This is a genomic window from Bacteroidota bacterium, from assembly GCA_016213405.1.
In the GTDB taxonomy this organism is placed as follows: domain Bacteria; phylum Bacteroidota; class Bacteroidia; order Palsa-948; family Palsa-948; genus Palsa-948.
Genome location: JACRAM010000063.1, coordinates 1 through 46919 on the forward strand (window position 1 = coordinate 1; position 46919 = coordinate 46919).

At 40.0% G+C, this 46919-nt stretch carries 47 protein-coding genes; 21 read left to right on the forward strand and 26 right to left on the reverse strand.

Going from position 1 to position 46919, the window contains the following annotated elements; genetic code table 11:
- Positions 1 to 482 precede the first annotated feature (482 nt).
- Together HY841_07355 and HY841_07360 are read left to right on the forward strand one after the other, a co-directional pair.
- The gene (locus tag HY841_07355; GenBank protein MBI4930561.1) at positions 483 to 623 is read left to right on the forward strand and encodes a hypothetical protein; all 141 of its coding nucleotides are present in this window, start codon (positions 483 to 485) and stop codon (positions 621 to 623) included.
- Complete coding sequence (locus tag HY841_07360) at positions 620 to 1240, forward strand: hypothetical protein (protein MBI4930562.1); 621 nt, start codon at positions 620 to 622, stop codon at positions 1238 to 1240. Before HY841_07355 ends, HY841_07360 begins: the two co-directional genes overlap by 4 nt.
- Positions 1241 to 1437: 197 nt before the next feature.
- Here the strand turns inward: HY841_07360 and HY841_07365 are convergent, their stop codons facing one another.
- The 8 genes from HY841_07365 to HY841_07400 form a co-directional block, all read right to left on the reverse strand.
- The gene (locus HY841_07365) at positions 1438 to 3465 is read right to left on the reverse strand and encodes a glycosyltransferase family 39 protein (protein MBI4930563.1); all 2028 of its coding nucleotides are present in this window, start codon (positions 3463 to 3465) and stop codon (positions 1438 to 1440) included.
- An 11-nt stretch (positions 3466 to 3476) separates the two neighbouring features.
- Positions 3477 to 4994: a hypothetical protein gene (locus tag HY841_07370; GenBank protein MBI4930564.1), complete on the reverse strand. Its 1518-nt coding sequence runs from the start codon at positions 4992 to 4994 to the stop codon at positions 3477 to 3479.
- A gap of 30 nt (positions 4995 to 5024) precedes the next feature.
- Complete coding sequence (locus HY841_07375) at positions 5025 to 6440, reverse strand: MBOAT family protein (GenBank protein MBI4930565.1); 1416 nt, start codon at positions 6438 to 6440, stop codon at positions 5025 to 5027.
- A gap of 7 nt (positions 6441 to 6447) precedes the next feature.
- A complete protein-coding gene (locus tag HY841_07380) occupies positions 6448 to 8265 on the reverse strand; it encodes a hypothetical protein (GenBank protein MBI4930566.1) in 1818 nt (605 codons plus the stop codon).
- A 75-nt stretch (positions 8266 to 8340) separates the two neighbouring features.
- Entirely contained in the window at positions 8341 to 8649 is a 309-nt protein-coding gene (locus tag HY841_07385; GenBank protein ID MBI4930567.1) for a DUF86 domain-containing protein, read from the reverse strand.
- A gap of 20 nt (positions 8650 to 8669) precedes the next feature.
- A complete protein-coding gene (locus HY841_07390) occupies positions 8670 to 8987 on the reverse strand; it encodes a nucleotidyltransferase family protein (protein ID MBI4930568.1) in 318 nt (105 codons plus the stop codon).
- A 190-nt stretch (positions 8988 to 9177) separates the two neighbouring features.
- Positions 9178 to 9492, reverse strand: a complete 315-nt coding sequence (locus HY841_07395; protein ID MBI4930569.1) for a nucleotidyltransferase domain-containing protein — start codon at positions 9490 to 9492, stop codon at positions 9178 to 9180.
- A gap of 16 nt (positions 9493 to 9508) precedes the next feature.
- Positions 9509 to 11308, reverse strand: a complete 1800-nt coding sequence (locus tag HY841_07400) for an ABC transporter ATP-binding protein (protein MBI4930570.1) — start codon at positions 11306 to 11308, stop codon at positions 9509 to 9511.
- Positions 11309 to 11422: 114 nt separating this feature from the next.
- On the opposite strand from HY841_07400, the gene atpG reads away from it, so the two are divergent.
- The gene (gene atpG, locus HY841_07405; GenBank protein ID MBI4930571.1) at positions 11423 to 12310 is read left to right on the forward strand and encodes an ATP synthase F1 subunit gamma; all 888 of its coding nucleotides are present in this window, start codon (positions 11423 to 11425) and stop codon (positions 12308 to 12310) included.
- Positions 12311 to 12394: 84 nt separating this feature from the next.
- On the opposite strand, the gene HY841_07410 is transcribed toward atpG, so the two are convergent.
- On the reverse strand, positions 12395 to 12790 hold the full coding sequence (locus HY841_07410; GenBank protein ID MBI4930572.1) for an energy transducer TonB: 396 nt from the start codon (positions 12788 to 12790) through the stop codon (positions 12395 to 12397).
- 2 nt (positions 12791 to 12792) lie between these two features.
- On the reverse strand, positions 12793 to 13359 hold the full coding sequence (gene purN / locus HY841_07415; protein ID MBI4930573.1) for a phosphoribosylglycinamide formyltransferase: 567 nt from the start codon (positions 13357 to 13359) through the stop codon (positions 12793 to 12795).
- A gap of 140 nt (positions 13360 to 13499) precedes the next feature.
- On the opposite strand from purN, the gene HY841_07420 reads away from it, so the two are divergent.
- The 4 genes from HY841_07420 (at position 13500) to pheS (ending at position 17040) form a co-directional block, all read left to right on the forward strand.
- A complete protein-coding gene (locus HY841_07420; GenBank protein ID MBI4930574.1) occupies positions 13500 to 13745 on the forward strand; it encodes an acyl carrier protein in 246 nt (81 codons plus the stop codon).
- An 81-nt stretch (positions 13746 to 13826) separates the two neighbouring features.
- Positions 13827 to 15074 carry a beta-ketoacyl-ACP synthase II gene (gene fabF / locus HY841_07425; GenBank protein MBI4930575.1) on the forward strand — a complete coding sequence of 416 codons (1248 nt, stop codon included), beginning with the start codon at positions 13827 to 13829 and terminating at the stop codon, positions 15072 to 15074.
- An 80-nt stretch (positions 15075 to 15154) separates the two neighbouring features.
- Complete coding sequence (locus tag HY841_07430) at positions 15155 to 15988, forward strand: peptidylprolyl isomerase (protein MBI4930576.1); 834 nt, start codon at positions 15155 to 15157, stop codon at positions 15986 to 15988.
- 2 nt (positions 15989 to 15990) lie between these two features.
- Positions 15991 to 17040, forward strand: a complete 1050-nt coding sequence (gene pheS / locus HY841_07435; protein ID MBI4930577.1) for a phenylalanine--tRNA ligase subunit alpha — start codon at positions 15991 to 15993, stop codon at positions 17038 to 17040.
- Here the strand turns inward: pheS and HY841_07440 are convergent.
- Both HY841_07440 and HY841_07445 read right to left on the reverse strand, forming a co-directional pair.
- Positions 17027 to 17602 carry a UbiX family flavin prenyltransferase gene (locus HY841_07440; GenBank protein MBI4930578.1) on the reverse strand — a complete coding sequence of 192 codons (576 nt, stop codon included), beginning with the start codon at positions 17600 to 17602 and terminating at the stop codon, positions 17027 to 17029. The genes pheS and HY841_07440 overlap by 14 nt on opposite strands.
- A complete protein-coding gene (locus HY841_07445) occupies positions 17602 to 18738 on the reverse strand; it encodes a hypothetical protein (GenBank protein MBI4930579.1) in 1137 nt (378 codons plus the stop codon). The genes HY841_07440 and HY841_07445 overlap by 1 nt, the downstream gene beginning before the upstream one ends.
- Positions 18739 to 18850: 112 nt before the next feature.
- On the opposite strand from HY841_07445, the gene HY841_07450 reads away from it, so the two are divergent.
- The gene (locus HY841_07450; protein MBI4930580.1) at positions 18851 to 20041 is read left to right on the forward strand and encodes a phosphoglycerate kinase; all 1191 of its coding nucleotides are present in this window, start codon (positions 18851 to 18853) and stop codon (positions 20039 to 20041) included.
- A gap of 6 nt (positions 20042 to 20047) precedes the next feature.
- Here the strand turns inward: HY841_07450 and HY841_07455 are convergent, their stop codons facing one another.
- Positions 20048 to 20587 (reverse strand): CvpA family protein, encoded by a 540-nt coding sequence (locus HY841_07455; protein ID MBI4930581.1) that lies wholly within the window; start codon positions 20585 to 20587, stop codon positions 20048 to 20050.
- A gap of 88 nt (positions 20588 to 20675) precedes the next feature.
- On the opposite strand from HY841_07455, the gene HY841_07460 reads away from it, so the two are divergent.
- Positions 20676 to 21023, forward strand: a complete 348-nt coding sequence (locus HY841_07460; protein MBI4930582.1) for a hypothetical protein — start codon at positions 20676 to 20678, stop codon at positions 21021 to 21023.
- Between the two features lie 68 nt (positions 21024 to 21091).
- On the opposite strand, the gene HY841_07465 is transcribed toward HY841_07460, so the two are convergent.
- The 9 genes from HY841_07465 to HY841_07505 form a co-directional block, all read right to left on the reverse strand.
- Positions 21092 to 21628 carry a DUF2480 family protein gene (locus HY841_07465; protein ID MBI4930583.1) on the reverse strand — a complete coding sequence of 179 codons (537 nt, stop codon included), beginning with the start codon at positions 21626 to 21628 and terminating at the stop codon, positions 21092 to 21094.
- Complete coding sequence (locus HY841_07470; GenBank protein MBI4930584.1) at positions 21628 to 21903, reverse strand: DUF59 domain-containing protein; 276 nt, start codon at positions 21901 to 21903, stop codon at positions 21628 to 21630. The genes HY841_07465 and HY841_07470 overlap by 1 nt, the downstream gene beginning before the upstream one ends.
- A gap of 50 nt (positions 21904 to 21953) precedes the next feature.
- The gene (locus HY841_07475) at positions 21954 to 22373 is read right to left on the reverse strand and encodes a SufE family protein (GenBank protein MBI4930585.1); all 420 of its coding nucleotides are present in this window, start codon (positions 22371 to 22373) and stop codon (positions 21954 to 21956) included.
- On the reverse strand, positions 22370 to 23647 hold the full coding sequence (locus HY841_07480) for a cysteine desulfurase (GenBank protein MBI4930586.1): 1278 nt from the start codon (positions 23645 to 23647) through the stop codon (positions 22370 to 22372). Before HY841_07480 ends, HY841_07475 begins: the two co-directional genes overlap by 4 nt.
- Entirely contained in the window at positions 23640 to 24989 is a 1350-nt protein-coding gene (gene sufD / locus HY841_07485) for a Fe-S cluster assembly protein SufD (protein ID MBI4930587.1), read from the reverse strand. The genes HY841_07480 and sufD overlap by 8 nt, the downstream gene beginning before the upstream one ends.
- Positions 24986 to 25738, reverse strand: coding sequence for a Fe-S cluster assembly ATPase SufC (gene sufC / locus HY841_07490; protein ID MBI4930588.1), 753 nt, complete (start codon positions 25736 to 25738; stop codon positions 24986 to 24988). Before sufC ends, sufD begins: the two co-directional genes overlap by 4 nt.
- Positions 25739 to 25760: 22 nt before the next feature.
- Positions 25761 to 26096, reverse strand: a complete 336-nt coding sequence (locus HY841_07495) for a GIY-YIG nuclease family protein (protein ID MBI4930589.1) — start codon at positions 26094 to 26096, stop codon at positions 25761 to 25763.
- A 39-nt stretch (positions 26097 to 26135) separates the two neighbouring features.
- Complete coding sequence (sufB, locus tag HY841_07500) at positions 26136 to 27596, reverse strand: Fe-S cluster assembly protein SufB (GenBank protein ID MBI4930590.1); 1461 nt, start codon at positions 27594 to 27596, stop codon at positions 26136 to 26138.
- 179 nt (positions 27597 to 27775) lie between these two features.
- On the reverse strand, positions 27776 to 28102 hold the full coding sequence (locus tag HY841_07505) for an iron-sulfur cluster assembly accessory protein (GenBank protein MBI4930591.1): 327 nt from the start codon (positions 28100 to 28102) through the stop codon (positions 27776 to 27778).
- A 255-nt stretch (positions 28103 to 28357) separates the two neighbouring features.
- Here HY841_07505 and HY841_07510 point away from each other — a divergent pair, with 255 nt between their 5' ends.
- The 7 genes from HY841_07510 (at position 28358) to pyk (ending at position 36696) form a co-directional block, all read left to right on the forward strand.
- Positions 28358 to 30292 (forward strand): right-handed parallel beta-helix repeat-containing protein, encoded by a 1935-nt coding sequence (locus HY841_07510; protein MBI4930592.1) that lies wholly within the window; start codon positions 28358 to 28360, stop codon positions 30290 to 30292.
- Between the two features lie 130 nt (positions 30293 to 30422).
- Entirely contained in the window at positions 30423 to 31604 is a 1182-nt protein-coding gene (locus HY841_07515) for a hypothetical protein (GenBank protein ID MBI4930593.1), read from the forward strand.
- Between the two features lie 37 nt (positions 31605 to 31641).
- On the forward strand, positions 31642 to 32127 hold the full coding sequence (locus HY841_07520; GenBank protein MBI4930594.1) for a gliding motility lipoprotein GldH: 486 nt from the start codon (positions 31642 to 31644) through the stop codon (positions 32125 to 32127).
- 152 nt (positions 32128 to 32279) lie between these two features.
- Entirely contained in the window at positions 32280 to 33665 is a 1386-nt protein-coding gene (locus tag HY841_07525) for an iron-sulfur cluster-binding protein (GenBank protein ID MBI4930595.1), read from the forward strand.
- Between the two features lie 111 nt (positions 33666 to 33776).
- Positions 33777 to 34745 carry a tryptophan--tRNA ligase gene (gene trpS, locus HY841_07530; GenBank protein MBI4930596.1) on the forward strand — a complete coding sequence of 323 codons (969 nt, stop codon included), beginning with the start codon at positions 33777 to 33779 and terminating at the stop codon, positions 34743 to 34745.
- A gap of 101 nt (positions 34746 to 34846) precedes the next feature.
- On the forward strand, positions 34847 to 35269 hold the full coding sequence (locus HY841_07535; GenBank protein MBI4930597.1) for an IPExxxVDY family protein: 423 nt from the start codon (positions 34847 to 34849) through the stop codon (positions 35267 to 35269).
- Positions 35269 to 36696, forward strand: a complete 1428-nt coding sequence (pyk, locus tag HY841_07540) for a pyruvate kinase (GenBank protein ID MBI4930598.1) — start codon at positions 35269 to 35271, stop codon at positions 36694 to 36696. The genes HY841_07535 and pyk overlap by 1 nt, the downstream gene beginning before the upstream one ends.
- A 184-nt stretch (positions 36697 to 36880) precedes the next feature.
- Here the strand turns inward: pyk and HY841_07545 are convergent, their stop codons facing one another.
- The 3 genes from HY841_07545 to HY841_07555 form a co-directional block, all read right to left on the reverse strand.
- Positions 36881 to 37177, reverse strand: coding sequence for a hypothetical protein (locus HY841_07545; GenBank protein MBI4930599.1), 297 nt, complete (start codon positions 37175 to 37177; stop codon positions 36881 to 36883).
- Between the two features lie 110 nt (positions 37178 to 37287).
- Positions 37288 to 38640, reverse strand: coding sequence for a tRNA lysidine(34) synthetase TilS (gene tilS, locus HY841_07550; protein MBI4930600.1), 1353 nt, complete (start codon positions 38638 to 38640; stop codon positions 37288 to 37290).
- Between the two features lie 14 nt (positions 38641 to 38654).
- On the reverse strand, positions 38655 to 40142 hold the full coding sequence (locus tag HY841_07555; GenBank protein ID MBI4930601.1) for an anthranilate synthase component I family protein: 1488 nt from the start codon (positions 40140 to 40142) through the stop codon (positions 38655 to 38657).
- A 228-nt stretch (positions 40143 to 40370) separates the two neighbouring features.
- Between HY841_07555 and HY841_07560 the strand changes: the two genes are divergently transcribed.
- Genes HY841_07560 through HY841_07580 form a run of 5 tightly spaced genes read left to right on the forward strand, consistent with a single transcriptional unit; the run spans position 40371 to position 46131 of the window.
- Positions 40371 to 41684 (forward strand): T9SS type A sorting domain-containing protein, encoded by a 1314-nt coding sequence (locus HY841_07560; protein ID MBI4930602.1) that lies wholly within the window; start codon positions 40371 to 40373, stop codon positions 41682 to 41684.
- 35 nt (positions 41685 to 41719) lie between these two features.
- Positions 41720 to 42286 carry a Uma2 family endonuclease gene (locus HY841_07565; protein ID MBI4930603.1) on the forward strand — a complete coding sequence of 189 codons (567 nt, stop codon included), beginning with the start codon at positions 41720 to 41722 and terminating at the stop codon, positions 42284 to 42286.
- Positions 42287 to 42300: 14 nt separating this feature from the next.
- Positions 42301 to 43653, forward strand: a complete 1353-nt coding sequence (locus HY841_07570; GenBank protein MBI4930604.1) for a hypothetical protein — start codon at positions 42301 to 42303, stop codon at positions 43651 to 43653.
- 18 nt (positions 43654 to 43671) lie between these two features.
- Positions 43672 to 44109, forward strand: a complete 438-nt coding sequence (locus HY841_07575; protein ID MBI4930605.1) for a DUF2190 family protein — start codon at positions 43672 to 43674, stop codon at positions 44107 to 44109.
- A gap of 27 nt (positions 44110 to 44136) precedes the next feature.
- The gene (locus HY841_07580; protein MBI4930606.1) at positions 44137 to 46131 is read left to right on the forward strand and encodes a hypothetical protein; all 1995 of its coding nucleotides are present in this window, start codon (positions 44137 to 44139) and stop codon (positions 46129 to 46131) included.
- Between the two features lie 125 nt (positions 46132 to 46256).
- Here the strand turns inward: HY841_07580 and HY841_07585 are convergent, their stop codons facing one another.
- Positions 46257 to 46727, reverse strand: a complete 471-nt coding sequence (locus tag HY841_07585; GenBank protein MBI4930607.1) for a hypothetical protein — start codon at positions 46725 to 46727, stop codon at positions 46257 to 46259.
- Positions 46728 to 46919: the final 192 nt, after the last annotated feature.

Here is a 46919-nt window from a genome sequence, read left to right on the forward strand (position 1 = left end):
AGCGGTCGAGGAAGTAAAAAGACGATTGAGAATTATATTCGTAATCAAGGTCGTCATAATGATGTCAAGCAGTTGAAACTTTTTGAATTGTGAAAAATAAAATAATAACGCCCTGCGCTCTTGGCGCAGGGTTCTTTACGAGCAGTTGAAAAAAGTAATCAATGGAAAATGGTAACAGAACTTATTAATGAAGCTGCTTAGTGCAGTTTTTCGTACACCCGTTACATCGTGTCTGAACAAATAGACAATTCCGCCTATGAAAATTCAAGTTTTTCATAGATGATTTAAAATCCATTTGATTTTTTGTCTATAAAAACTGATAGCCTGACGAATAATTTATAGAAATATAATTGTTTTCAGAATAAATTCCTTATAGGAGAAATGCTCGTCTAAAAAGTGATTTCCCCTATGAAGATTGGCACGCGTTTGGATGTTTCTCCTATGAAAATGATTGATTAAAAATAATGAAAATGAAAAACACGATGAAAAATAAAATTACGATAGATGCCTGCCTGCCGGCAGACACGGCATCTGTTCCGGAGTATGCGGACGTGCTTCTCTCCCCGCAGAAAAAGATAACAGGAAAAAGCAGAGGAGCGACAAGTAAACCCTATATATCATGAAAGCAAAAGTGAAATTGGGGCTTAGCAGGATGAGTGTTCCTGAGATGGTTGAATTCGCCTTGCACGTTGTCAGCAGGATGACGGGCAATGCATTTTTCCCCTCTCCCTCTCCTTCGCTCGGAAATTTGTACAATGCGGCCATTGCGCTGCAAAATGCATTTGACCAGGCGCAAGGTAGTGGTCCTGCGCAGACAGCCGTGATGCACCAAAAACGTGAAGTGATGGAAACAGAACTTACCGCAGAGGGGCATTACGTGGAAGATGTTGCCAACGATCCCGCGAATTCAGTAACGGGACCTGAAGCAATTATTCTCAGCGCAGGCATGGACGTGAAAGACGTAACTCCTCGTCAGAAGCGGGTGTTTACAGTATCCAATGGCAATTTGCCGGGCACTGTAGAGCTTGTTGCTGAACGCGCAGTGCGCGGCTCTCACGAGTGGCAGTATACGCAAGACCTTTCCGATCCTAACTCATGGATAGATGCAGAGTCAACGACTCAGGCATCTGTTACAGTGAGCGGATTAGAGAGCGGAAAGCGTTACTGGTTCCGTCATCGTGCTATTCTGCCTGATGGACCAACGGACTATGATGGTCCTGTTGACATCATTGTGCAGTAAGGCAGATACCCGAAATTAAAACATCATCGTTCCAGATTCAATCAGAACTGTGATTGTTCCAAACCCTGATGAAGTACAGTAGTCAGGGTTTGGTGTTTTTAGGCAGAGAATACAATTCTTCTTTTGCAGAACTTGAGAAATATTTTTATCATTTTGCCTGCGCAGCAAGAAATTCTATCGGGCGCAAATAAAATTATTTATTTGTTTATCATCTCAAATTTCTCCTGTTTGCCTATTGTATCACTTCTTGCAAAAAGCTGTGATGATTTTTCGTCAACGCTAATGTATTTGCCGTTTGTGGCTTTAAAGGCAACAAAATCGCTATCAAGTTTAACTAATATAAATGTTTCCCAGTCAGCAATTCTGGTTCTAATGGCAGTAATTTCATTGTGCTGCCCTAATTCTGCGGATAAAAGATGAGTATCATATGCGCTAATTGCACAGGTGTTGTTTTCAAACTGGATCAATGAAAATGTTTCCCATGTTGAAGCATTTTCCCTATTAGCCACAACGAGATGATTGAGTCCTCCGTCAACACAAACATATTTTCCGTTAATGGTTTTCAGGTGTATCGAATTGCTTTTACCAAAGTAATTTATATACAAAATAGCCGGGTCGTTTGTTAAATAATCAGGTTTAAAAGAAAAATCATCAAGGTATAATATTTTATATCCATTTTTTTTAAGGCGGGCATACTCTTCAGAGTTTGGGATTCTGTTATAAGCCGGATAGCCGGAAAAAAACATAATGGGGATATTATCGGTTTCTTTGCAATTAACGATCAACGTTTTTTCTTCGTCATATTTTCCTTTGATTGATTTTCCGAACTCTGTTGCTCTAATAATATGTTTATTACACCATGCTCTGCCATCGTTTTTTATCCAATCGGTATGATTTGCCTGAAGCTTTTCAATGTTGAAACTTACTATACCAATAGAGAGCAACAAAAAAAATTCAGTGAAAGGCAACAAAGATTTACTTATTTCAAATTCTTTTGGTTTATTTATCGTCTGATTGCTATTTGAAGTTACACTCATATCTTTTTCAGGAATTAGTACTAACTTAATTCGATATAAATAATCAATAATTCTATTCAATAAATTCCCCAAGGCAAGAAATAGTATTGGTGAAACAATTAAACAAAATGCCGGCATTTTTGTTTTTGAAATTGTAAAAAAAAGATAAACAGCAACAACACAAGTTAAATAACAAACTCTAAGGGTGAAATTTTTTATATTCCGTAATAGTATAAATAGGGCTATGGGCAAAGCGTAAGCTGCTATTTGTCCGTATTGCTCAATAGCCAGATTGAAATGATACCAGATGTTTCCTGAGTGTCCATCCAAAGGTTCAGTAAAATGAAGAGCATAATATTTATACTCCACAGCACTGTCGACAGGAAATCTTGTTGCCTTATAAATCTGCCAGGGAAGGAAAGTTATTATACATGCAGCTAGGGCTTTCAAAATATTTTTTAATTCATTCTTCCTATTTGTTGTTCCTTGAATAAAAAATAGTGTAACAGTCCATCCTGAAAAAACCAAAAGACCAGGCAGCCATTTATTAAGTATGGCAAGTCCTGAAAAAAAACCAATAAGCCAGACATATCTGGATTTATTTTCAAAGGAGTATTCAGTATAAGCCCAAAGACTTAGTGTAACATAGAATATAAAAGCAATATCATTGTGATCCGTATTGTACTGACCTGTATTGAAATCGAGAAGATAATTGCAAACTGCAAAAAGAAATCCAGCAAGATAACCCACCCTTGCATTAACCGTAAGTTTTCCCATGCGAAAAATAATAGGGACCAACAATGAAGTCATTATGGCGCTTGGCAAGCGGGCAGCAAAAGGCGTAACCCCCAAAATTTTCATACTTAACGCCATCTGCCATAAGAAAAAGGGTTGCTTATGCAGCCAGATATGGCACGCGGTCCAATCATCGTGATCGAACTTCAAAGGGAAATTTTTATATAACATTGGCGAGAAGGGGTACTCCATCATGTTTTTTGCGACAAGTGCATGAAACTGCTCATCCCAGAGATGAAAATAGTCTTCAAAGCTTATTAAGAATAATCTGGCGGCCAATGCTCCGACAAATAAAAAGAGTATTGCATACTTTATGTTTTTCTTAAAAGAAAAAAAGTATATGCTTGTAAAATGCAGCAATGCAATAAACACAAAAAATAAAATCTGCTCGGCTGAAAAATACGTTGTAAACAATTTGATTTATTTTATTTTTTGATGATCATTTCAAATTTTTCCTGATTACCGATGGTGTTCCCTATTGCAAAAAGCTGAAGTGTCTTTTCTTCCACACTCAAATATTTTCCATTCGCGGCTTTAAAAGCAACATGGTTGCTGTCGAGTTTTATTAAGGTGAAAATTTCCCAATCGGCTATATTATCTCTTGTGGCGGTAATTTCATTGTGTTGCCCCAGTTCAGCAGATAAGAACGTATTATTATAAGCAAGGATTGAGCACTGGTTTTTTTCAAAAAGGAGTAATGAAAAAGTTTCCCATCCCTGTGCGTTTTTTCTGTTGGCAACAACTAAATTATTTAAATTTCCATCCGCGCAAACATATTTATTGTTTGCTGCTTTAAGGAGAAAGGTTTTCTTATCCCTGCTGATAATCGTTTTTTTTGGTTTAGAAATTTTTTCATAATAATAATCGGTAACACCAAATGGGAATTCTCCTATGCCCATGGAACCAAACAATAACACGATGTCAGCACTTTCTAATTCTTCCATAACGTCAACATCTTTGATTTCACAACCGGCTGCATCTGATATCGGGAGCGATTGTTTGAAATAATACCAGTATTTGGAATCGTCTGAGAAAATATCATATATGGTTTTAAGGTTTTTTATCTGCCAGAAGAAACTGTCTCCGATTATAATAACCTTCGGTCTGTAATTTTTAAGAGTGGATTGAATCATTTCTATTTTAGGATAAACATATCGAGAATCCTGCAAACTAAAAAGTAAATTCATGGGCTCTTCAAAATCCGCATCAGCGCTCCGGGCAGTATCAGACCACTCTATACCTGTGCGAACATATTGTGGCATCGGTTTCTGTAAATAGTTCTGCATGAATTTTAAAATAGTGTCCTGAGCTAAAGAAGCACAATACATTGACCAGTGAAAACCTGTTTTTGTGAATAATGGAAAGGGACAGGTGTCGCGCACCTTTTGTAAATAGGCGCAAAGGTCAATGAAGGGGATGCTGTCTTTTTTATAGCCGTCAACAAAATCATCATAGTCTCTCCGCTCATAAACAGCATGGTCATAATCATCAGGTAGATTTTCAGGAACAATACTTTCTTTCGAAGGAACAATTACAGCAAAAAAATGCCCGCCATGCTTTTCTATTCCTTCTTTCAAAAATTTTATTTTTCTTAAAGTATTTTCATTCTTGTCTTTCCCATTATACCAACGTCCCCTCAGGTTACGTTCTGCAGAACCATAGCTGTAAAGAAATCCATCTTTCCCCTCAATAATATCAGTAGGCATTCCCTTAAACAAAAGATATTCCATGCTGTTTTTTATTTTCACGAAGAGCGCCCTGAAACCGAAATTGTAATTTTCATATTCCTCCCATTTTTTTTGAAATCGGGCTTCGGCAAAAGAGTCAACCGAGAGTTCTGGTTTTTGGGGTTTAACAAATGCACCTTTTAGTTCCGGCTCTTTGAATAATTGCGTGAGTTCTTGAAAGAGCGGCACCCACAATAAAACAAGAAACGCAGCCATCAGTATTATTTTAACCCGCTTGTTCATGAATCAAAACTTGAAATAGATAAAGGGGTTAAACCCACTGGCAGTAATTTGTCCTATGCAGACAATCATGAATACAACAATTGTCAAAACACCGAAAGCAGCCTTTCCAATACTCATCGGAAGGATGTTTTCGTTGAGTTCTGACTTTATTATTCTTAAAAAAGGCGTGATGAATGAAAAAATAATTGCAGCAACAAATACGGTCAGCAAGTGTGGCGCAAGTGAGTATTCCTTATAAGAAAATGAGAACATCTTTTTCAGAAACTGAAATGCCTGCCCGATTGTTTCAGAACGGAAGAATATCCACCCGACAATCACTACGAAAAATGTAAATATGATTCTTGGTATTTTCCCTATGTAAGAAGTGAGCTTTATGAGAAACAACCTGTCCAGTACAAGGAACAATCCGTGATAAGCCCCCCAGACAATAAATGTCCACTGCGCTCCGTGCCAGAATCCTGAAATGAGAAACACGAAGCATAAATTAAAATACATGCGCGGCACTGAAACTTTGTTTCCGCCTAAAGAAATGTAGAGATAATCGCGCATCCATCGGCTGAGCGACATATGCCACCTTCTCCAGAATTCCGTGATGCTTTGGGAGATGTATGGGTTGTTAAAGTTTTCTGGGAAAATAAATCCCATGGTGCGTGCCAACCCGATTGCCATGTCGGAGTAGCCGGAAAAGTCGAAATAAATCTGAAACGTATAACACAATGCTCCGACCCAAGATGACAACGCGGTAAGTTCTTCGTATGGTAATTTGAAAATTTGATCCGCTTCTGCACCCAAAACGTTTGCAATCAAAACTTTTTTTGCCAATCCGATTGCAAAACGAAATAATCCCAGCAAACGATTATCAATGTTGTCCTGAAAATTTCTGTTTTGAATCTGGTCGGCAATTTCATTGAAGCGAATGATAGGTCCTGCAATCAGTTGCGGAAAAAGAAAAATATACAAACCATAATTGATAATATTATTCATAGGAGGTTTAACCCGCCTGTGCACATCTATGATGTAGCTCATCTCATGAAAAACAAAAAATGAAATGCCGATGGGAAGCGCAACGCGTGTAAAAGAAAACGAATGCAATCCAAAATCATTCAGCAACACATTAAAGTTATCCATGAAAAAATTGAAGTACTTGAAATACAGCAAGACGGAAACATTGAATACGACTCCGATAGCAAGAAAGAGTTTTCTTTTTCTACCTTCATTTTTGTGAATGAGCTGTGCAATAAAAAAATCCACGATGACCGCAGCAGATAAAACAAAAACAAATTTTGGCGCACCCCATGCAAAGAATAAAATGCTGGCAATCAGCGTGAAGAGGTTCTTGAACCGGGAAGGAATAATAAAATAAATGGTTAGGAAAACAGGAAGAAAATAAAGAAGAAAAAAGGTACTGCTGAAAAGCATATCTTATTTATTTAATTACCACCTCAAATTTTTCCTGTTTGCCTATTGTATCACTTCTTGCAAAAAGCCGAAGTGTTTTTTCATCCACGCTCAGGTATTTCCCATTCGCGGCTTTAAATGCAACATAATTGCTGTCAAGCTCAATCATAGTAAATGTTTCCCACTTGCCCATATTATCTCCTGTTGCAGTAATTTCATTTTGCTTTTTTTCTTCAGCGCTGAAAAATTTATTGTTATGTGCAAGGAGCGCACATTCGTTTTTTTTAAGCAGAATCAATGAAAATGTTTCCCATCCCAAGGGAATGTCGCGGTTGGCAATAACTATATTATTTAATGCTCCGTCAGCACAAACATATTTTCCGTTCGTAGCTTTGAACTGTATGGTTTTTCTACTCACCTCTTTTTTATCATATACATTATTATTTGGGGGTGTATTGTTTTGTGCGCTGATATTATCGCCCCCCTTTATACAACTATTCCCCTTTTTCGCTTCGTCATAATTAGGCCAATGAACCATGCTGTCAAATCCTTCCACTCTCTCCATCTTTCCGAATTGTTTAAAATAAAGTTCCTGTGTCATCCCATCGTGGTGCAGAGAGTGAAACTCAAACTGATAGGTCTGAAAAATATTCAGCCAGATGAAAAACAGTGCCAGGCAGTAAAATGCTATTTGGTAAAACCATTTCTTTTCGGAAAGAAATAGTATGAATGAAGCCAAAGGAATAGCCAATAAGCAATAACTTTCTATAAAACTTCGCTGTCCCAGTGTTCCGCCATACCACCAGCACCACCAGGAAAATATGATATATATATTTAATGTCATAAACACAACAATTGCCACTCTCAATTTTTTTAGAGCATTTTTTAAAAAAAATATTCCTATCAATGCAAACCCCATCATGGGCGTGTATACCAGCCATCCTTTGCGAAAACTGAATAAGCCGTCATATATTACCGGATGACCAAAGAAGAAGCCATTATCGGTATAGGAATAATAAATAAAATGTCCGGTTACTGTTTTCCAGTAAATACATTGAGGAATCCAGATTAGTACAACAAAGAAGGATAATACAAGTAACAAAAACCATCGTTTCCAGAAAAAAACAATTCGTTGTTTAAGATCCGTTAGGATAGAAACACTATACAAAACAAAAAATATCATTATAACAGCGTTGCTTGGGCGTATTAATGAAATCAACCCGAATGACAAACCAAGCACAATCGTATTTTTTATGGATTGCCGCTGATACCATTGAATGGTGTAATAAATAAAAATTGAAAACAAACAAAAACTATACACGTGGCTCATCGGAGCTGATTGCGAAGAATAGCATAATAAATTTGTCCCTAATCCAATCAGTAATATGACAATGGCAATAAGTTTATCAGAAAAATTGTAGTGGATTAATATTTTTTGCAGATAGCCCAGCCCAATAATCAAATAAAAGACAGAGCTCAGCAAAAGAAATATTTTGTAGGGTTCGGAAAAACCGTCTTCAGGATAATCGGTAACAGAAGCAAACGCATGAGCTACAAAAAAGAATGGGGAATATAAAATGGCTGTCCCCATAGACATTCTTTCGACCTTTTTTCCATCCTCAGTGAGAACAGGCCAAAACAAATAACTATCATCTGCTAACTTGTAATCACTTTTCTCAAGTTTTATGTCGTCATAAATAAATAATTCCGGAAGGTATCCATAGTAGGAATGAATATCCCATTCGATCACACGGTCTTGTTTTTCCCAGTTCTTTAAGCTGAAATCTATCAACAGGCAAGTCAATGCAACGATGCCGATTGCCAAAGTTGATAACTGAATTTTCATGCGCTGTGCTGTTCTTTGCTTTCCATCCTCGCTTACTATCATTCAGTTCGCCTTTGTGAGTAGCGCTGATGAGTTTTACTTTTTGCTTTCAATTTCAATAATGCGTTTTATCTCGTGATGGAGTTCGGGAATATCCTTTACAGCAGTATCGTATACAATTTCATAATCTGTTCCAAAATAATCATGAATGAGCCGATTGCGCATATTTTTCATGTCTTGCCATTTTAAATGAGGATATTTAATCTTAATATCATCCTCAATACGTTTGGTTGCTTCTCCAATTATTTCTAAACTTCGGGCTAATGCGCGGCATAATGTAGCATCCTGAATTATATTTTCTTTGGAATTTTCTTTTAGTAATATGCAAAATAAACTCGCATTCATCCACAACATGGTGCAAAAACTCAAGCTGCGATGGGAACATATTCAACTTCTTTTAGAATATAAGGTCCAATATATTTACTGAGCGACTGCGGAGTTACCAACTCAATTTTTCTTCCTGTTATTTCCTCAAGAAGATCTCCTAACCGCATGAAATTATGAAAGGTTTTTTTTTCGGGAATAAACTCTACAAAAAAATCCACATCACTTGTTTCTTTTGCTTCATCTCTTACAAAAGAACCGAATATACCAAGCCGCCTTACTCCATAAGAAAGTATTTGCTCTTGATTTGCAAGAATCCTTTCAATAAGTTCTTTTTTATTTTGTACGGGCGATTGCATGGGACAAAGTTACAAATCAAAGTGACACATTCTCTTTCGCTTCCATCCTCGCCTTAATATCATTCAGTTCACCTTTCGGAATGGCGCTGATGAGTTTTGTATTTATGAAAAAATATTTATCCGTTGCTTCACAAAGTCGCGGATCTTTTCTGCAATCTTAAAATATTTTCTGGTTTCCTCAAACTATCATTCATAATTTAATTCCTTCTTTCATTGCCCAACGAATGATGTGCCCGGGTAATTCTTGTTTGCTGGCAACTTCTTCTTCGCTGTTTATAAGCACATCTACAGGAGCACGGATGGATTGCACCAGCGCTTTGTTGATCTTTGTGCACCATGAAATTTTTTCTCTCGGAGAAAAGGAAGACTTTGTAATTACCAACACATCATAGTCGCTTCCCTTACGGAATTCGCCTCTTGCCCTTGAACCAAAAAGCATCACCTGAGCATCGGGAAAAAAATCACGCACGATGGATTTGATAGATTGTAAGGCTGTATTCGACATAAAGCAAAGTTACAAATCAAAGTGACACATTCTCTTTCGCTTCCATCCTCGCCTTAATATCATTCAGTTCGCCTTTCGGAATGGCGCTGATGAGTTTTTTGGTGTATTCGGTTTGCGGATTGGAATAAATAGAATCAGATTCACCCATCTCTACAATTTTTCCGCTTTCCATCACTATCATGCGGTCGCTCATGAATTTTACAACGGAGAGGTCGTGCGAAATAAAAATATACGTGAACTTGAATTCTTTTTGCAGCTGGCGGAGAAGATTCAGCACCTGCGCCTGAATGGACACATCGAGCGCGGAAACCGATTCATCGCAGATAATGAATTCAGGATTGAGCGCCAGCGCGCGAGCAATGCAGATGCGCTGCCGCTGCCCACCGGAAAATTCGTGCGGGTAGCGGTAAAAATGCGTTTCGTCAAGATTCACTTTCTTCAGAAGTTCCATCGCTTTGTGTTTGCGGAAACTGTCGTGCTCAAATAATTTATGCACCCGCATGGGCTCCACAATGGCTTCGCCAATAGTGATGCGCGGGTTGAGAGATGAATAAGGGTCCTGAAAAATTATCTGCATGTGTTTGCGCATCGGGCGAAGTTCACTGACAGACAAGCCCATAATATTTTTTCCTTCAAAAATTATTTCGCCTGCAGTGGGCTCAATCAATCTAAGAATAGTTCTTCCCAGGGTTGTTTTTCCACAGCCGGATTCTCCGACAAGCCCCAGCGTTTCTCCCGGATACACATCAAACGAAACATCATCCACCGCTTTCACAAATTCTTTTGAGCGGCTCAAAATTCCTTTTCGCACCGGGAAATATGTTTTAAGATTTTTTATCCGGAGAACGGGCTGCTGGGCATAAATTTCTTTGTGCCTGTTTTCTCGCTCGCGTTTTGATACGATGATTTTACTGGTAACCTGCTCAATGGTATGCGGGCTCTCTGTCATCGAGCCGTCTTCGCGCGTTATCATGAAATCGGAAATAGTGGGCAGCCAGTGATAGCGCCTGTTGAGGGGAGGACGGCAGGCAAGCAATCCTTTTGTATAGGGATGCTGAGGATGGGCAAAAATTTTCCATACGCTTCCTTCTTCAACAATTCTTCCTTTATACATCACGATTACGCGGTCGGCAAGTTCGGCAATCACGCCCAGGTCGTGCGTAATGAACATGATGGACATGCCTCTCTCTTTCTGAAGTTTTTTCAAAAGTTCGAGGATGGTATGTTCAACGGTTACATCGAGCGCAGTGGTTGGTTCATCGGCAATCAGAATGGAGGGGTTGCAGGATATTGCCATGGCAATCATCACGCGCTGCCTTTGTCCTCCAGAAAGTTGATGCGGATATGTATTGTACATCACTTCAGGACGGGGCAGCTGAACTTCTTTGAAAAGCTCTATGGTTTTTTGCTTCGCGGTTTTGGCTGTACACTTCTGGTGAAGAAGAATGGCTTCTGCCACCTGATCGCCACAGGTGTAAACAGGATTGAGCGAGGTCATCGGCTCCTGGAAAATCATTCCGATTTCATTTCCCCTGTAGTGCCGGAATTGCTCTTCGTTAAGTTTCAGCAAGTCAACCGCTCCGAACTTTTTGCTGTGGTAAATCATCTGCCCGTCCGTAATTTTTCCGGGAGGACTTTTGATGAGGCGCATCACAGAAAGGGCGGTCACAGATTTTCCTGTTCCTGATTCCCCCACGATGCCGAGGATTTCTCCTTTGTGTAAAGTGAAACTGATGCCATTTACCGCGCGCACGGTTTCATCTTCCGTTCGGAATTCTGTTACGAGATTTTTTACTTCGAGGAGTCGCGGACCCATATCAACGAATAGCGAATAGTGTACGAATGTACGAAACTTGCGCCTATGAAAAATTGAGTTTTCTATTTCGAATGATTTGTATATTCGCGGTCAAATTCGTAATTCGTTGATGGTATGCCGAGTTTAAAAGAAGTCAGAACCAGGATTACTTCCACCATTTCCACGCAGCAGATAACGAGTGCTATGAAAATGGTGAGCGCTTCAAAACTCCGCAGGGCACAGGATGCGATTATACAGATGCGCCCCTATGCCGGAAAGCTGAAAGAAATACTGAGTAATGTAACCGCTTCTGTACCGGCATCGGCAGGTGGAGTTTTTTCGAAAGAAAAACCTGTGAAAAATGTTTTGCTCGTTGTGATTACTTCTAACCGTGGATTGTGCGGAGCGTTCAATTCAAATGTGATTAAACTTGCATCAAAAACTGCCAATGAAAAATACGCGGAACAGAAAAAGGCGGGCAACATACAGGTGCTTGCTGTTGGCAAAAAAGGCGCTGACTTCTTCAGAAGAAATAATTACAAAATCTTTTCCAACAACAGCGAACTCTTTGAGGGATTGAATTACGAAAAAACTTCTGTGGTGGCCGAAGCCATCATGAAAGAATTTGTGACAGGGAATTTTGACCGCGTGGAAATTTTTTACAACCAGTTCAAGAATGCGGCATCACAGATTTTAACTGCCGAGCAATATCTTCCCGTAGTGAAACCTGAACAGGAAAAAACGTCTGCTAAAAAAAGTACGATTGATTATGTTTACGAACCCGACATGGAAGAAATAGTAAAAGACCTCATTCCCAAAGCGCTTAAGATACAACTCTACAAAGCCCTGCTTGATTCTCACGCGGCAGAGCACGGAGCGCGCATGACCTCCATGCACAAAGCAACTGATAACGCTCAGGAAATTCTCAAAGATCTGCGCCTCACTTACAACAAAGCCCGTCAGGCAACCATCACAAAAGAAATTCTGGAAATTGTGGGAGGAGCGGAAGCCCTCAAAAATTAAGACCCAAGTCTCAAGTCCAAAGTCACAAATTCCTAGGGCTGTTCCTTGGAGTTTGGTACTTGGAATTTGAGACTTGGGGCTTCGTTAGTGTGCTTTTACCGGAAAATCCATTATCAGATTTGATTTTACTTTTACACCCATCATAACAGCAGGAGCGAATTTTAATTTCTCCACCATTTTTTTCACTTCTTCGCCCACGCCATATCCCACATCGCTGATGATTTTTACATTTTTGATAGTGCTGTCGGGCATCACGTCAAAACTGAGCTCGACATTTCCTGTAACGTAATTCTTTTTTGATTCTTCCGAATACTTGGCGTTATACATTATATATGTATAAAGCGTCTGCTCGCCTTTAGGGTAAAAAGCATCTTGCGTGGTTACCTGCATATTCTGCTTGTCGGGTTTTTCCTGAGCGGATAAAATTTGCCAACTGCAAATTGCCGATTGCAAAACAAGAAAGCGAATCATTGTTTTCATTTTTATTTTTTTGTTAAAAGTTGTTCAATTGTTTTCGGGTACCACTCATGTTCCAGCATCAGCACTTTTTGTGCCAAAGATGCTGGGGTATCCTTCTTTTCCACTTCGCATTTTTTCTGAAGAATGATTTCTCCTTCATCATAATGTTCGTTCAGGTAATGAATGGTGATTCCGCTTTCTTTATCGCCTGATTCAATAACGGCTTTGTGCACGTTCAATCCGTACATTCCTTTTCCTCCGAACTTAGGAAGAATGGCCGGATGTATATTGACAATCTTGTTGGGGAACGCATGGAGAATATCATCAGGAATCTTCCATAAAAATCCCGCACAGACAAGTAAGTCAAGTTTTTCGTTTAATAATTTTTGCAAAACAGGTTCGCCATTATATGACCATTCCTTATTAATAAGGATAGAAGGGATATTTTTCTTTTCTGCCCTTTTCAAAACATTTGCGTGGGGATTATTACAGACAACGAGAACTGTTTTTACATCGCCTTGCTTGAAATAATCAATAAGATGCTGGGTATTAGTTCCTTCGCCAGAGGCAAAAACCGCGATGCGTTTCATATCGTTCACTAAAGTACAACTTTATAAACTCCTGTTAATGTGGTCAGAAACGTGAAAAAAACTTTTTTTGCAGATATGATGGAACTTATATCTTTGCCAAACAAATTCTCCCGATGGGTATCGGGACAAAATCTTATAAAATGACAAAAGTAGCAGACATTGACGGAAAAGTTAAAGCCATCATTGCCGATAAACTCGGAGTGGATGAAAAAGAAATCACTCCTCAGGCAAGTTTTACCAACGATTTAGGTGCCGACTCGCTCGATACAGTAGAACTCATCATGGAGTTTGAAAAAGAATTCAACATTGCTATTCCTGACGAGCAGGCAGAAAAAATCAGCACCGTTGGAGAGGCAATCGAGTACATCAAGAAGAACATTAAATAAAGATTCTTTTTTGAAGATACGATTCACAAGTCAAAAGTCAGAGGCATCTCTTTTGACTTTTGACTTTTGATTTTTAGTACTATGGATCTCAAAAGAGTTGTTGTAACCGGCTTAGGCGCAATCACTCCGCTTGGCAATAATGTTCCTGATTTCTGGAACGCCTTGCTAAATGGCGCGAGCGGATGCGCGCGTATCACCCGTTTCAATCCCGAAAAATTCAAGACTCAGTTTGCCTGCGAAGTAAAAAATTTTAAAGCGGAAGAATATTTTGACCGCAAGGAAGCCCGCAAATTAGACGCGTATTCCCAGTACGGACTCGCAGCGGCACAACAGGCATACAAAGATTCAGGTCTTGATAAAGAAAAAATAAATCTCGACCGATGCGGAGTAATCTGGGGTTCAGGAATTGGCGGGCTGGAAACATTTCAAATGGAAGTTTCCGGTTTTGCGAAAGGAGATGGTACTCCGCGCTTCAATCCGTTCTTCATTCCGAAAATGATTGCTGACATCTGCGCAGGGCACATTTCCATTCAATATAATTTTCGCGGTCCGAACTTTACCACCTGTTCCGCCTGCGCTTCTTCCACCAATGCAATGATTGATTCTTTTAATTATATCCGCCTTGGAAAAGCCGATGTATTTATCACAGGAGGTTCTGAGGCAGCGGTGAATGAATCAGGTGTTGGTGGATTCAATGCCATGCATGCTCTCTCTGTGAGAAATGATTCTCCGCAAACTGCTTCTCGTCCTTTTGATAAAGACCGCGATGGATTTGTTTTGGGAGAAGGTAGCGGAGCCCTCATTCTTGAAGAACTGGAACACGCCAAAGCGCGCGGAGCAAAAATTTATGCCGAAATCGCAGGCGGTGGAATGACTGCCGATGCACATCACATCACCGCACCTCATCCTGAGGGATTGGGCGCTCTGAACGTAATGAGAAATGCTCTCAGCGATGCAAACATGAATTCCGATGAGATTGATTATATCAATGTACACGGAACATCCACTCCGCTGGGGGATATTGCCGAATCAAAAGCCATCAAAGGAGTTTTTGGAGAGAGCGCTTACAAATTAAATATCTCTTCTACCAAATCCATGACCGGGCATTTGCTTGGAGCCGCAGGAGCAATTGAAGCGATGGCTTGCATCCTCGCTGTGAAGAATGATATTGTTCCTCCTACAATTAATCACTTCACCGATGATCCAGAATTCGACACAAAATTGAATTTCACTTTCAACAAAGCGCAGAAGAGAGTTGTGCGCGCTGCTCTCAGCAATACATTCGGCTTTGGCGGACACAATGCTTCGGTGATTGTGAAAAAGTATTAAAGTCCCTCCCTGCCTCCCCGAAGGGGAGGAGAAAAAATTCCTTTTGTACAATTCCATTTTCGTTGTAGCTTCGTGGCTTAATGAAAAAGATAAATAGAATATTTTTTATTCTTCTATTCTCCCTTCTCTTAGGGAAGGGTTGGGGATGGGCTATTGCTCAGGATTCTTCCCGCATTGTTTTAATTGAAACCACTTACGGCAACATCAAAATAAAACTCTATAACGAAACTCCTCTTCATCGCGATAATTTTCTAAAACTGGTCGAGAAACATTTTTATGATTCTCTTCTCTTTCATCGTGTGATAAATACATTCATGATACAAGGAGGAGATCCGGATTCTAAAAATGCTCCTGCAGGAAAAATGCTGGGTGATGGAGATGTAGGGTATACTATTCCGGCAGAATTCAATCAAAAGCTTTTTCACAAGCGCGGAGTGATCGCTGGCGCGCGTAATGGCGATGAAGTAAACCCTGAGCAAGCTTCTTCCGGTTGCCAGTTTTATATCGTGCAGGGAAAAATTTTCAATGACAGCTTATTAGATTTGATGGAGAAAAGAATTATGAGAATGAAGGCGTACAATAATGTTGTTAAAAAAGCGGACAGCAAAAACTTATTTATCAGGTATGCTGAGTTTCAGCAAAAGGGAATGCCCGACAGCATGATGGTGGCCAAGAAAAAAATCGACATGCTCACAGAAGAGGAAATAGTAAAAGTTCCACCATATAAATTTTCTGACGAACAGAGAACTGCCTATAAAACCGTTGGCGGAACTCCGCATTTGGACGGAAGCTACACCGTGTTTGGCGAAGTGATAGAGGGAATGAATGTGGTGGATAAAATTGCCTCTGTGCCACGAGACAGAACGGATAGACCACTGGAAGATGTAAGAATGAAGATTTCTATTATTAAATAATTATGAAAGACCAAATAGAAAAACTGCTTTCAGAAATCGAAACGATAGAAATAAAATCCAAAGAACATTTGGAAGAATTTCGTTTGAAGTATTTGGCGAAGAAAGGAAAACTCACAGCATTGTTTGATGATTTCAAAAATATTGCAAATGAGGAAAGAAAAGAAGTTGGTAAAAATCTGAACGAACTGAAAAATAAAGTTCAGGATAAATTCAATCACTTCAAAGAAAAACTGGAAGGAGGTGATGAAACAATTTCTGCCGATGCTGATCTGACAAAACCTGCAGAGCCGATTGCGTTTGGTTCTCGCCACCCGATTTCCATAGTAAGAAATCAGATTGTAGATATTTTTGCACGAATTGGATTTACTGTAAAAGAGGATAGAGAGATTGAAGATGACTGGCATAATTTCTCTGCGCTTAATTTGCCTGAAGATCACCCTGCACGCGACATGCAGGATACATTCTTTGTAAAGGGACGAGGGACAAATGACGAGGGACGAAGTGAACAGCCAAACTTGGTGTTAAGAACACACACTTCTTCTGTGCAAATTAGAGTGATGGAAAATTCAAAACCTCCCATCCGAAGTATTTTTCCGGGCAGAGTTTATAGGAAAGAAAATATTTCAGCGCGCGCGCATTGTTTTTTTCATCAGGTGGAAGGATTGTATGTGGATGAAAATGTTTCGTTCGCTGATTTGAAGCAAACACTTTTATTTTTCTCACAGGAAATGTTCGGAGAGAATACAAAAATCCGTTTGCGCCCTTCTTATTTTCCGTTCACCGAACCGAGCGCAGAAGTGGATGTTTCCTGTTTCATCTGCGGAGGAAAGGGTTGCAACATTTGTAAAGGCAGCGGCTGGGTAGAAATTCTCGGATGTGGAATGGTGCACCCGAAAGTTTTAGAGAATTGCAAAATAGATTCCAAGAAATATACCGGCTTTGCTTTCGGAATGGGCATTGAGCGTATTGCGATGTTGAAATACCAAATCAACGACATCCGTTTGTTCTATGAGAATGATGTTAGGTTTTTGAATCAATTCAAGAACGCTTAGAGCCCCAGCGGAAAGTTTTAATTTCCAATCCGCATAAATCCAGCACGCGGTCAATCACGGTGGAAGCGAGGTCTTCAAAAGTTTTCGGATTGCTATAGAAAGAAGGAGAAGCAGGACAAATAATTCCACCCGCTTCGGTGAGAATTTTCATGTTGTTGATGTGAATCAAACTCAGCGGTGTGTCGCGGGGAATTAAAATCAATTTTCTTCTCTCTTTTAACATGACATCCGCAGCGCGCGTTATCAAATCATTAGAAACTCCACTTGCAATTCTCGCTAGCGTTCCCATCGAGCAAGGACAAACAATCATCGTTCTGAAATCGGACGAGCCCGAAGCAAATGGAGCGTGGAAATTATTCTTGTCGTAAATCTTGAACTTTATTTTCTCGTAACTGCTGTCACCTAATTCCGTTCTCCAGACTTCCTTTGCATTATCGCTCATCACAATTCCTACTTCAGCAACCTGAGTTTTCATAGCGAAAAGTTTTTCCAGCAATACTTTCGCATAAATAGAGCCACTTGCACCGGTAATGCCTATAACTATTTTTAATTTCTTTTCCATCAGGCAGGAACTTTTTTATTTACAATCTTGGCACACTTCAGCGACAAATCTGTAAAAATAATTTTTCCACTTCCGTTTCTTTCTATATGCAGGATTGCTTCATTGAGTTCGTCAGATAATTGCTTGCAGGTGTTGCCATCTAATCTGGTGGAAAGTTTCTGAACGAAATCTAATTCTTCTCCATCCACTCGTAATAATTTTTTATCTCCATACATTCCAGCAAGACACTCTCGGAGAATATTCAATCCGTAAGAAAGAAATTCTTTTTGTTTTTCCCTTCCCACTTTTGCATTTGCAATTTCTTCCACCCAGGAAACAATGCCTGTAATATTCACCGTAAAACACATTCTCATCCACTCTTTGAATTGGTGCAGATAAAAATTATCCTCTTGCTTTTCTGAAATCAGTTTAAGCGCGGAATTGAAATTTCCATCCGCGAGATACACAATGCGGGAAGCGTCAGCGGCAGTGAGGTTATGCCTTTCAATCAGCACAAGTTTGATTTCTTCGTCAGCAATACGGTTGACTTTTATTAATTGAGTTCTTGAAACGATGGTGCGAATCAGTGCTTCTTCGTTTTCCGAAACAAGAAGGAAAACGGTTTTATCTGGCGGTTCCTCCAATATTTTCAGAAGTTTATTTGACGCCTGCACATTCATTTTTTCAGGAAGCCACACAATCATTATTTTAAATTCCCCTTCGTAAGTAGTGAGGGAAAGTTTTCTCAATATCTCTGCGCTTTCCTCCACGCCAATAACAGGCTGTTTGTTCTCTGCAGAAAGATATGAAAACCAATCGTGTAAGTTTAAATAGGGGTTCTGAAGAAATGCTTCCCGCCATTCAGCAGCCAGATCCGTGCTCATGCGTACTTCTTTTGACAAAGCAATCGGATAAACAAAATGAATATCGGGATGAATTAATTTTTCGCTCTTCATACACGAAGAACATTTTCCGCATGAATCATTTTTGCTTTTGCTTTTGCAGAGAAGCAATTGAGCGAAAGCAAGCGCAAGAGGCAGCGCACCGCTTCCTTCCGTTCCTAAAAAAAGTTGAGCATGACTGACTCGTCCGTTTTGCACAGAACTTACCAGCCGATTTTTCACTTCATTTTGTCCTATGACATTGCCGAATTGCATCGTTCAAATATAGTTACTAATTTCAATGATTATCCTCATTTTTAGTTCCCCTCAAAACCATATTTTCGCAAATTAATTATCATCTCAATACTCCTAATCCAAACTTCACGATATGAAAACTATAGATGCAATCAATTTCAAAAACAAACACGCAATTATCCGCGTTGATTTCAATGTCCCGCTGGATGATAAGTTCAATATTACTGATGATACAAGAATCCGAGCTGCCGTTCCAACTATTAAAAAAATTCTGAGCGATGGAGGGAGTGTTGTATTGATGTCCCATTTAGGAAGACCGAAAGAAGGCCCGACAGAAAAATATTCTCTTAAACATTTACTGAATCACCTTGAAAAAATACTTGGCACAAATGTGAAATTTGCAAATGATTGTATTGGTGATGAAGCGAAAAATATTTCAGCAAATTTGAAATCAGGAGAAATCCTTCTTCTGGAAAATCTGCGATTTTACAAACAAGAAGAAAAAGGTGATGAAGCGTTTGCAAAAAAACTTTCTGAGCTTGGGAATTTTTATGTGAATGATGCTTTCGGCACAGCACACAGAGCGCACGCTTCTACAGCCGTCATTGCGAAATTTTTTCCGAATGCAAAATGCTTCGGCTATGTAATGAGCGGAGAACTTGCGAGTATCGATAAAGTGATGAATAACGCTGCAAAACCTTTCACTGCCATAATGGGTGGAGCGAAAGTGTCTGACAAGATTCTGATTCTCGAACAGTTGATGAAGAAAGCAGATAACATTATTATAGGAGGAGGAATGGCATTCACTTTCGTAAAGGCGATAGGTGGACACATCGGTAAATCAATGGTGGAAGAAGATAGAATTGAAACAGCAAAAAATATTCTGGGTGACGCAAAAAAGGTTGGCGTGAGCATCTATATTCCTGTGGATGCCATCATTGCTGATAATTTTTCCAATGAAGCGAACAAAAAATATTCTGATATAAAAAATATTCCTGATGGATGGATGGGGTTAGACCTGGGTGAAAAATCTGAAAAAATATTTATGGATGTCATTGCAAAATCGAAAACCATTTTATGGAACGGACCAATGGGTGTTTTTGAGATGAGCAGTTTTGAGCATGGAACGAAGACAGTAGCAGAGGCAGTAGCAGTGGCAGCATCCAAAGGAGCGTTTACATTGATTGGCGGAGGAGATTCCGTTACCGCCATTAACAAATATAATCTTGCCGATAAAGTCAGTTATGTTTCTACGGGTGGAGGCGCCTTGCTGGAATACATTGAAAGCGGAACGTTGCCTGGGATTGAGGCGATAGAAAAATAATTCGAATTATTTTATTTTCACTTTTACTTTCATTGAATCTGCATTCGGAATTATTTTATTCAGTCGACTTTCATTCAAGCCCGGAATTACAAACGGAGCAATTTTCTGAACGTACGGATATAGAAGAGAATTATTTTTTGTTTCGTCCGGAATGAATGAAACTGTTTTATTTATTGCTTCCATAAAAAAAATAATCATGCTCATCAGCAATCCGAACTTCAGCATTCCGAAAATTGCGCCTCCGAGTTTATTTACAAATCCAAGCGAAACGGCTTTTACAAATCTTTCTAAAAGTTTTGCGACTCCAAAAACAATCAACAACACTCCTATAAAAATTGCTGCGAAAGAAATCAGCGGAAGATATTTCGAAGTCCAGTCTAAAGAATCCTTCATCCACATAGAAAGGAAGTCATGAAATTTTATCGCGCCCCAAACTGCAAGTCCGAAAGCAATCAGCGTAGCAGCTTCAATGATTAGTCCTTTGGAAAATCCTTTGTACAATCCCCAAAGAAGAGGAATGATAAGTATGATATCAACATAATTCATAATTCAAAAGTAATAAGGAAGGAAGCAGAAAGCAAAATGGAAATCACTTTCTTTCAACATAATCAAGTGTAAAAGCTAAATTTGTAGAATGGATGCAGAAGTAGAAATTGAGTTGCAAAAAATTATCAAGCAGCTTTCTTCACAGTTTGGAGAGGAAATAGATTTCAAAGGAATTTTATTTCTCATAGGCGTTCAGGAACTCGGCAAAGGTCATAAGGTCTTTTCCAAGGATGAAAAGCTCGGACTCATGCACATTGCAGTGTGCACACTACTGGAAGATTACGGCTATTATGAATTTGTAGGGAAAGATGAAGACGGATGGCCTCACTGGAAGTCAACCGAAAAACTTCCTTCGCTCAAGCCACTGGAACAGGAGCGATTGATCAAGCAGGCGATTGTTCTCTATTTCCAGAAAAAACTGATATTTTACAAGTAATGTGTTACGATAGAAATACATCCTAAACTGTTTGCTGAGAATCTTTCCGACCACTGAAAAAACTTTCTTCAGTCCTTCCTCTTCATAATCGGCACGGTGCTGCACGCTTCTCCAAACATTATACTTTTTGCAACAGGGTTGAGAATGCGCGTAAGTTCCACATAAGCAGATGCGGGAATAGGAATATTTCCGCAGCCTTTGATTACAAGTTTTTTATCCCTGAAATCTTCGGGATTTATTTTTGAAAGCGTTTCGTTAAACAAAATTGTCTCTAAAGTTTTTAAATCACCGAATACAAAATTTTTCGCGAAAGGCTGCAGAGCAGAAGCAATGAGCATGTATGCCCATGTGGGCACAATGGCATCGGCCGAACAAGTGATGGCGACAAATTTATCCTGGTATTTTTTCCAATCTTCATTTTTCACAAACTCCCGGAAATCTTTTTCTTTAAGAATAAAAGCCTCACCCCGTCCCTCTCCCAAGGAGAGGGAGGTTAAATATTTTTTTACATCAAGAAGTTCTCGTCCTCCTTTTGGAAAAAAGTCCTCAAGATTGATTTCAATCAACCCGCTTTCGGCTACTCTATTTACAATTTCTTTTTCCATTACATAAATCCTAATTCTACTTGCGCTACTTCGCTCATCATTTCTTTTGTCCAGGGCGGTTCAAATGTCAGAGTTACTTTTGCAGAAGTAATTCCACTTATTCCTTTTAGCTTTTGTTCTACTTCCGGAGGCAATGATTCTGCTACAGGACAAGAAGGAGAGGTCAATGTCATTTTTAGAATCAAATTATTTTCCGCGTCAAGATTTATCTCGTAAATCAAGCCGAGTTCCCAGATGTCCACAGGAATTTCCGGATCGTAACAGGTTTTAACCATGTCAATCACCCTCTGAGCGAGTTCTGTATTTTGTGTTATGATTATTGCGCTCAAACTTTTGTTTTTAATGCAAGTGCATCCAGTTTCATTTGTTTGATCATGTTCACCAATCCGTTTGCTCTTGTGGGAGAAAGATGTTGTGTCAGTCCTATTTGATTTATAAAATCCATTTTCGCATTCACAATTTCATCAGGAGAATGTTCCGATAAAACTCGAATCACAAGTGCAACCAATCCTTTTGTAATAATTGCATCACTGTCTGCCGTGTAAACTATTTTTCCATCTTTTATTTCTGAATGCAGCCACACTCTACTTTGGCATCCTTTAATCAATCGGTCATCCGTTTTATATTTTTCCTCAATCACCGGTAATGATTTTCCCAGTTCGATAATGTGTTCATACTTTCCCATCCAGTCATCAAACATTGAAAACTCTTCAGCAATTTCTTTTTCAATTTCTTCGATACTCATTTCAGCATTGATTTTACTTTCTCAATTCCTTTTACAAGTTCATCGATTTCTTCTTTTATATTATAAAATGCCAACGAAGCGCGAATAGTCCCTGGAATTCCGAATTTATCCATAATGGGTTGCGTGCAATGATGCCCAGTTCTAACGGCAATTCCTAATTGATCAAGAATTACTCCTGTATCATAAGGATGAATTCCTTTGAGCACAAAAGAAATCACGCTTGCTTTTTCTTTTGCCGTTCCGATAATTTTCAATCCCGCAATCGCTGAAAGTTTTTCGGTTGTGTATTCTGTGAGTGTATGTTCGTAAGAAGAAATGTTTTCTAATCCAATTTCATTTATATAATCAATTGCGCTTGCCAGTCCGATTACCCCTTCAATGTGCGGAGTGCCTGCTTCAAAGCGCAAAGGACTATCTGCATATTCTGTTTTGGCAAATGAAACAGTTTTAATTGTTCCACCACCGACCTGATAGTTCGGAAGTTTTCTTAACCATTCTTCTTTTCCATACAGAATTCCAACTCCGGTAGGACCATACACTTTATGTCCGCTAAAGCAATAAAAATCCGCATCAAGATATTGCACATCCACTTTCATATGGGGAATTGCCTGCGCTCCGTCAACTAAAACTGGAATATTTTTCGCGTGAGCCAGAGAAATAATTTCTTTTATCGGATTAATTGTGCCGAGTGTATTTGAAACGTGAGTGATGGCAACTAGTTTTGTTTTTGTACAAATAAGTTTTTTGAATTCATCGAGAAGCAATTCCCCGTTTTCATTTATCGGAATAACTTTCAGCACAGCTTTTTTTTCCTCACATAATTGTTGCCACGGAAGAATATTGCTGTGGTGTTCCATTTCAGAAACAATAATCTCATCCCCGGCATTCGCAAACGTTTTCGCGAATCCACTCGCAACCAGATTAATGCTCTCTGTCGTTCCGCTGGTGAAGATTATTTCGTGAGCGTGTTTTGCGACAATGTGTTTCTGGATTGTTGCTCTTGCGTTTTCGTAAGCAGAAGTAATTTCCTGGCTTAATGTGTGAACTCCCCTATGAATATTTGCGTTCTGTTCTGAATAATATTTTGTAATCGCCTCTATGACTTGCTTTGGTTTTTGCGCAGTCGCTCCGTTGTCGAAATAAATTAATGGCTTGCCGTTCACTTTTCGGGAAAGAATCGGAAAATCTTTTCTAATTTTCTGAACATCAAAAGTCCCTCCCGCCCTCCCCGAAGGGGAGGAGACTGATTTTATATTTTTTTTCTCGTCAATCATTTTGTTTTTTGACTCCCTCTCCTTCGGAGAGGGTTGGGGTGAGGCAGTTATTCACGAGTTCTTCCAAATAATTTTTAAGCGAATCAATTCTGATTGTATTCAATACATCATTCGCGAAAGCATACAGCAAAAGATTTCTTGCGCTCTCAACGCTCAGTCCGCGTGAGCGGAGATAAAAGAGCGCCTCTTCGTTCAATTGCCCTGTGGTGGAGCCGTGCGAACACTTCACATCATCCGCATAAATTTCTAATTGTGGTTTTGTGTTTATCGTAGCGTCATCACTGAGCAAAATATTTTTTGAACTTTGATATGCGTTTGTTTTTTGCGCGTCACGCTCTACAAATATTTTTCCATTAAATATGCCGGTAGATTTTCCGTCAAGAATTCCTTTGTACAGCTGATTACTCTGACAATTCGGTTTGTTGTGATGAACGGCAGTGTGATTGTCAATGAGATCTGTTCCGTTGGTAATAAATAAACCGTTCAGGTGCGATTCACAATTTTCTCCGTTCAGAGCAATGCTAAGATCATTTCTTGTCCATTCGCTGCCAAGCGTGATGGCGTTGGTGTCAAAACGAGAATTTTTTTCCTGACTTACATTTATGGAAGAAATTTGTGAAGCATTTTTGCAATCGTTCTGCAAACGATAGAATTGCATTTTGGAATTTTCTCCGACAAAAATATCGGCATGAGAATTTACAATCACATGAGCATTGAGGTCAAGAGAAATATTATTTTCAATAATGCTCACCGAAGAATTTTTTCCAACTATAATCAAATGTCTCGGGCTTGCAAGAATTTCTTTTACTCCTGTCGAAATGTGAATAATTTCAATCGGATTTTCCATCGCAACATTTTCGGGAATATAAATGAATGCGCCATCCGTCCACAAAGCAGAGTTGAGTTGAGCCAGGGCATCTCCATCGTTACTTAAATACTTTTTCAACAAATCGGAATGATTCAGCAAACCATCAGTGGCAAGATTCCCTACAATAACTCCTTTTGAAAGTTTCGTGCTGAGTGTTGAATCTTTATGTAACCAACCATTTATGAAAACAAGTTGAATATTTTCTTTTCCTAAAGGGGATGGAATGAAATTCAGTTTGTGCGCCTCGTTATGAATCGCTGTAAACTTTCCTGAAAATATTTTTCTTACATCCGTGTATTTGTATTCTTCATCTTTTCGAGTAGGAATTCCCGAATCAGAAAAATTTTCAAATGCTTCTTTTCTTTTTTCTTTCAGCCATTCGGGCTCAGAAGAAAAAGTTTTTGCAAGAAGAGTTTTGAATTCTCCTTCCAGTTGCACGGGAACAAACACGGGTTTATCTAACACAACACTCATGCTTCTGCTTTTCCTTTTATCCAGTCGTATCCTTTTTGTTCGAGCTCAAGAGCCAATTCCTTTCCGCCCGACTTTATAATTTTTCCATTCGACAACACATGAACAAAATCCGGAACAATATGATCGAGCAAACGCTGATAATGTGTGATGACAACAAATGCACGGTCTTTTGAACGCAATTTGTTTACTCCATTTGCTACAATTCTCAATGCGTCAATATCCAGACCAGAATCGGTTTCATCTAAAATGCAAAGCGTGGGTTCGAGGACTGCCATTTGAAAAATTTCATTTCTCTTTTTTTCTCCTCCTGAAAATCCTTCGTTCACCGAACGATTCGCCAGTGTGCCTTGCAATTCCACCAGAGCCTGCTTTTCTTTGATGAGTTTCAGAAAATCTTTTGTCTCCATCGGTTTCTCTCCTTTGTGTGCGCGAATCTCGTTGATAGCCGTCTTCAGGAAATTAATATTGCTAACTCCGGGAATTTCTACCGGATACTGGAACGCAAGAAAAACTCCTTTGCGTGCGCGCACTTCGGGAGGCATCTCCAAAAGATTTTCCCCTTTGAATGTTACTGTTCCTTCCGACACAGAATAATTTTCTCTTCCTGCCAGCACAGAAGATAAAGTGCTTTTGCCGGACCCGTTCGGTCCCATGATGGCGTGAACTTCTCCTGCTTTTACTTCAAGGTTTATCCCTTTCAGAATTTCATTTCCGAGAATTCCTGCGTGTAGATTTTTGATGCTTAACATATTTTTGTTTTTTTTGCCTTTGTCATGCTGAGCGCAGCGAAGCATCTAATGGAGGCCACTCCATCACTTCCTCGTTTAAAAATTTCCACTCAGAGTTTTCTTCATTTATTAATTCTTCTTTCTTTTTTCTTAACCAGCCTTTTATTTGTTTTTCTCTTGCTATCGCTTGGTTTACATATTGATATCTTTCCCAGAAAATTAGATAATAACAATGATATTGACCTGCAAATGTTTTTTTATTCCCTCTGTTTAAATAGTGTTCTGTTAATCGTTGCTCTAAATTGTTTGTTATTCCTGTGTATAAAACTGTTTTCTTATGATTAGTTACTATGTATACAAAATAATTATGTTGCTTCATTTCGTAGATTCTTCGCTTCGCTCAGAATGACAAAAAATATCAACCCACACTTCCCTCCAAACTAACTGCCAAAAGTTTTTGTGCCTCCACAGCAAATTCCATCGGAAGCTGATTAAATACTTCGCGGCAATATCCGTTTACTATTAGACCAATCGCTTTTTCTTTGTCAATGCCGCGCTGCTGACAATAAAATAATTGGTCTTCACCTATTTTTGAAGTAGTTGCTTCGTGCTCCACTACTGCAGTTTTATCTTTAATTTCTATATAAGGAAAAGTATGTGCTCCGCATTTATCTCCCATCAAAAGAGAATCGCACTGAGAAAAATTTCTTGCATTCGTTGCGCCTTTACCAACACGAACAAGTCCGCGGTAAGAGTTGTTGCTTCTTCCGGCAGAAATTCCTTTGCTCACAATGGTGCTGCGCGTATTTTTTCCTATGTGAATCATTTTAGTTCCGGTATCGGCTTGCTGCATATTGTTGGTCACTGCAACAGAATAAAATTCTCCTGTGGAATGATCGCCTTTTAAAATTACGCTTGGATATTTCCAGGTGATGGCAGAACCGGTCTCCACTTGTGTCCAGGATATTTTTGAATTTTCTTCAAGACAAATTCCGCGCTTGGTAACAAAATTATAGATGCCGCCTTTGCCGTCTTTATCTCCGGGATACCAGTTCTGCACAGTAGAATATTTTACTTCTCCATTTTTATGCGCGACAATTTCCACCACTGCAGCGTGCAATTGATTTTCATCACGCATAGGAGCGGTGCATCCTTCGAGATAACTTACATACGCATTTTCATCTGCAATGATGAGCGTGCGTTCGAACTGTCCAGTGCCCGCAGTATTAATTCTGAAATAAGTGGAAAGTTCCATCGGACAGCGAACGCCTTTCGGAATGTAGCAGAACGAACCATCGGTGAAAACGGCAGAGTTAAGTGCTGCATAATAATTATCAGTGTAGGGCACCACCGAGCCCATATATTTTTTTATGAGCTCGGGATGTTCCTGCACGGCTTCGCTGAAGGAACAAAAAATAATTCCTTTTTCTGCAAGCACCTCTTTGAAAGTCGTTTTCACGGAAACGGAATCAATCACAGCGTCAACAGCGATCGTTGACGGAACTCCGCTCAAACGTTTTTGCTCTTCGAGAGAAATTCCGAGTTTCTCAAATGTTTTTAAGAGTTCAGAGTCCACTTCATCAAGAGAAGACAATTCTTTTTTGGGCTTCGGTGCTGCATAAAAAATAATATCCTGATAATTTATTTTCGGATAACTGAGATGCGCCCAGTCGTGCGGCTCTGCCATCATGAGCCAGTGGCGAAATGCTTTCAGTCGAAACTCAAGCATCCATTCCGGCTCGTTCTTCTTTTTCGAAATGAAACGAACAATATCTTCATTCAAACCCTTGGGAGCGGAATCCATTTCGATATTATCCGTCCAGCCAAATTTGTAATCGGAAGAAATGTGTTGTTCTAATATTTCATTCTTATCTGCCATGAAGCCCCTCTCTTATCTCCCCCAAGGGGAGAAGATTTGTTGTGTGTGTCTATTTAGATTCATTCTACCTTTTGAAAAAAGCAAAAAAAATATTCTCACTTACTTTACTACTATTTGTGTTTTGTTTTTCATCTTCCTTTTTTCTCCCTTCCCTTCGGGAAGGGTTGGGGATGGGTCGCTTATACTGCAAAACTTTCACCGCATCCGCAGGTGCGCTGAGCGTTTGGATTTTTGAATTCAAATCCCTTTCCGTTCAATCCGCCTGAGAAATCAAGTTCGGTTCCCACGAGATAGAGAAAACTCTTTTTGTCCACCACGATTTTCATTCCTTTATCTTCAAAAACCTGGTCGCCTTCTTTAATTTGATTGTCGAATTCCATTTTATAAGAAAGCCCCGAACAACCGCCACTCTCCACGCCCACGCGGATGAAAGTATCTGCGGGTTTGTTCTCTTCCTTAATAAGTGCGAGCGCTCTTTGCTTTGCGTTTTCTGAAACTGTTATCATAAATGTTGCTTGTTTAATTGCCTTACAAATATACCCACTTTCAGGGAAGTGACCAAAAAAATTACCAGTTACTAAAAAAATCCCGCCACTTACTAAATACTTGCAACAAATCTCATTCTAATGCCGTACATTTGGTCAAACGGAGCTGGGCGGCAGGGAAACATAAGGGAAACATAAGGGAAACATGGGGATGTTGTCCTCCCTGCTGCTTCTTGGCTCCGAAAAAAATCAAATATGAATTAATACCTTTACATCATGAAAAAGATTATTTGTCTGTTCTCAATTATTCTATTGTTTGGAATTAACTCCGCTTTTGCATCTATATTCTATGTGACAAATGTTCAAGATGCTGGTTCTGGAAGTTTACGACAAGCAGCAATTGACGCATATTCTTTTTCTGGCTACGATTCTATTTTTTTTAACATACCTGGAGCAGGACCCTTTGTTATACAATTGCAGAGCGGAATAGTAGTAGAGTCAGTTTATATAGATGGTTTTTCTCAGCCAGGAAATTCATCGTCTAATTATTTAATAGAACTTGATGGAAGTTTAATAAGCATGCTGCCGAGTGGTATTGCGATAGGAAGTTCAAAGGTTACGATTAATGGGGTGAAATTTATAAATTTTAATCAACCCGCTATAGAATTTTGGAATACCACTTTCGTAGCAGTAAAAAATATTTTTTTTACAAATAATTTTTTCACAAACAACGATATAGCCATAGAATATTCTCAGCTAACAAGCTTCAATGATACGCTTGACAATTTATATATAGCAAATAATATATTTCAAGATAATATTATAGGAATTGAAATCAATATTGATGGTGGACCGCATTCAAATATTACAATCACGAATAACCAATTTATAGATATTAACCAATCTACTAATACAGCAATTTATATTTTACCAACGACAACCATTGACACGGCAACGATTCAAAACCTTTCCATAAACAATAATACTATATCAAACATTATGGGAATGGGAATAGAAATTGATTTGGCTTCAAACAATGCTCAAAATTTCATTTCTGGTCTTGCAATTGACAATAATATTATCAAAACAATATCTAATGGAAGCGCTGTATTAATATTGGCTAATGGAGGAGATATTTTTGGATTTTCTATGTCTGGAAACAATATTTCTAATGTTGTTGCATATGGCTTAGAAATCTACCTTGAAGACAGCGTTACAAACATGTTAATTCAAGATAACAGCATTACAAATTGTTATGGCGGACTTTATTTTTCTAGCGACCGTTCTGCTTACATAGGCGGAGTTCAAATTATTGCCGATACAATTTCAAATAATTTAACCGATGCAATTGGTATAGATGCAATAAATTTTTCGGGAGAATATTTTTATAATACCAATTTTCTAATAAATGGAAACGTAATTAATGATAATGGTGGAAGTGGGATTAACATGCTGGGGATAGGTGTTGGAGAAATAAATTATTTTAATATTGCCAACAACCAAATATTGAACAATAATGGTTTTGGAATACATGTTATTAATTATGATACTATACAAATGAACGATATAATGTTTACCAGGAATTCCATCTATAATAATGATAGCCTTGGAATTAAAACGGAAGAATATAATTCCCAATACTCTAACCCTGTTATTCCAATACCCACATTAGATTCTGTGATGCAATCTGGTAATTATTTTATTTATGGCAATTATTTTGCACTGCCCAATACATCGTATAGAATAGAGTATTTTTCCAATACATTGCCTGACCCATCAGGTTATGGAGAAGGTGAAATTTATTTGGCTGCTGATACTGTAACTACAGATGGCTTGGGAAATGTTTCTTTCGTAATGCAAACAACGATAAATATTGGAAATCTTTATATTTCTTCTACTGCAACTGATTTAAATACATATAATACTTCTCAGTTCAGTAATATAATGGGCACGGATATATCAACAGTCCCATTTTTAGAATCCAATTATGTAGATATTTATATTTCCCCCAACCCCTCCTCCGATTTTATTCTTATAAATTACAAAGCAAAAACTTCTCACGCTCAATTTGAAATCATTGATGTCATAGGAAGAAAAATCCTAAGCACAAAGCAAACACAAATTGATATTTCAAAACTCCCGCAAGGATTGTACTTGCTTAAAGTGAGAGATGGTGATTTGATTTTCTCAAAACGTTTTCTCAAAGATTAAACTTCTGCACTTTAGAAGCCCCAAATTCCTGGACTCAAGTCTCAAGCTCCAAGAAACAACAAGATTTTTCTTTCCTTGGAATTTGGAACTTGGCTCTTGAGACTTGGGACTTTTTTCTTAGGTTTGCCTCATGTCATGCAGCGGTTGTTCAACAGGAAGAGGATGCGGCACTGCCAGCGGGCAATTGCCGGGCGGTTGCCGTAACAATGGCGCCTGCAGTGTGGGCGGCTGCAACAAGCTCAATGTGTTTGACTGGCTCGCGGATGTGGAACTTCCCACCGGGCAAAAAACGTTTGACTGCGTGGAAGTGCGCTTCAAAAATTCCAGAAAAGAATTTTACCGCAACGTAAATAATCTCATCCTGAAAGTCGGAGATGTGATTGCTACCGAAGCATCACCCGGTCATGATATCGGAATTGTTTCTCTCACAGGCGAACTCGTGCGCACGCAGATGAAGAAAAAAAATGTTGGCTTTGATTCTCCAGAAATAAAAAAAGTGTACCGCATCGCCAAGCAGTCCGATATAGATAAATGGAAAGAAGCGCAGGCGCTGGAGCAGGACACGATGATGAAAGCAAGAACCATGGCGCGATTTCTTCGGTTGGAAATGAAAATTTCGGATGTGGAAATTCAAGGCGACAAAAGCAAGGCGATATTTTATTACACGGCTGAAGGCAGAGTGGATTTCCGTCAGCTCATAAAAGATTTTGCCGGTTCGTTCAGAATGAGAATTGAAATGAAACAAATCACGTATCGCATTGAAGCCAGCCGCGTGGGTGGCATAGCGGATTGCGGAAGAGAACTTTGCTGCTCCACCTGGCTCACGGATTTTCGTTCGGTGAATACGACAGCTGCCCGCTACCAGCAATTGTCCATCAATCCCGTGAAACTTGCCGGGCAATGCGGAAAATTAAAATGCTGCCTCAACTACGAACTGGATTCATACATTGATGCGGTGAAGGATTTTCCAAATCCTGAAATTAGACTGGAGACAACAGGAGGAGTTGCCTATCACATGAAGACGGATATTTTCAAGCGCAAGATGTGGTATGCCTACGAAAATGAGCGCGGAGTGTTCATTGAACTTTCTGTTGATCGCGTGAAAGAAGTTATCGCTATGAATAAGGCAGGAAAAAAGCCCGATGAACTTCGTGCGGCAATACAGATGATTGTTCCGGCAATAAAAGAACCCGATTATCAGAATGTGGTGGGACAGGACAGCATTTCTCGTTTCGATAAAAATAAAAACAAGGGCAGGGATAATAACAGGAACCGGGGAAGAAATAATAACCGCAATCGTAACCGCAGATAATTCCCAGTAGACAATATACAGTAAACAAAAAATACAAATGAAAAAATTGAATTTTTTTTTGACTATTTGCTTGTCTACTGTCTACTGCCTACTGTCTACTGGTTGCGATAGCAACCGAGTCTTCGAAGACAACATTGACATTCCCGATTATTCATGGGATGTGAAAAACAAACTTTCGTTTGATGTAACTATTGAAGATACCACAGCGCTTCATAATTTGTATGTGAACGTTCGCCACGCAAGCCATTATCCGTACGCCAATCTGTATATGTTCATCGTGATAAAATTTCCTAACGGAAAACTTGCGAAGGATACGCTCGAATGTGTTTTATCAGATGAAAACGGAAAATGGAAAGGTGATGGAATGGGAGACATCTGGGACAATCAGATTTTGTGGAAGCCCAAAGTAAAATTTCCCATCACAGGCAAATATACTTTTGAACTTGAACACGCCATGCGGATGGAGCAGGTTCCTTTCATCATGGATGTGGGATTGAGAGTGGAGAAGGCGGGAAAGAAATAAAAGCCCATCTCCCGCCTTCCCAAAGGGAAGGAGCAAAAAATTCTGTTAATAACTCTCGTTCGTTATCAGTTGTAATTTACCAAAGCGATTTAATTTTACACTCAAACAATTCCCCCCTCTCCTTGGGAGAGGGTTGGGGAGAGGCTTCAACTATGGCATTTTCCACCGCAGAAAAATTTCTTGATGATGCAGAAAAAAAAGTGTTCAATCCCGAACACCGAAGAAAGCTTTCTTTCAATATTTCTCAGTATGACAAAAAAGTAGTTGAAGGGAAAAAACAATATTCCAATTTAGAGCTTGCCAAGGAACGCGCTTCCGCGCTGAAAGCAAAAGTGATTGACAATCTTGACAAGTATCTCATAGAGTTCGAGGCAAACTTCATTAAGCGCGGAGGAAAAGTAATCTGGGCGCGCGATGCAGAAGAAGCCAATCAGGAAATCATTAAAGTGCTGAAACGCTTCAATACAAAAACTGTGGTGAAATCAAAATCCATGGTCACCGAAGAAATTCACATCAACGAGGCTCTGGAGAAAGAAGGCATCGAATCGCTCGAAACAGATTTGGGAGAATTCATCGTGCAATTAAGAAAAGAAGCGCCTTATCATATTGTAACTCCCGCCATGCACCTTTCCAAAGAAGATGTGGCGAAAACGTTTCACGAAGAAAAAGGAACTCCGATTGATTACACGCCTCAGCAAATTACTGCCTGGGTCAGAAAATTTTTGCGCGAGAAATATGTTTCTGCTGAAGCAGGCATCACCGGAGGAAATTTTCTCATAGCGGATATTGGCGGAGTTGCTCTCACAGAGAACGAAGGCAATGCATGGCTCTCTATGGCTTTTCCGAAAGTTCACATCGCAATTGTTGGCATAGAAAAAATAATTCCTTCGTTCGCAGACATGGAATTATTCTGGTCGCTGCTCGCCACGCACGGAACAGGACAAAATGTTACGGTATATAATTCCATTCTCACAGGACCGAAACAAAACGGTGAAACAGACGGACCGGAAGAAATGTATGTGGTGCTTCTTGATAACGGCAGAACCAATGTGCTTGAGCAGGTTGAACAACGCAGAGCGCTTCATTGCATCCGTTGCGGTGCCTGCCTGAATGCCTGCCCGATCTATCAGGGTGTGGGCGGACACACCTACGCATCTCCCTACAGCGGACCGATCGGCTCAGTTCTCACTCCGCAGTTGTGGGGCATGAAAGAATTTAAACATCTGAGTTACTCTTCATCGCTCTGCGGAAAATGCACAGAAGTCTGCCCTGTGAAAATTGATTTGCATAAACTGCTTTTATATAACCGGAGAGATTCGGTGAAAGAAAAATTTTCTTCGACAACAGAAAATCTCATGTGGGTTTTCTGGAAGAAGGCGATGATGAAGCGCAGGACAATGGAAAAAGGAGGATCGGCATTGAAAAATTTTATGCTCAACCAGTTTTTCAAAAAGCAATGGGGAAATAGAAGAGAACTTCCGAAAGTTGCACCGAAATCGTTTAATCAGTTGTGGAAAGAACAACATGGGATGAAGTAATGCTCTACCTCGCCCTCTCTGTTATGGAGGAAAAAAAAGAAAAATGAAAAAAATAAATACAACCACTTCAAGTCCTCCCCAACGGGGAGGATTTAGGAGGGGCTTTTTATTATGTCAAGAATTTTAACAGGCGTTCAAAGCACAGGAGTTCCGCACCTCGGAAATTTGCTCGGAGCAATCATGCCCGCCATTGAACTTTCAAGGAAGAAAGAGAATGAATCATTTTTTTTCATAGCGGATCTGCATTCGCTCACAACGGTTAAAGATGCGGAGATAAGAAAAAATAATACGTACGCAACTGCTTCCGCGTGGCTTGCTTTTGGTTTTGATACAGAGAAAAATACTTTTTACCGACAGAGCGATGTAACAGAAGTCTGCGAGCTAACCTGGTATCTTTCCTGCTTCAGCCGCTACCCGATGCTTGCCAACGCAACTTCTTTCAAGGATAAATCCGAAAGATTATCGGAAGTGAACGCAGGGATTTTCATGTACCCTGTGCTGATGGCTGCTGATATTTTATTGTATGATGCAAATTTTGTTCCTGTTGGAAAAGATCAGAAACAGCATCTGGAGATGACACGCGACATCGCTACAGCATTCAATAATCAATACGGAGAAACACTGGTCGTGCCCGAAGCGCTGATGGACGAGCGCGTAATGATAATTCCGGGAATTGACGGACAGAAGATGAGCAAGTCGTACAATAATTACATCGATATTTTTCTTCCTGAAAAAGATGTGAAAAAAGTGGTGATGAATATTGTTACGGACGCTACGCCTTTGGAAGCACCGAAAAATCCTGACACTTGTAATGTGTTCAAATTGTATGCGCTTCTGGGAAATGAATCACAAGCGAAAGCGATGAAAGAAAAATATTTAAAAGGCGGATACGGATACGGACATGCGAAGACTGAGCTTTTTGAGCTCATCATGGATAAATTCAAAACTCAGCGCGGAGAGTTTACCCGATACATGAGCGATAAAAATGAACTGGAGAAAAAATTATTGCTGGGTGCGGAGAAAGCGAGAAAAGTTGCCGGTGTCGTTTTGAAACGAGTTAGAGAAAAGCTCGGATACTAATTATTCAGGGCTGAAGCCCATGTGACATGCATTTATTAACCCCGACCTTAAGGTCGGGGCTACAACAACAAGATACATCAAAGGGTTTAGCCCTGATAGAAATGGCACCCAAGAAAAAACTGCTGATACAAAACGATTATGACTTTTTTCTTTTCGGAATCAGTTGCGGAGAAAAACCATATCGCCTGTGCTGGGCACTGAATAATCAATTGAAAACAGCTTTCTCAAAAGGCAAGGATATGGAAGTGCATGAAAAAAATCAGGCAGAACAATCGAAGTTCTCCGTGTTTGCATACCACAACGAAGAAATGTTTACGGATTACCGGATCATTTTAAATAAATCAGAAAATAAATTTCTTGTTTCCGAATACAAGCACGCTGATTATCTGTTGATGGTGCAGGGCGGAATTCCGTTCTCAGAAAAAAATTCCATCCTGAAAAAAGTAAAAGAAGTGGCGTTTGTGCAAACTGCTTTTGAGATAGACCCGAAAAAAATAAAATCAAAAGAAAATTTTGTCTTCTGATGATAAAGTATAATAAAACAAAAATAATAGCCACGGTGGGTCCCGCATCTTCCTCGGAAAAAATTCTGGAGAAGATGATAAAAGGAGGAGTAGATATTTTCCGTATTAATTTCTCTCACGGCTCGTATGAAGATGTAAAAAAAGTTATTGCTGCTATTCGTAAGCTGAATAAAAAATTAAATACCAACATCGGCATACTTGCCGATTTGCAGGGACCCAAAATCAGAATCGGCAAAGTCAAAAATAATTCCGTTCATCTGAAAGAAGGAAAAATAATTTCATTTACCAGCAAGGAATGTGTTGGCGATGCATCAAAACTCTATATCAATTACAAACATTTCCCCTCGGATGTTTCACCTGGCGAAAATATTTTAATCAATGATGGGAAATTCCTTCTCAAAATTATCAGCACGAATAAAAAAGATTTAGTAAAAGCAAAAATTATTCAGGGCGGCATACTTTCCTCCAACAAAGGAGTGAATTTACCAAATACAAAAATTTCTCTTCCGTGCCTGACAGAAAAAGATTTGAAAGATTTGGATTTCGCTTTGGAGAACAATGTTGAATGGATTGGGCTTTCATTTGTTCGCTCAGTGACCGATGTCGTGGATTTAAAAAAGAAAATTAAAGAAAGACACAAACACGCGCGTGTCATAGCGAAAATTGAAAAACCAGAGGCATTGAAAGAAATTGACAACATTATTGATCTTGCGGATGGAATTATGGTTGCCCGCGGAGATTTGGGCGTTGAACTTCCGATGGAGCAGGTGCCGATGATTCAGAAAATGCTGGTGGACAAATGCATCCGTGCATCGCGCCCTGTCATTATTGCCACGCAGATGATGGAGAGCATGGTAGAGAATTTTACTCCAACCCGCGCGGAAGTGAATGACGTTGCCAACGCGGTGATGGACGGAACGGATGCCGTGATGCTCAGCGCAGAAACTTCCGTTGGAAAATTTCCTGCGCAAGTAATTGAAACCATGCAGAAGATTATTGCAAGAGTGGAGCAGGAAGAAAGAATTTATTTCCGTGAGCACCCCCCGGTTTTGCAAACACAAACATTCATTTCAGATTCCATTTGCTACAATGCCAGCGTGATGGCAAGACAAGCGAATGTTTCCGCCATCGTGACAATGACCAATTCAGGATACACGGCTTTCAGAATTTCCAGCCATCGTCCGCGCGCGAACATTTTTGTTTTTACAGACAATCACACACTTCTTACTACGCTGAATTTAGTATGGGGCGTGCGCGGATTTTATTACAACAAATATGAAAGCACCGATAAAACCATGGAGGATCTGAAAAAGTATTTAAAAAAAGAAGGACTTGTAAAAACAGACGACCTTGTCATCAACACCGCGAGCATGCCTCTTATAGAAAAAGGCAGAACGAATATGCTTCGTTTAAGTCATGTGGAATAGAAAGCCCATCCTAAATCCTTCCCGAAGGGAAGGATTTAAAAAAATGCTACGAGAGAATTTTTCTCCCTTCCCGAAGGGAAGGGACGGGGATGGGCTCTAAAAAATAAAGCCGCCCGATCCCTCGGACGGCTTATCCCCATGAAAAACCCCCATCCCGCCCTTGGCGGAAAGGAATTTATTTTTATCAGAGTTTTACCTCGTGAATTCTGTGTATAGGTATTACGATGCCATTTTTTAAGATCAAGCGCTTGTCTGTCAATCCCCAGATGTGCGTTTCAATCTGCTTAATGCCGTCACTGTCTTCAAAAATAATTCTTGTTTTTCCTTTAAATGTATTTCCAAGAACTACTGCGCGTTCGAGCAGAGTTTTTCTGTGTTCGATTACACTTTTTTCAACAAGTACTTCCCCGTGCGGAAAATGGAGATGACTAATGTCTTCTTTTTGTACAGAAGTGATTACAGCGGTAGATAATTGTGTCATGCTCAAAAGTTTTGATTTCTATTTTTAACGACAATAGCTTCGTTTTGTTTTCAGAATTTAGACGAATGGCAGAAAAGTAAAGACGAGATGCCTAAAAATTTCGTCCTGTGTCAGACAACCGATGCAACCTTTAGGATTTTTTTTGTGCCTGGGAGTACTTTAAATCGGTTATCAATCCGGTAATTGATTACCCAAACGATTTTTCCATTTGATTCCAGTACATAAACGTATTCCTTTTCAGGGATGGGAATTTTCTGGTCAACAAAGAAGTCGCTGAGTTTCTTTTTCCCGTTCATGCCGAGGGGAAAAAAGAAATCGCCCCGTTTCCACTTCCTTATTATAAGCGGAAATGCAAGAGCGGAATAATCAAGATGTGCCACAGAACTGCTTTTGTCTTTTATTTTGGACAGATTTCCATTTATTATTTCTATTTTCAGTTTTAGATTTTCGTTCTGAAATTCATTTTGATTTTCTTTCAGAAGAAATTCTTTGTTTTCTTTATTAGCATGTTTTGGAGTGAGGATCAAAAAATCCCTGTCCTTAATAAGACGATAGGTGGGTGACAAGAATTTTTTTCCAGCTGTGGTGTACATCCGTTGCGCAATAAGTTCGGTAGTTTCAGGAGTGAAATCATACGCACGGAGCAATTCGTGAAGTAGTGTTTCCGCGTGCCCGCTGTCTTTAAGTTTTTTTATGTTGAGCAGAATGTTTTTCCCTTCTTCCACTACGATTTCCTTTTTCTTTTCCTCCACAAACTTTTTAAAAATTTCTCCCGCTTCTTTGAAGTAGGATAATTCTTTGGTAATGGTTTTTTCAAACCCCGCATTCAGTTTTTTGAGAGAGGGAATCAGGTGATGGCGGATATTATTACGCAGGTATTTATCAGTGAAATTACTGCTGTCTTCCCGCCACTTAAGATTATTTTCTTCCGCATAATCACGAATCATTTTTTTACCGGCAAACAACAGCGGGCGGATAATATTTCCGTGTTTTACGGGAACTCCCTGAAGTCCAGCGATTCCCGTTCCGCGCAGGATGTTAATGAAAAAAGTTTCAATGGAATCATCCAGATGATGAGCGGTGGCAATGAAGTCGTATTTTTTTTCTTTTGCCAGCCGTTTCAGCCATTCATAGCGCAAATCCCGCGCAGCCATCTGGATGGAAATCTTTTTCTTATCAGCATAGGATTTTGTGTTAAATTTTTTTTTGTGAAAAGGAACGTTGTATTTCTCCGCCAGCAATTTCACAAACTGCTCGTCTTCGTCAGATTCTTTTCCTCTGAGTTTAAAATTGCAATGAGCAATGCCGAATGAAAATCCTGCTTTGTGAAACAAATCGCACATCACAACGGAATCAACGCCACCGCTGACGGTGAGTAAAAAACAAAGCCCCTCCCTGTCCCTCCCCGTTAGGGAGGGAATTAGTTTTTCTTTTTGCAAAAACGATAGTAACTGTTCGAGCATATCCATACTTTCTGCTAAAATACACTTTCGGATTTTTCTACTTCATGCTCCCCTCCTAATGACAACCGAAGGTTGCGAGCATCGCTCGGTTGGGGTTGGGCTTTCAGTGCTTCAAACATTCCTTTTGTTTTGAGCAGACATTCTTCATATTCATTTTCTGGAATTGAGTTGGCGGTGATGGCACTTCCTACTTGAAACGAAAGATATTTTGAAGATGAATTATAGAGAATGCTTCGAATCACCACATTGAAATCAAAATCGGCCTCACCCCAAACAACCCCCGCCCCCTTTTCCTCTCTCCTTGAGGAGAGGGGATTAAGGGGTGAGGCAGGAGTGATATAGCCGACCGCTCCTGAGTACAATCCGCGTTTTGTTTTTTCATATTGCTCAATAAGTTCCATCGCGCGGATTTTCGGAGCGCCTGTCATTGAGCCCATCGGGAAGGCATTTTTAATTACATCCGCAAAGTGAACATCATTTCTCATCTCTCCGCTCACGGTAGAAATCATCTGGTGCCATTGTTTGAAGGTGTAAACTCCAAAAAGCTCGTCCACGCGCACATTGTCGCAGGTTCTTGATAAATCATTCCGCACCAAATCCACGATCATCACGTTTTCGCTTTTTTCTTTTTCATTTTGCAAAAGCAATTCTTTCAGTTCAATGTCTTCTGAAATAGTTACTCCTCTTCGTGCAGTTCCCTTTATCGGCTGGGAAATTATTTTTCTTCCGTCTTTTTTCAGAAAGCGTTCAGGGCTTGCGCACAGCAAATAATTGTCATTCATTCTGTAAAAAGCAGAGAAGGGAGCTTGTGAAGTTTCATTCAGTTTCAGAAAAACTTCCGCAGGATTTACCCCGTTGGAATTATTTCCTACGGGGTTTATTTCTGCTTGCTCAGAAAAAAACTCCATGCAGTAATTCATTTCGTAAATATCGCCTCTATGAATATGATTCTTTATTCTCTTGATGGTTCGGATATAGTTCTGCTTAGAAATTCTTTGTGAGATTTTTGGGGACGAGGGACGAGGAACGAGGGACAAGGGACAATTCAGAATTTCATGAAACAAATTCTCAACTTCTTCTTCGGAAGAAACTTCAGGCAGAAAACCAATTTCCACTTTATTCCCTTTGAGGCGGAAAACATATTTCGGCTGGAAGAAATGCATCTGAGGAAATCTAATGCCGCCCCCTTCCTCGCTCCTTCCCCCATTGGGGGAAGGAAGAGTTGGGGGTTCAATCTCATCCTTCAAATCATACGAGAGATAACCAAACAGCCAGTCATTTTTTTTCTGATGAAACTTTTTCAGCGCCTCAAAAGAATTTTCACAGGGGCTGATTTCCTCCATCGCATCAATTCCCGCAATGCAGTTATAGGTATTACCTGAAAATTCTGAACTATTGCTGCTATCCAGCACACAAAACCGCTCAATGTTTTTTGCGTAATGCAGCAATTTCTCTTTGAAAGAAATCACATTATCAATTTCAAAAGAAAACTGTTTTCTCATCCCGCTCCGACAAATGTACGGAGTCCGTCCTTTGGCGGACATAAATAATTTTTCTTTGGAGAACATGATATAAATGAAAATATCTTCATTTGCATGAAAACCCAACTAAGAAATGTTTGATTTCGTCTAAAAAAAACGACCCTTTGTCGAAAAGATGGCTCTTTGTGCTGATATATGAAGTATGAGTAGTATAATTGTACGCAAGTTCAATCGCCTAACCATAAGCCAATGAAACAAAAACTATTCGCCAGAGGACGAATCCCGACAAAGTCGGGATGCTCACCCTTGTTTTTAACTTTTGTTTTGCTGCTGTTTTTGGCAGGGCAGAATTTTTCAAATGCCCAGACCACGCAACTTATATTCGGGGCAACTCCAACGTACATGAATATTTCTAACGGCACTGCCGGAACTCCGATTTATCTGGTGATTGGAAATCCTGCCAACACAGCGATTGCGCGTACTGCCGGATGGATTATTTCGGAAGGAGAATACAATTATGTTCAATGGTCCGGCACCACTTCTCTTCCCACAACGTATGTAATTCCTTTTGGATACAGCAATACTTTTTATCTGCCGTTCACTTTTACCAAAACAGTGGGAGCCGCATCCGATTTAAGAGTTTCTACCTGGGCATCCGGAACGGATAACAAAGTAGCCGGTGCTTGGGCATCGGGTGTAACCAATATGTACGATCAAAACATTGGCGCAGATGGTTCTGTACAAGCCGTGATTGACCGGTGGTGGAGCATCAATGTACCCGTTGCATCAACTGCGAATCTTACTTTTTCATATAGAGGCTTGGCAGAAAATACAACGGATGCCAGTTTTGGCGGGCCCGGTGGCAACTTTGGCGCGCAACGATGGAATGGCGCCTATTGGCAAGCGCCTGTAGGAAGCAATCCGGGCGTTGTTGCGGGAGTAGGCGCGGTAACTGCAAATGCTATAAATACTTTTACTTCTCTTCCCTGGGTATTGTCAAAGACACTTGCCCCTCTTCCTGTAGAATGGCTTTCTCTTTCCGCAGAATGTAACCGCGGAGATGTAACCATCAGCTGGAGCACCGCCAGCGAACAAAATTCAGATTACTTTACGGTGGAGCGTTCTCTTGATGGAAATAATTTTTCCGCCATTGCCACTAAGCCCGCTGGAGGCAACACCAGCACCATTCAGAATTATTCAGCCGTGGATGCGGATGCCTACAGCGGAATTTCTTTTTACCGCGTGAAAGAAACCGACTTTAACGGAGCGTATATTTATTCAGGTACCATCACCGTAAGCGGATGCGCGGGTGACGATATAATTATTTACGGTGAAGAGGGTGGTGCAGCCATTAACATCAACGCATTGGAGGACGGGCAATACAACATTGAAATGTTTGATGTGCTGGGGCAGAAAATTACAGGGCAAATTGCAAATGTTACTGCCGGAAACAATCACATAAAACTTTCTCCGAACAATATTGCTTCTGCAATTTATGTGGTAAAAGTTTTTAATAACAATAATGCAATCGCTAAAAAAGTATTTATCCGTTCAGATTATTAAGCATGAGTTATACTGCACCCATAGAGAAAAAGAGTATGTCTGCCAACAAGACAGGTAAACAAACCTACGCGGACTACCTCAAAACTCCCGAGGGCTGGGGCTATGAACTTTTTGATGGCAACATCAGGGACATGGCTCCCGCGCCTTACACCAATCATCAGTCGGCTGCCGGTAATTTGTTTGCTGAACTTAAATTGCTTGCTGAAAAAAACAATCTCGGAAAAGTTTACATCGCTCCCACCGATGTATATTTTGACGAACATAACTGCGTGCAGCCCGATATTCTTTTCATATCAAAAGAAAGAGTGCACATCATCACCGAAAAGAACATACAGGGCGCGCCCGATTTAGCAGTAGAAATTGTTTCGCCTTCCACGAAGCATTACGACACTGTGGAAAAAAAGAATCTCTACCAGCGCTTTGGCGTAAAAGAGTACTGGATTGTTTTTCCGGAAGAAGAGAGAGTGATAATTTTTTCTCTGAAAAATGGAGCGTACCATTTACTCAGAACGTACACCAAAGCAGATGTTTTACATTCTCAAACTTTCAGCGCTTTTAAAATAGAACTGACAAAAATATTTACCCCCGTAATCCAACAATAAATATGCAACGTCAAATGAAAAAAGTTTATTTACTCACCCTCACGCTTGTTTCTGCAGGAATAGTAACAGTTAAGGCACAGAATATTTCCATTAATACTACAGGATTACCTAACTCTACCAGCAGCATGCTGGAAGTGTTGCAGCCAGCAGGTGCAGCAAGCGGAACAAAAGGTCTTCATGTGACACATGCCGGGGCAGCAGGCGGCACTGCTTACGCTATTTGGGCTGAAGCCACAGGTGCTGCAAACAAATACGCGATAGTTGTTCCTTCTACAGGAGGAAATGTAGGTATTGGAACTATAACGCCCACGCAAAAATTAGATGTTGCCGGAAATATTAATATGTCAACAGCCGGCTCTACAATTTATGCATCCGGGTCCCAGTCAACATACGGAGCGCTTACTATACAAGGCACTAAGAACGGATGGGGTGGAATTAATTTTAGAGATGGCGCAGGAAGCAATATGAAGACCTTGATGATATATCCATCATACTCCGGAATTTTCAACACCGCAGATAATAATTGGGATTGGTATTGGAATAATGGCGCTTTAGAAGGAATGAACGGATACACTCCCACCAACCAAATAATGCGCATGACTCCCAATCTTCACTTTAATTCAGTTACAGGAAATGCTGTGATTGTAAACTGGGATAACGGAGCAGTGGGAGCAGGAACACAGGAATTCAGAGTGGGAAATGGTGCAGGAGTTGATCAATTTTATGTTACTTCCAGTGGTGATGCTGTTACCGCACGCTATCATTATGCCCAGTATTTTAATTCCAGCGACAATGCTGTTGGAGCAGGCATTACTGGCGTAATGATAAAAGCGGGTGATAATTATTTAAGAACCGGAACTGCCGCTGCGGTAAATACATTTTTGGGTATAGGCGGGGCAGGGGGACAAGGATTTACTCAATCTAACGCTACTGCCTGCACGCGTTATGTTGGGGATAATACAAGTACGTATAGCGGTACCGGTGGTGTTTGTGCTTCGGGCTATACTACCGGAACTTGGTTTAATGTTGGCGGGCTTTCTATAACTCGTACAATTACTTCGGGAAACCTTGTAGCCGTGAATACACATATTCGCTGGAAAACTGATAACTACTCCTATTGGGCTCCAGAAACAGTTTGGTATAGAATTTTAAGAGATGGAGTAGAAATTGCCAGAAGCTCGATGTTTACTGCAGATATTGATTGGTATATATTAGAGGGAGATGGCAATATATTTTTCTATGATTCCGGAGCTTCTGCCGGCTCACATACCTATTCAATTCAAACAGCAATGGCTAATAACGCTGCTGGCACAGAAAGTTACTGGGTTCAAGACGGCTATATAACATTAATGGAAATTAAACAATAATAGTTTTAAAAATATACGATGAAAAAAATATATTTCGCTCTAACATTTTCTATATTACTCTTTTTTGCATTTAATACAAATGCACAGGATCGCAGGATTCGTAAGGACTTTGATGCAGGCACAATTTTAATATCTGTCAATCAAGAATTAAATAACGGCAATGAGTTTGACCAATCCTCAAAACCTTATCAAGAGGAGATTATTGGTATTGCGACTGGAAATAAAAACCCATCAAAAAAAAGTGATGTAGTTGCAAAAGAAGGCACAACTTATATTAAGGTTAATAATGAAAATGGCAATATTAAAAAGGGAGACCTTATAACTACATCATCTATATCTGGCGTTGGAATGAAAGCAACAAAATCAGGAATGGTCATAGGTATTGCCTTAGAAGACGCAAACCAAAATGATGGTATTGTTAAAGCAAAAATTTTAATTCAATACGTTAAACAATAATCGTCACCTAAGTAAAATAATTTTCAGATGAAAAAAATATATTTTATCTCCGCACTCCTCCTCTCCGCAATTTTCTTTTTCCCTCCCCAATGGGGAGGGTCAGGGTGGGGCTTCAGCCAAAACATCGCCATCAACACCACAGGTGCAGCGGCAGCCAACTGCGCCATATTAGATGTTTCTTCTGGAACATTAGGGTTGCTTATCCCGCGGCTGAACCTCACCGTCACAACCACCTACCTTCCGCTTACAGGCGCTGCGGTGGAGGGTTTAATTGTATACAACACCAATACCCCCACGGCAATAACAGGCACAGGAGCAGCCGGAGCCGGTTATTATTACTGGAGCGTAACAGCCGCGCGCTGGGTAAACCTCATTGATAACGTTGCTCCCGGCAGCGCGTGGATGTTAAACGGCAATACACTTGGCGCAGCAGGTTCTTTTCTCGGCTCCATTGATGCATACGATTTAGTTTTCAGAACAACCAACACAGACAGGATGACCATTTTAGCAGCTGGTAATGTTGGAATTAACGTTGCCCCAAGCGCAAGTTATCAGTTACTTGTTTCAAGCACTTTGGCAACAGCAGGCAATGCTACCATATACGGAGCATCAACTGGTGCTGCTAATGTGTATGGTGTGCTTGGTTCATCTTCTTCCGCAACGGGTATGGGGGTTTACGGTTTTAATACGGCTGCAGCCGGCACAGGTGTTCTTGGTTCAGGAAACAATATTGCCGGTTCTTATTTAGCAGGCGGCAGCGGTGGCGCTTTTGCAAGCACCAATGTAGGCGTGTATGGCTATGGAAATAATACTAACCTCAGTTATGGAGTTTATGGAGTAAGCGCAAATGCCAATGGTGTAGGAATGGTTGGAGTTAACACTGTTGCCTCAGGAGCAGGAACTGGCGATGGCGTTTATGGATCAACTATACAAAGCGGGGGAATGGGAGGATTTTTTACGAATACCAATACTTCAGGAACCGGACTGATCATAGCAGGCAATAATGCTGGCGCAACTTATTTAGTATCAGGAAGCGGTGGGTCGTTTATTGCTACTACAAAAGGTTTAATTTCAGAACAAAGCACTGCAAATGCTTCTGCATTAGGTACACTTTATGGTAATGGAGCCGATTACGAAGGAATATACTCTAGGGCTAATGTCCAATCAGACGGTGGCTGGGGATATTATTGGCATTTTGGAGTGCATGGAGAATTAGTTAGTACAAGTGCTTCTGGTACTGCAAATAGTGAACGTTGCGGTGGTGTGTTGGGTTCTTATGTTCAGGGTGGTTTGGGACAATGTGCTGGAGCTTTGGGGTATCATAGATACGCAGATAATGGATATTATGGAGGATGGTTTACCACTTCATTAACCAATGCAGCAAGCAAAATGAGCTATCAAGACACATCTTTACGGGTAGGTATAGGTTCTTTCAGCTCCTATTTAGGAGCCAATATACAAGGTGGAAAATATGGAATTTATTCAGAAGGTGCTGACTTTGCTCTTTATTCACATGGCAATGAATATAAAGATGGATTAGATGTTCATCTTCAAAATGTTGGCAATGAGAATAAGGCGATGTTCACAATGGTATCAAACAATGTTTCAATTCAGGCAAACGGTGTTGGAACATTAATGAATGGGGAATCTGAAATCGTGCTTGATAAAAATTTCATGCAAGTAGCATCCACTAAAGTACCCATGTCTATCAACGTTACTCCAATGGGTGAATGTAATGGGCTGTATGTTCAAAAAACTGAAAATGGGTTTATTGTTAAAGAACTAAATGGCGGAAAGAGCAGTATTGAGTTTTCTTACATAGTAATTGCTAACAGAACTGGATATGAAAACCCGGCAATTGCAAATAACTATGATGATCTTTTAAATAAACTAAAAGGCGATAAAGGAGAAGAAGCCCGTATGTCAGAATTTGATAATACAGTCCATAACGCTGCAACAATGACAAGAAGTACAGCATCCAAAAAAGATATTAAGATTCTTGAAACTCCCAAAGACAAATAAACTGGCACCCGTAAGAAAACAAGAAGACAAAAAAAGCCGGATGTTTTCTTCATCCGGCTTTTTGCAGTGCAGACGGCACCACTATCTTGAACTTAAATTAACTTGTAAAAATACCTTGAACTACCCTACCTATCACCGGGCACCGGTGCGTTCAATTGTATAGTTATGCTCGCAGTAGCAGTTTGACCTGATGAATTTGCTGCTGTAAGGTTATAAGTAAATACATCAGTCGGGGTGACAGTTTTTGAACCTGCTGCTACAGGTGTTACATTACCCACACCATTATCAATTGTAATAGTATCAGCATTTTCACTGGTCCATGAAAGTGTTACAGATTCTCCCAATTTTATAGAAGTAGGATTTGCAGTAAGTGTACACGTTGGAGGCGGTGGCAGCTTCACCCCGCCCGCCTGATTTCCGTTTGCATCAAACACAACCGGAGTGCCAACGCTGAGCGGTACGCTTGCGGGGTCCACATCTGCGGGTGTTTGAAACACATATTTTTTGAGGGTTACATCTTCTGTAATTTGTCCCGCTCCATTGCGGCTGCCATTATTCCCCGGAGGGTAAAGACTTTTTATTACTCCTTTTGCCATTGGTTTTAGGTTAAATAGTTAATTGGATAACTGATGTTACGCAGAAAAGCAATTAACCGCAGAGAACACAGAGAAAACAACACGCGGAGAGCCGCAGAGAAAATGCAATCTTGTATTCTCAGCGGTTCTCTGCGTAAAACCTCAGCGAACTCTGCGGTTGGGTTTCCATCCCTTCGGGAAAAAATGTATTTG

Bases quoted from the DNA above. Each gene is read 5' to 3' on its own strand.
- tilS (MBI4930600.1), bottom strand. From the start codon at position 38,640: ATGCTCGAACAGTTACTATCGTTTTTGCAAAAAGAAAAACTAATTCCC.
- HY841_07505 (MBI4930591.1), bottom strand. From the start codon at position 28,102: ATGATAACAGTTTCAGAAAACGCAAAGCAAAGAGCGCTCGCACTTATT.
- HY841_07420 (MBI4930574.1), top strand. From the start codon at position 13,500: ATGACAAAAGTAGCAGACATTGACGGAAAAGTTAAAGCCATCATTGCC.
- HY841_07360 (MBI4930562.1), top strand. From the start codon at position 620: ATGAAAGCAAAAGTGAAATTGGGGCTTAGCAGGATGAGTGTTCCTGAG.
- atpG (MBI4930571.1), top strand. From the start codon at position 11,423: ATGCCGAGTTTAAAAGAAGTCAGAACCAGGATTACTTCCACCATTTCC.
- sufD (MBI4930587.1), bottom strand. From the start codon at position 24,989: ATGAGTGTTGTGTTAGATAAACCCGTGTTTGTTCCCGTGCAACTGGAA.
- HY841_07510 (MBI4930592.1), top strand. From the start codon at position 28,358: ATGAAAAAGATTATTTGTCTGTTCTCAATTATTCTATTGTTTGGAATT.
- HY841_07370 (MBI4930564.1), bottom strand. From the start codon at position 4,994: ATGGCTGCGTTTCTTGTTTTATTGTGGGTGCCGCTCTTTCAAGAACTC.
- HY841_07565 (MBI4930603.1), top strand. From the start codon at position 41,720: ATGTCTGCCAACAAGACAGGTAAACAAACCTACGCGGACTACCTCAAA.
- HY841_07440 (MBI4930578.1), bottom strand. From the start codon at position 17,602: ATGGAAAAGAAATTAAAAATAGTTATAGGCATTACCGGTGCAAGTGGC.
- fabF (MBI4930575.1), top strand. From the start codon at position 13,827: ATGGATCTCAAAAGAGTTGTTGTAACCGGCTTAGGCGCAATCACTCCG.
- HY841_07570 (MBI4930604.1), top strand. From the start codon at position 42,301: ATGAAAAAAGTTTATTTACTCACCCTCACGCTTGTTTCTGCAGGAATA.
- HY841_07545 (MBI4930599.1), bottom strand. From the start codon at position 37,177: ATGACACAATTATCTACCGCTGTAATCACTTCTGTACAAAAAGAAGAC.
- HY841_07495 (MBI4930589.1), bottom strand. From the start codon at position 26,096: ATGAAGCAACATAATTATTTTGTATACATAGTAACTAATCATAAGAAA.
- trpS (MBI4930596.1), top strand. From the start codon at position 33,777: ATGTCAAGAATTTTAACAGGCGTTCAAAGCACAGGAGTTCCGCACCTC.
- HY841_07385 (MBI4930567.1), bottom strand. From the start codon at position 8,649: ATGAATGCGAGTTTATTTTGCATATTACTAAAAGAAAATTCCAAAGAA.
- sufC (MBI4930588.1), bottom strand. From the start codon at position 25,738: ATGTTAAGCATCAAAAATCTACACGCAGGAATTCTCGGAAATGAAATT.
- HY841_07555 (MBI4930601.1), bottom strand. From the start codon at position 40,142: ATGAGAAAACAGTTTTCTTTTGAAATTGATAATGTGATTTCTTTCAAA.
- HY841_07475 (MBI4930585.1), bottom strand. From the start codon at position 22,373: ATGAGTATCGAAGAAATTGAAAAAGAAATTGCTGAAGAGTTTTCAATG.
- HY841_07535 (MBI4930597.1), top strand. From the start codon at position 34,847: ATGGCACCCAAGAAAAAACTGCTGATACAAAACGATTATGACTTTTTT.
- HY841_07470 (MBI4930584.1), bottom strand. From the start codon at position 21,903: ATGGTTAAAACCTGTTACGATCCGGAAATTCCTGTGGACATCTGGGAA.
- HY841_07380 (MBI4930566.1), bottom strand. From the start codon at position 8,265: ATGAAAATTCAGTTATCAACTTTGGCAATCGGCATCGTTGCATTGACT.
- HY841_07430 (MBI4930576.1), top strand. From the start codon at position 15,155: ATGAAAAAGATAAATAGAATATTTTTTATTCTTCTATTCTCCCTTCTC.
- HY841_07520 (MBI4930594.1), top strand. From the start codon at position 31,642: ATGAAAAAATTGAATTTTTTTTTGACTATTTGCTTGTCTACTGTCTAC.
- HY841_07450 (MBI4930580.1), top strand. From the start codon at position 18,851: ATGAAAACTATAGATGCAATCAATTTCAAAAACAAACACGCAATTATC.
- HY841_07465 (MBI4930583.1), bottom strand. From the start codon at position 21,628: ATGGAAAAAGAAATTGTAAATAGAGTAGCCGAAAGCGGGTTGATTGAA.
- HY841_07355 (MBI4930561.1), top strand. From the start codon at position 483: ATGAAAAATAAAATTACGATAGATGCCTGCCTGCCGGCAGACACGGCA.
- sufB (MBI4930590.1), bottom strand. From the start codon at position 27,596: ATGGCAGATAAGAATGAAATATTAGAACAACACATTTCTTCCGATTAC.
- HY841_07455 (MBI4930581.1), bottom strand. From the start codon at position 20,587: ATGAATTATGTTGATATCATACTTATCATTCCTCTTCTTTGGGGATTG.
- HY841_07585 (MBI4930607.1), bottom strand. From the start codon at position 46,727: ATGGCAAAAGGAGTAATAAAAAGTCTTTACCCTCCGGGGAATAATGGC.
- HY841_07410 (MBI4930572.1), bottom strand. From the start codon at position 12,790: ATGAAAACAATGATTCGCTTTCTTGTTTTGCAATCGGCAATTTGCAGT.
- pyk (MBI4930598.1), top strand. From the start codon at position 35,269: ATGATAAAGTATAATAAAACAAAAATAATAGCCACGGTGGGTCCCGCA.
- pheS (MBI4930577.1), top strand. From the start codon at position 15,991: ATGAAAGACCAAATAGAAAAACTGCTTTCAGAAATCGAAACGATAGAA.
- HY841_07445 (MBI4930579.1), bottom strand. From the start codon at position 18,738: ATGCAATTCGGCAATGTCATAGGACAAAATGAAGTGAAAAATCGGCTG.
- HY841_07560 (MBI4930602.1), top strand. From the start codon at position 40,371: ATGAAACAAAAACTATTCGCCAGAGGACGAATCCCGACAAAGTCGGGA.
- HY841_07460 (MBI4930582.1), top strand. From the start codon at position 20,676: ATGGATGCAGAAGTAGAAATTGAGTTGCAAAAAATTATCAAGCAGCTT.
- HY841_07575 (MBI4930605.1), top strand. From the start codon at position 43,672: ATGAAAAAAATATATTTCGCTCTAACATTTTCTATATTACTCTTTTTT.
- HY841_07395 (MBI4930569.1), bottom strand. From the start codon at position 9,492: ATGTCGAATACAGCCTTACAATCTATCAAATCCATCGTGCGTGATTTT.
- HY841_07525 (MBI4930595.1), top strand. From the start codon at position 32,280: ATGGCATTTTCCACCGCAGAAAAATTTCTTGATGATGCAGAAAAAAAA.
- HY841_07480 (MBI4930586.1), bottom strand. From the start codon at position 23,647: ATGATTGACGAGAAAAAAAATATAAAATCAGTCTCCTCCCCTTCGGGG.
- purN (MBI4930573.1), bottom strand. From the start codon at position 13,359: ATGAAACGCATCGCGGTTTTTGCCTCTGGCGAAGGAACTAATACCCAG.
- HY841_07400 (MBI4930570.1), bottom strand. From the start codon at position 11,308: ATGGGTCCGCGACTCCTCGAAGTAAAAAATCTCGTAACAGAATTCCGA.
- HY841_07515 (MBI4930593.1), top strand. From the start codon at position 30,423: ATGTCATGCAGCGGTTGTTCAACAGGAAGAGGATGCGGCACTGCCAGC.
- HY841_07580 (MBI4930606.1), top strand. From the start codon at position 44,137: ATGAAAAAAATATATTTTATCTCCGCACTCCTCCTCTCCGCAATTTTC.
- HY841_07375 (MBI4930565.1), bottom strand. From the start codon at position 6,440: ATGCTTTTCAGCAGTACCTTTTTTCTTCTTTATTTTCTTCCTGTTTTC.
- HY841_07390 (MBI4930568.1), bottom strand. From the start codon at position 8,987: ATGCAATCGCCCGTACAAAATAAAAAAGAACTTATTGAAAGGATTCTT.